This window comes from Pseudoalteromonas sp. S8-8 (assembly GCF_000497875.1).
In the GTDB taxonomy this organism is placed as follows: Bacteria; Pseudomonadota; Gammaproteobacteria; order Enterobacterales; family Alteromonadaceae; genus Pseudoalteromonas; species Pseudoalteromonas arctica.
Window position 1 is genome coordinate 1 of sequence record NZ_AUTR01000009.1, and the last position, 57,671, is coordinate 57,671.

The window sequence follows — 57,671 nt, forward strand, 5'->3', positions numbered from 1 at the left end:
AGATAAAAAAGCAGGTGGTGAGTTATACCTACATCTGCGCCGACACGGTAAGAAATATCACAAGCGCAGTCATGGTAAAACAAACCGAGGGCAAATAAAAAATCGCGTTAGCATTGAAGAGCGCCCACAAATAGTTGATGAGAAAGGCCGTATCGGAGATTGGGAAATAGATACCGTCATAGGCAAAGGTCATCGAGGCGCCCTTGTTACCATTGTAGAGCGGGTTACCCAATTCACTGTATCAACTCAGGTGGCAGGAAAAACAGCGGAAGCCGTCACTGCGGCGACGATAGAACTATTAAGGCCATATAGGTCAGCGCTTCATAGCATCACAGCTGACAATGGAAAAGAGTTCGCTTATCACGAGCAAATCACAGAGGCTTTAAGTGTACCTGTTTATTTTGCTCACCCTTATCACTCATGGGAGCGCGGATTGAATGAAAACACGAATGGATTACTACGTCAGTATTGGCCGAAGAGCACAGATTTTAAGGCGGTAACACCAGCACAAGTTATACCCGTACTTGAGCAACTTAATAATCGTCCGAGGAAGACACTTGGATTTGAAACGCCTGCAAAATTGATGCAGGATCACTTGGCGGCTAAAGCCGCCTAAACGTTATGCACTTCAGATTTGAATCCGCGAAGGTTTTTTCCTTTAGCTATTAGATCTTTGTTTTCAGTTTTCTCTCGATATGCTTTTTCATCAAAATGAACATGTACCATTTGTTCATACAGGCTAAAATCACCACTCACGATAGGTATAATATAAGGGCAACCTAACAGCCTTCGTACTTCATCTACAACTTCATAGGCTCTATCTAAAGCCATATCCACATCATCAATAGGTAACGCAAGTGCTTGGGTACCTAAAATATGAATTGAGCTTTCAACAAAGTCGTGAAAATACCTTTCGACATTAATGCCTGATTTATACTGCAAAACTTTATCAATACCAGTACAACCCTCGAACTCTTCTTTTTTTCCTAAAGCATCTGCTAGTTTTTTTAATTTTTTATAAAAGTCACTTTTTAAGCCTTCGTTTACATTACAATTATTTCCAGAGTTAAGCGTTGTCTCTACTTCACTATATATCTGCGCAATAATAACGTTAGCAAAATTATCTTGATCGCTGAGCATTGTTGGATCAATCGATTCAAGAAAATAAATTTCTGACTGACTTTTTAGCGCTTGTTTACAATGCACATCCCACATTGCTTCACAGTTTCTCAGAAATACTGTTTTACCCGTTCCGCGCTGACCTGTTACCAATATCGCATTGTGTGATAACCAAGTTTTAGATTTATTTTTACTTCTTGCTTGTTTATATTTTTTAGCGTCACCTAAAAACAAGTTTAGCTTTTCAACTAATTTATCGCGTGCTTCATATTGCCAAAACTCTTTATCATTGATCTTTTCATCTAATACGACAAAGTTATCGAGGTATTCTTCTTTACTCAAATCTAAAATATATTTTGTTGTCATTTTTATTATTTCCTTAGTCCTTTAACCCAGCTGAACACACCTTCATGTGCTGCGATGTAATCACCAACTATATCTGCGTGAGTTTCGATTCTATTTTTTGATTCAAGTTCGAATAACTTAGATAAGATATTTTCTTGCTCGATGTTTATATAATGGCGATCTGTAGATACGTTTTTATCTCGAATACCCAAACGATATTCGCGAACTAAAATTTCCAGCTGCTCTTTCATTAAGCGATTTCTGCTCCATGCTCTGGTATAGCCTTTAAGTCTATTAACCAAGTAGCTAACAAATAAAATCATACCTGCAATACTGAGAAACAAACTGACAATCAACCTAGAGTAGCCATACTCTAAAACATCAACACCAAATAAGAATGGTGAGTAGATTAAACCAGCTGATAGCAAGACAATTACAAGCGATACAAACGTAAACCTTTCATTAATCATTTTCTTAGCTGCAAAATTAGTCATCCTTTTAGTGTATTCAGCGATATAAAAGTCAATTTCATCTATAGCAACATCATCAACTACAGGGCCATTATTATGTCGTTTATCATTTTTGTTAATAACAGCATCTGTTAACGCCATACATTTCATCCTAAAAGTAAGTGGATTTAACCTTTGAAGCAGTAATCGCAATTGAATGCTTTTACTTCAAATACGTGCTTGATTCTTAAGTCTAAATTATGGAGGGATTTTGGTCTGTTTGGGAGTGACATATAATTCCATTTTTTGTAAGACTCAGTTAATCCGTTATTTAACAAATGATATTATATAAATTTAGCTGTTAAGGCAAAAAGGCTTTGGGGTGATTGGCACGATTTATATTGAATAATGCACTTTCTTAATATTAAAAAGTTTAATTAACCTGCCAATTGCAACTGTGTGATATAGATATTTTTGGTTACTATCTAATAAATCAACTATCTAAAGCTGTTAATTTTAAGCCGTCATGCAATACCGTATTATTAACTCCTGAGACTACAAAACAAATCAATTGCATTAATAAAATTATAAGCATAAAAAAACCCGCAAATCTGGATTAACAAATTTGCGGGTTTCTTATGGTTTTCGAATAACGAGTTCAAAAACCTTTATTGGTGGAGCTGGGGGGATTTGAACCCCCGTCCGAAAAGCCTCGACCGTCGGTACTACATGTTTAGTATTGTCATTTAATTAACCTTTAAGTCCCGGACAAACACGGTAAATAAAGGCGAGGCCGCTTAGTTTTAGCGCTTCAACCCCGGCCAGGGTTTCCGTCGCGATCAGGTGTTAGGGTGACACTCCAAAATCCAGTCCACAAGAATACATGGAAGGAGCGCTAGCCAGCCTAAGCTGCTAGAGAGTAGTTATCGTCGTTTGCGATTACTTTAGGTTGCGGCTGTTTAACGAGGCAAACCGCACCTCGACATGCACCTTGGGCTTCTTGAATTCCGTCGAATCCTAATCAGCCCCTGAATTAGTAACTCAATTCAGAGCGTGCAAACAGTATAACTGAGTAAAGTACTGATACTCAAGGCCTAGTAACGCTTTATTTTAATTGTATGTACCAATCGCGTATTAAGTAACCAAAATTTAGTTTATGCAAGCCTATATAAACATTTACTTAACAATGTGTTTAACCTGTGTTCAAATGAGGAGTTAAGGTTTTTGCTATTTCTAAACCTTTAGTTGTAAAAAATAAAAATAATAACAGGCATAGAGTAGGGAATTAATAAATGTCGGTTTTTTCATTTGATAAAAGTACGGGGTTTGTCTCTTTAGAAAGTCACCCTATTGATAGTGGTTTTCCTGTTACAAGTACTCAGTTAACGCAAATGCTAGAGCAATCTGAGTTTAGTGAGTACGAAGCTGTCATTGCCAATATTGGAAAGCTTTTTGCGCCAACTAAAAATTATCAGGCAATATCGCTTGTCGTTGCTAGAGCTGTAGATGCGTCGCTTGTCATTAATATTGATGAAAAAAACATGGTCGCAGAAGCAACATTAACTACCGCTAAAGGTGGCGCACTTTTGTCTATGGAAGGCGCGCAAAAAGCACTTGCTGATGCAGGTGTTAAAAAAGGAATAAGCCCTCGTGCGCTTGATACCTTTTTAGGCCAGCAGTTTGAGCAACCAGCAGGAAGCTCTTACAGTGCCATAATTGCACATGGGCGCAATCCAAAAGAAGGCAGCGATGCCAAATTTGTGCGTTTATGCTCAACAGCTCAAGACCGAGTACTTAGCCCACAAGCTAAAGAAGGCGGTAAGGTTGATATGAAAAACCTTGGCGCTATTATCACCGTAAAACCTGGCACTCCCTTAATGCAGCGTATTGCAGCTACCCCTGGAGAAGAAGGCTATACGGTATTTGGCGATTCAATTAGTGCAAAACCAGGTAAAGATCACCAACTCCAGCCTTTCGAAGGTACAAAAGTAGATCCTAATAATCCTAATATGCTTATTGCCGACTGCAAAGGTGTGCCCGTTGCCCTACCCCGTGGTATGCGTGTAGATGACGTTTTATGCTTTGATAACGTAGATGTAAGTACAGGCCATGTTGATTTTGATGGTAGCGTAATTATTACTGGTGATATTAAAGACGGCATGCGTGTAAAAGCCAACGGTGATATTACGGTACTTGGTTTTGTAGAATCAGGAACTGTTGAAAGTAAAAGTGCGGTAACCATAATGCTTGGCGCAATTGGCCGAAAACGTGAAGGCGAGGAAGCATTTACGTGCTGTATAACCGCTCAGCGAACTATTTCGATTGGTTATGCCCAGTACTGCAACATTAAATCCGAACAAGATTTATTTATTGAACGCCAAGCTCTGCATTGTGATTTAAGTGCTAGGCGATTAATACGTGTAGGTAAAGCAAATGACCCGCGAGGTAAAATTATTGGCGGTAATATTTTAGATGCTATGCGCATTGAAACAGGTGAGCTAGGCGCGCCAGCCGGTACTAAAACGCGCGTGTTTTTAGCGCAACTCTGGTTTGAGCTTCGCCAAAAGCAAATACAAATCACCGATTTTGAAAAAGTACTTGCGACTAAAGTAACCGCTTTACAACAAGCTCGCGAAAAAGCGAGTAAAATTGCGGGGGCTGCTCAGCGTCAGCAATTCATGAATAAGATAACTGAAAATGAAAAGCATATAAAAATACGCTCTGCGCATATTCATCGTCAAAAACTACTTATTAAGCAAAAAATAGTGCAATTACTTGCCAGTAGCCGTTTAAAAGTAAATGAATTAATGCACCCTGGTGTGGAGCTTAAAATAGCGAAAGATTCTAAACAATTTTCGCGTATTTACCCGCCCCACCTAGTTAAGCTAACTGAGGGTAAAATTACTCAGACGTTTTAGTTTCTTCGTCATTTTCAGTTTCAACTTCAGCATCAGCGTCGTCGGTTGGCGCTAATGGCCAACCACCTAATTGCTGCCAGCGGTTTACTATTAAACAATAAAGCTCAGCTGTACGTTCTGTGTCGTAAAGTGCTGAGTGCGCTTGGCTGTTATCAAACTCGATACCAGCCGCTCTACATGCTTTTGCTAATACAGTTTGCCCTAACGCTAAACCCGCTAAAGATGTTGTATCAAAGCTTACGAACGGGTGAAATGGCGTACGCTTAATGTTATTACGCTCTATTGCTGCATTTAAAAAGCCATGATCGAATGCGGCATTATGCGCCACAATAACTGAGCGTTGGCACCCAGCAGCCTTTTGCGCTTTGCGTACTACTTTACATATTTCTTTAATTACTTCATCTTCAGGTACTGCGCCACGTAATGGTGAAAACGGGTCTATACCGTTAAAGTCGATGGCTGCTTGTTCTATATTAGCGCCTTCGAATGGCTGAACATGAAAATGAACAGTATGATCTATGCTGAGCAGTCCTTCGTCATCCATTTTTAAAACAGAGGCTGCTATTTCTAACAAGGCATCTGTTTCTTTGTTAAAACCTGCAGTTTCAACATCAATAACAACAGGAAAAAATCCACGAAAGCGTTTTGCGAAAGGTGTTTGCTCAGTATTTGCCATAGTCTTCTTTGTTTATACGTGTAAGCTGACTATTATGTCAAAATTGATGCCCCCTAGGCTAGGGTATTTAAGTATTTATTGCTTTAAAATTGTAGGCACATAACTTGCTTTAACTTATAAGTTAGTTATACAGAGAACAAACTAATCATTGCAGTCGTTAATTTGCCAAATTATTGGCATTCCCGGATAGCTGGAGAGCACCATGAAGTATAAGTTGTTATTTATTAGCCTTAGTATAAGTGCGGTGCTTTGCAGTACTCACTCGCAAGCTGCTATGCGCCAATACACAGCAACCCAAGACAACTCCAACTGGGAAGTCGTTAAAACAACGCGCTTACAATGCCAGTTAAATCATGAGGTTCCTTATTACGGTGAAGCTATATTTAAAGCTTCAGCAAGTAAAAATAAAAACTTAACATTTAATTTAGATATGGTTGTACGCCCAGATAACTACGCAATTGCAGGTTTAAAAGCAGTGCCACCTACATGGCGTGCAGGGTTGCCCGCTCGCGATATTGCAAATATGAAATTACTTAAAAAGTTTGATGGCGAGCTAGGCAATAAAACCGCATGGGAAATGCTTACCGAGCTTGAAAAAGGCTACTACCCTACTTTTTATTATCAAGACTGGCAAAACAGTGCCGATAAAATTGCCGTTGGTATATCGAGCGTAAACTTTAAACAAGCTTACTGGGCTTTTTTACAATGCCGTGATGAGCTACTCCCTTACAGCTTTGAAGATATTTCGTTTACTGTAATGAACTATCAATCTAACAGCAGTAAATTAACTAAATCCTCGCAACAACGTCTTGATAAGATTGCTGAGTATTTAAAAAATGATGCAAGCATAGAGTCCATTAGTATTGACTCATACACAGATAGTTATGGCGGACGCTGGAATAACTTAGATTTATCGCGCAAGCGCGCCAAAACTATAAAAGATTATATGGTGAGCTTGGGTGTTGATGAAACAAAAGTACAAACAACCGGTTTGGGCGAAAAACGCTTTGTTGATAATAACGATAACATTTTAAGCCGAGACAAAAACCGTCGTTTAATTATTCAAATAGAAAAAATGTAGTAAAGCTAATTTGTGTTTACTTTCTTTCGCTTTAAAAACTTATCACCAAATTGGAAAAAACCTAGACTAATTAAAATAATAACCGCACCAATTATTAGTTCTTGGCTTAATGACTCATTATTTAGCCAAGCTCCCAAGGCTAACGCAAAGCTAGGAGTTATAAGTGTAGTAAGTGATACCGTGCTTGCATTTAGGTTTTGCAGCACATGAAAATACGCCAAAGCCCCTACTAAAGATCCAAATATTCCTAGATAACCAATAGCCCACAATGATTTTGCACTCCAGTTTTGTATATGCAACTCACCATCTAATAACCACCAAGCAATAAAAAAGAGTGGGGTTACAAAAACTAAGGCACCAAATGTTGTTGCCATAGGGTGAATCGCAATCTGCACACGCTTGATCATCACACCACTTAAACTAAAAAAGCAGACAGCCATAAACACATAAAGTAACCCGAGCCCTTGAGTTTGCGAGTTTTGTACTTGGTTATAACTAACAAAATATAAGCCAATTAAGGCGCACGCTAACGCAACTAATTTAATCGGGCTAAATTTAGGTTCATTTAATAATTGCTGAGCAAGCAACCCCGACAAAATAGGTGCAAGGCCAAACATAAGCGAAATAATACCAGAAGGGACTGTTTTAGCTGCCATATAGCTCAGCAACATACCGCCAAAAATACCTATACTCGAATAAAAATAAAGTAAGCATGCATTTTTGCTCCAAGGCACTCTAATATTTGTAATGGCAACAATTAAGCCGCCTAACAATAGCCCCACCAGCATTCGCATTAACACTGCAAGTGTTGGCGATACAGTTTCACTACTCCACACGATACCCAGTGGTGTAGTAGACCATATAAGAACCATGAAAAAATACGATACTTTAACTTGCACGTGCCATCCCTACGCTTTATATGAATCAATAAAACAAAGAATAAATTATACGCTCACTACCGTGTTTTAGTACTTTTTAAACACCAAAGTCCTTAATAAATACAGTTGTAAATTGTAAGTTACATTTTAATACTGCTCTTTTATTACAAAACTATTTGAGATTTGAGCAACTAGTTATATGGTGCATCAATATTAATAATAATTAAGGTAATTAAGTGCTTAAAAATAAAACAACTGGAAGCATGTTAATTGTTGCAGGCACCACTATTGGTGCGGGTATGTTGGCATTGCCAATTGCATCTGCCGGGCTTGGGTTTAGTACTGCACTTGCATTAATAATTGCTAGCTGGTTACTAATGACCTACACCGCACTACTCATGTTAGAGCTACACCAATATGCACCACGCGATGCTACATTAAATACATTGGCTAAATTATGGCTTGGAAAACGCGGACAATATATTGCGAATTTTTCGATGGTTTTTTTATTTTACGCTTTATGCGCTGCTTATATTGCAGGTGGTGGTGCACAACTCCAAGCGCGTATAAATATAGGCTTTGATGTAAATATAGCCCCACAGTTTGGCTCTGTAATCCTCGCTGTTATTATTGCAAGTGTGGTAACGCTAGGCACTAGCAAGGTAGATAAACTAAACAGAGTGTTATTTACAATAAAAATTATTGTATTAGCTAGCTTGTTTTACATGCTTACCCCTTATGTGCAAGGTAAGCATTTATTAGAGATGCCTGTGGAGCAAGGGTTAATCCTTTCAGCTATACCGGTTATATTTACTTCGTTTGGCTTTCATGGATCTATCCCCTCTATTGTTAAATATGTTGGTGTTGAAATAAAAGTACTGCGCAAAGTAATGATTGCTGGAGCCGCCCTACCTTTAGTCATTTATATTTTTTGGCAACTACTTAGCCAAGGTATTATGAGCCAAGCTGATTTACTCAACAGCCAAGGTCTTAATGGGTTTGTATCTAGCGTGGCAAGTATTGCGCATAACCCAAGTGTGGCAACGGCCGTTAAGTTATTTGCTGATTTAGCACTTGCGACATCATTTTTAGGGGTGAGTTTAGGGTTATTTGATTTTTTTGCTGATGCATTTAAAAAGGGTGACAATAAAACAGACCGAATTAAAACGGCCTTAATTACGTTTATTCCGCCACTTGGCTTTGCATTGTTTTATCCTCAAGGCTTTATTATGGCCTTAGGGTACGCTGCAATAGCACTTGTTGTACTGGCAATATTTTTGCCTGTAGCAATGGTTTATAAACAGCGTACAACATCAAATAAAACAGGCTACCAAGTTAAAAGTGGGAATGTTGGGCTTGGTATAGCAGCTATATGTGGCATAACTATTATTGCTGCGCAGTTTATGCAAATGGCGGGGCTTATTCCTGCTATCGGTTAAAGATTGCTGCTGTTTGTTTAAATTTAGATAATAAAAAACCGCACATCATTAGTAATGATGTGCGGTTTTTTATATTAACTGCGTTTATTTACAAACGTCAGCTACAGCATTTGAAAAGTATTCAATATTTGAATGACTAACACCTGCAACATTTACGCGGCTAGAGCCAACTATGTAAATGCCGTATTCTTTTTGTAGGCGAGCAATTTGCTCTTTATTAATACCTAAGAAAGAAAACATACCGTTTTGGCGTTCAATAAATGAGAAGTCTTGAGCAATATCTTTAGTTGCTAAGCTTTCTTTAATTAAGCTACGTAAGCCATTTATACGACTACGCATTTCATCAAGCTCAGAGTGCCACAATTGTGTAAGCTCTGTACTGCTTAAAATAGTATTAACAATGTCAGCACCATGCGCTGGCGGCATTGAGTAAATACTACGTACAACGCTTAGCATTACAGAGTTTGAAATATCTGCTGTTGCGCTGTCTTTTGCAATTAGTGAACATGCACCAATACGCTCGCGGTATAAGCCAAAGTTTTTAGAACATGAAGAACAAATAATTAGCTCTTCTACTGCATCAGCTAAAATACGTAAGCCACGTGCATCTTCTTCAAGTGAAGCACCAAAGCCTTGGTACGCAATATCAACAAGTGGTGTAAAGCCAACTTCTTTTGCCAGTTCGGCAACCGTGTTCCACTGTGTTTCGTTTAAATCCATACCGCTTGGGTTGTGACAACATGCATGCAGTAAAACCACATCACCTTTAGGCACTTGTTTAAGTGTGTTGATCATTTCATCAAACAATAAATCTTTATTTTCGTAATCGTAATATGGGTATTCTTTTACTGTTAAGCCTGCAGCTTCAAACAAGCTAATATGGTTAGCCCATGTTGGGTTAGTTACCCAAACAGTTGCGTCTGTATTACAACGCTTAATAAATTCAGCTGCAACACGAAGTGCACCCGTACCACCAGGAGCTTGCGCAGTACGTACGCGGTTAGCTAGTAATACTTGATGCTCACCTAATAGTAACTGCTCCATTTTTTGGCAGTAATCTAAATTACCCGCTAAACCAATGTAAGATTTGCTCATTTCGTTTTCAAGACGAAACGCTTCAGCTTTTTTAACCGCTTTAAGAACCGGTGTATTGCCTTGCTCATCTTTGTAGACACCTACACCTAAATCAATTTTATTAGGGTTTGTATCTTGTTTATAGGCCGCCATAAGGCCAAGAATAGGATCTGTTGGTAATGGTTTTAATACTGAGAACATTGGCTATCTCTTATCGTTATTTAGGGGTTAGCTGTTAAGCTAAGCTTAACATAAAAGCACATCATATTGACTAGCGTTATTTACACTACAAAGTGAGGAATTTTAATACAACATGCAATTAAAACGGCAAGCGTCTTTTCATCAAAAAAATCATTTTTAAAGGCTTCTGCATCTACAATACCAACGCATTCATTTTGTGCATTAAATAAAGGTAGGCAGGTTTCTGATTTAACTTTAGGATCGCATGTGTAGTATTCACCACCTTGTGATAAATACGCCTCAACGTTATTAATAATGCGGCCCTTGTGAGATAGCGCAACCTGTACGTTGTTACTGCCAGCCGCAAATGCTTGCGTTAAAGGAAACAACGGACGACTAGGCGCACCATGATAAGCCAATTTTAATAGTTGATTACCTTCGGGGGTATTAGTTGATTGATAAATACCATACCAATCAACGCCTGTTTGCTGCTCAATGTAGCTTACAATACTTTGTAAAGTAGCCAGCTTAAACTGTGTTTGCTCATCATTTTTAATATAGTCAGTTAATTTGAATGGCTCATCTTGTAAGTAACCAAATAAACTACATGCACCGCCCTCGCCAAGCTCAGGTATTTGATACTCCCAACACACATCAGGCAAAGCAGTGTTTGCTAAATGTAGATCAAGCTTTTCAAGCTCTGTTGAAATCAAAGCTGGATTAGCACTAAGTTGTGCTTGTTTTAAGTAAGAAGAAATCATTTGGCCATCCATACATCTAAAGTTTCGAGAATAATAGCATGGATATTTTTACAGAGCTAGCTCAACTTGTAGCACATTTCAACTTGGTTACCACTGGCGTTATAAGTGACTTTTTCGGCTATTTCTTCTAATAAAGACACCCCTCTGCCAAATTCGTTATTAGCCTTTGCCAACTCATCGTGCTTACTACTAAACCCTCGACCTGAATCACAAATAATAAAATATAAACTGAGCGTGTCGGGGCAATAGCGCATATCAATAATAATCATGGCATCTGTAAGTTTAGCAAGGGCAGCCTCTCTCAACTCGTAATATCGAAAAAAGCCGTCCTCTTGTTTTTTAATTTCTGAGTTAAGTCCTAATACACCATGATCAAGCGCATTGTTGTAAGCCTCAGACAACAGTAAAAATATATTAGAGCGATGGGTATTTAACCCCTCCACACTGCTTAAAATATTAACGACGTCGTAAACGGGGTCTGTTTTTTTTATTTGCTCTGAGTTTAAGCTCAAAGACAAATTAAAAGCTAAAGTAGAAAATGCTTCTCGCTCTTGTTCCACAGGAATTAAAGGCAAGCAGTTTAGTAAAACAATGCTTAAATCGTCTTGCTGTTTCGTACCATCAGCAAACTTAGTAACATTAGCAACTATGTCTTCACTACTAATCATCGATTTATTTTTTAAGGTTTGTAAAAATCGCTCTTCCCCAAAAAATATATCCTCTTTGTTTGCCGTTTCTATAATACCGTCGGTTGCTAATACTAGGCGTGTATTACTATTTGTTTCAAAATGGATAACTTCATATTCAAATTCTTGTTCATCTAAAATCCCCAGCGCCATATGCTGCGATTCTAATGTTTGTTTTACATTACCGTCTTTATCTATTAGGTACGCATCTGGCAGGCCGCCCATCCATGCAGAAACACTTTTACCTGATGCACTAAGCTCTATAATGGTTGCAGCACAAAACATATGCCCAGGTAGGAGGTTGTACAGTAGTGTATTTAGCTCGCTGGCAATATCGTTAACCGCCATGCCTTTTTGTACCATAGTATAAAACACACGAGAAGTTGGTAATGCACCAATAGCTGCAGCTAGGCCGTGCCCCGTAAAATCTCCCAGCATGCAATACAAATTACCGATTGGACTTTGCGCTACTAAAAACATATCGCCATTAAACATAGAGGCAGGTGATAAATTAAAATCTAAATACTCTTTAAACTTACCTTGGTTTTCTAATGAGTTATTAAAAATATGCTCAATTATTTCGTGTTCACGTTCAATTTGATTGTGATGATATTCAAGCAATTTTTTTTGCTGGTTTGCTTTTTTACTCAGCTCTCTGGTGCGAATATGTGCTTTAATTTTTGCATGCAAAATAACTTTTTCAAATGGTTTATGAATAAAGTCATCACCGCCTACCTCGAGGCAGTGCTCAAAACTTGCTTGATCGTCTAAGGAGGTTATAAAAATAATTGGTAAGTAAACTTCACTATATTGCTGCTTTATTTTTTCAGCGGCTTCAAAACCATCCATTACAGGCATTAAAACATCGAGTAAAACAACGTCTATTTGCTCTCCTTTAAGTACATTAAGCGCATCTAGCCCGTTATAAGCCACTGATATTTTATAACCCTCTTGCTCAAGCATTTTACTTAGTAAAATGCGATTGAGCGCCTGATCATCTACAATTAACACATGTATCATTAGCTAATATCAAACTTTTTATCAAAACGTGAAATTTGTAGAATTTTTCTAAGCTGAGGTTGGCAATTGCTTATTTCAATAGTTTTCACTTGGCTATCAATGGTTTTTTTCATGTTAAGTAACATGCCAAGTGCTGAGCTATCCATGTAGTCAGTCTCTCTTAAATCAATAATAACCTTTACTGTTTTTTCGCTCATTTGGGCATAAGCTTGGCGAAAAGATTGCACTAAATTAAAGTCAAATTTACCTTTGATTTGTATTGTTAATGTAGTGCCATCGACTGATTCATTCTTAGTTAAACTCATATTAAACTCCAATAATATTTCCTTTGAACTAAATATAACCTGTTAAAAGTATTTAGCAAAAAGAAAAACACACAACTTCAAATTTGCTATCATTTACGCCAATATTTAATTAATTTTTATCCATAAAGGTAAGGTATGAGTGATAGTCACTTAGTATATTCAACAAGTACGGGTCGCATTGACCAGCCAAAACCAGAAAAAGAGTTAGAAGCTAAGCTTTTTAAAGATGGTTTTATTCGCATTGAGCGTCAAACAAAAGGACGTAAAGGCAAAGGCGTAATGTTAGTTGTAGGCATTGATCCAAAAGATCATGATTTAAAAAAGTTAGCTAAAACTATAAAAAGCAAAATGGGCCAAGGCGGCGCAGTAAAAGAAGGCATTATTGAAGTGCAAGGTGATGACCGCGATAAACTAAAAGCCATTTTAGAAGCGTTAAAATTTAAAGTTAAAATTGCGGGTGGTTAACCCGCAATTTTATTAACTACTTACTTCGCTATTCGAGAGTTCATTTAACCTTTCATACAATTTTGGCAGTTCGTGTTCAGCAATTGGTTTACTAAAATAATAGCCTTGTACAATGAAGCAGTTATTATTTTGTAAAAACTGCATCTGCTCTATTGTCTCAACCCCTTCTGCGACCACGTCTAGCTTTAACTTTTGCGCCATGGCAATAATAGCTGCAGTGATCTCCATATCATTTGTATCCTCAGGAATATCTTTTACAAATGAACGATCAATTTTCAATATATCAACCGGGAATCGTTTTAAGTAACTGAGTGACGAATAGCCAGTACCAAAATCATCAATAGAAATAGATATACCTAAGGCTTTAAGCTCGTGGAGTTGTGTAATTGCAGCTTCTACATTTCCCATTAGCATACTTTCGGTAAGCTCTAAATGAAGGCGCTTAGCCGAAACACCCGTCCTAATTATCATTTTACTCAGTGTTGAGACTAAGCTTGAGTCTTTGAACTGGCGAGCCGATAAGTTTATCGATATATTATTTTCTAGACCTTGCTTTGTTAATCTTACAGCAAAATCACAAGACTCTTGAAGCACCCATTCGCCTAATTCAACTATAAGGCCTGTCGCTTCTGCAATAGGAATAAATTTATCTGGAGGGATTGCGCCTTCGGTTGGGTGGAACCATCTTAATAACGCTTCATAGCCAATGACCTGATGAGTGCGACTATCAACTTGAGGTTGGTAGTAAACTACAAACTGTTTTTCTTTTAGACCTATACGTAGCTCATTTTCAATAAATAAACGCTCATTAGCGGCTGCGTTCAATTCTTGGCTATAAAAATGGAATGTATTACGCCCTTTTGCTTTTGCTTCATACATTGCTAAGTCAGCATGTTTTAATAACTGATCTTCTTCTAGGCTATCGTACGGAGCCATTGTAATACCAATACTAGCGCTCACAATAACTTCATTACTACCTAGTTTTATAGGCACATTCAGTGTTTTTTGAATTGTATTGGCAACATCAGTCGCGTGAGCTTGGCTTTCTATACCACTGAGCAACACTGCAAATTCATCACCACCTAAGCGCGCTATGGTGTCCTCGGCTCGTAAACGTTTTTTAAGTCTGTTTGCCACTTCAATTAATAATTGATCGCCGGCATCGTGGCCTAATGTATCGTTAATACGTTTAAATTCGTCTAAATCAAAGTAAAACAAAGCAAATGCATAATGCCCGCGTTCTGCTAATGCCATTGATTTACGTAATTGCATTCTAAAAAACGTTCTGTTGGCAAGACCAGTAAGGGTGTCAAAGTAAGCAAGCTGCTCCATTTTACGCTGGCTTTCTTTGACAAACGAAATGTCTTGTGCAGATGCTACATAGCTGGTTATTTCACCGCCCTCTTCACGAATTGGCGAAACACTTAAAGATACCCAAATTGGCTCTTTATTCAAGCCTTGAATTAATGTATCACCGCGCCAGTAATTACGGCTGCGTAGATCTATGTCTATATCTTCAACTAAAATAGACATTTCTGAGGCAATAATATTAAGTAATGGTGCTCTATTAAAATGACTTTCTGGGTAGCCTGTCATTTCGAGCATTTTTGGATTTACGTATTCAATTACAAATTTCTCATCGGTGATCACAACCCCAGTGCCCGAGAATGCTACCGCTTTAGATAAACGGTTAGCTGCTTTTTCAGCAATTTCTTTTTCTGTAATTCTCTGGTTTAAGCCATCGATAAGTTTGCGAATTTCTACCGTCATGTCTCTAAATGAGCCATTAAGCGTGCCAATTTCATCTTTGTTTTCTGGTGGGAATTCTGTAGTTAATTGACCTTTGCCAAAACTTGTAACTGCATAAACCAAAGTATGTAAACGGCGAAGGACTAGTTGATAAAGCGCTTGATGCAGCAATAAGGCAACTAATATTGCGTATAAAATAAAGAGACCAAAAAACTTCAGTTTTAAATCTTGTAATGCAGATAACGTCGATGAACGCTTTTTATATACCCCTATGTACCAATCTAAGTCATCAATCTTACGAATATTGATAATATGAGCTTCGTCATTTTTTTCAAACGAATTTGCGTATTCAGGTAACTTCACCGCAATTACATCGTCAATAATCGACTGCAGCGCTGGGTTTACAAATTCGTTAGTAGCAAGTGCTTTATTATCGCTACCATAGTCAGCTAGTAAGGTCGGATTTAAATCTGGGTGTGCTAACAATTGCCCTTTACTATCAAACACAAGTAGGTGTTTTTCTTTATCACCAACAGGTAAAAACGAAATAAGTTTGTTGAGGGAAATATCGCTCCCCGTCACACCTAAAAACTCATTATCGACATAAACAGGCACTAGTAAGCTAATAACCCATTTGCGCCATACTGTATCGTAATAGACTTTTGACCATGCAGGCTCTCTTACTGTTTCAAGCGTACTTTTAATCGATTTATAAGTTGAGCCATTCGTTGCTCTAAAGTCGGCAGGTGCGTTTAATGCCCAATTTGGAGGAGAAACACGAATAAAATCATCATCTGTTATTAGATAAAAGTTAAAAAAGTCGTGTACCAGTGTAGGAGAAATTATACGCCACAGCATCTCAGAATCATTAAATAGGCGTTTATAAAAAGGAGAGTAATTTTGCTGTGGTAAAAATGCTGCTGATAAACCATCAGCCGAGGCACTTCGAATCGTACCGTCACTATTAAATTGTAACTGTGATTTATTGCTTAAATTAATTGGTGAATTGGGTTGAAAAAGTTGTTGTGTTACTACGTTATTAGCTTGCTGAGCAATATTTACTTTTGTTTTAATGCGCTCATTAAATTGCTTCACTAATAAATCTGTCGAGCTTTTTAAAACTTCGTGTTCTTCAAAAACGAGTTGTTTCTCTTCAGATTTAAGCATTAAGGCAGCCGCACATACCCCAGCTATTAAGCAAATAGCGGATATGAGTAGCGATAGTTTTACACTTAAAGAATTCAATCCAAAACGCGATGGAGGGCGTCTGTAAACCACGGGTCAACCTTAATTATTAATAATTGTTATTATTTGAACCAGTTAACGAAATATACCAGATCCGCATTCATATTTATAAATTATTTGTAAACTTTCTATAAAAACTAATATAGGGAAATAAATAGTACTCTAAGCTTATTTAGATCTTTATTGACATTGGTAGCAACTCTCCATACATTAACTGCATGAACATATTTATCTCTCGCACTTTTTTTTCGTTTTTTAGCTTCTTTATATAGAAGAGGCTTCCCTGTTTGTGAGATAAAATCAATCGAATAGTAAAGCCTCCCAACCGGGAGGCTTTTTTGTTTTTGCTGTGTAATAACAGCCTACTTTTGGAATGAGGATACCAAAATGACAAATGATGTATTAAATGCGCTAAGACACGATATAAATGAAATAGACTCCGATTTACTCGTGTTATTAGCTAAACGTCGTCGTATTAGCCACGGTGTGGTTGAGTATAAAATTGCTAACAACAAACCAATTCGCGATGAAGCACGTGAACTCGCACTTTTAGAGAAACTGATTGGTTATGGTAAATCATTAGGTTTAGATGCTTACTACGTGAATAATGTTTTTCAAACTATTTTGGAAGACTCTGTTTTACACCAACAAGCAATGTTACAAAAAAATCTGAATCCAGATGCCCTTAGTGAAACACACCGTGTAACTTACTTAGGTGGTCAGGGTTCTTATAGCCAACTAGCATGCCATAAATATTTTAGCCGCCGCCCGGGTAAATTAGTTGAAATTGGCTGTACATCGTTTGACGAAATAACAGGTAAAGTAGAAAACGGCCAAGCTGATTTTGGTTTATTACCCATTGAAAACACAAGCTCTGGCAGTATTAACGAGGTGTTTGACTTATTACAGCACGCGCAAGTGTCTATTGTTGGAGAAGTAACTCACAGTGTAGAGCATTGCTTACTCGCCAACCCTGATACTGAACTTAGTCAACTAACAAAAATATTTGCACACCCACAACCATTTGCGCAGTGCAGCCGCTTTTTACAGGGCTTAGGTGATTTACAACACGAAACATGTGACTCAACATCAAGCGCGCTACAATCAGCTCTGAACACACCATACAGTGCTGCAATTGGCTCTGCACAAGCGGGGAAAAACGTCGGGCTTGAGGTTATTAAATCAAACCTAGCTAATCAAAGCGAAAACCATAGCCGCTTTATTGTTGTTGCACGTAAGCCTCTACAAGTGTCTAACCAAATTCCAACTAAAACTAGTTTGATCATGTCGACAAAACAACAAGCGGGCTCACTAGCCGATGCGTTAATGATTTTTAAGCAGCATAAGATTAATTTAGTAAAACTTGAATCTCGCCCTACTCCGGGCAATCCGTGGGAAGAAGTTTTTTATGTTGACCTAGAAGCAAACTTAGCTGAAAGCCAAGTAAAAGAAGCGCTAGAAGAACTTAAAGAGCACACCCAATATGTACGTATTTTAGGATGCTACCAAAGCGAGTCACTACAGGCAGTAAGCGTTAATACTTAATAAGCAATTTTACAAATCAAAAAAGGGCCGATATCGGCCCTTTTTCGTTAACTAGTACCAGTCTGCATAAATATTTTAGCAATTTAACGAATTAAATCCCCATACTTAAGCAAACGGTATAACAAATATTAATCTAAAACTTTTGAATCATTCGCTTTATTTAATAAGCTTCTACTTTGCGTTAAAAAGTGTTCTGTCGAGTCAGAAAAGTAAACTTTCGCCTCAGCAAAAGAATCAATAAGCGCTGCTTTATCTCCCGCTTTTAATTTTGCTAATGTACTTGCGAAGGTATCTTGGTACTGTGCAAGTAAGGTTTCTACATCATCGAATTGTGCTAGCATAATATCTGAGTAAAGCTCAGGCGACTGCGCAAATAAACGCCCTACCATCATCAGTTCTAATTGATATATAGGTGACGAGCAGCTACGTAATTCTTCTAGTGTATGACTTTGTTCTGCTAAAAATTGTCCGTACACAAATGTCGTTAAATGGCGCATTACCTGAATAATTTGCATTGCTTCATCATGCTTTTTAGCATCAAGCTCAACAAGCTGACAACCCCATACTTGTAACTGCTGTAACAAACCTTTTGCCGCTTGGTGCTCTCGTCCTTCACATACAACGACTGTTTGTTTTACCCAGTGTGATATATCAGGCCCAAACATAGGATGTAAACCAACCACAGAGCCACTGTGCGCAGCTTTTAGTGCTTTAATAGGCGATTGCTTTACCGATGTAATATCAACTAGTAAACAGTCATCATCTAGTTTAGGTAACTTAGCAACGACAACGTCCAATGCATTAATAGGTACGCTAATCATTACCAGCTTGGCACCTTTTAAAATACTTTTCGCATCGTTTTGCTGATCTTTATCTAAAATTTTAACTTCGTAACCTGAGCGAATAAACTGCTGTGCAAATAACTGGCCCATGGCGCCTTGACCACCCACAATCACAATTGGCGAAAGCTCTGGCGCTGCGCATGCAAGTTTTGCTTGTTGGTTTTGATAGGCTTCTCGCATCATGCGTCTAAGTATATCTTCAACGAGATCTGGGCTTACATTTTGATTTATTGCTTCTTGTCGTCTTGCCGCTAATAGCTCTGCTTCACGGGCAGGTGCATGTAAAGGTGCGCCTGTTTGTTGTTTTATCTCACCAATTTTTTGCGTAATACCATTACGTTTAGCAAGTAAGGCAACAAGTTGTGCATCGCATTCATCTATACCTTCTCTTAGCTGTGCTAAATCACTTATGTCAGCCACGTTCGTCCCACCTTAAAAAACCAAATAACGTAAATATAAATTTACATAAAAGTAAACTAATCAATACGATAAATACTAACAGGATCAGCTAACTGAGAAAAGGCTAAAGCGGAAATTTTACTAATGAGGAATTGAGAATTGAGAATTGAGAAAATAATATTCTAAAACCAAAACGGGTTGCAACCCGAAGGATGCAACCCGTTTTTTTGCGTTGATAAACAGCGCGTATTAGTTAAGTTTTTCTCTAATACGTGCAGATTTACCAGAACGCTCACGTAGATAGTAAAGCTTAGCACGGCGAACTGCACCGCGACGCTTAACTGTTACGCTATCAATAAGAGGGCTGTGCGTTTGGAATACACGCTCAACGCCTTCACCGTTCGAGATTTTACGAACTGTGAATGCTGAGTGAAGACCACGATTACGCTTAGCGATTACAACACCTTCAAAGGCCTGTAGACGCTCTTTAGCACCTTCTTTTACTTTTACCTGTACAACCACTGTATCACCAGGGCCAAATGCAGGTACGTCTGTTTTAAGCTGCTCATCTTCAAGCGCTTTAATAATATTTTGGTTTACTTTTGCCATTATGTTTCTCACTTTCCTAGGTGTAACTGTCTTCTAGCCACAAGCTTTTTGGTACTCTTGCTGAAATTTCGCGAGTAATACCGCTTGCTCCTCAGTCAGAGCTAGGTTATGCAACAAGTCTGGACGTCGTAACCAAGTTCTGCCTAATGACTGCATAAGCCGCCATTTTGCTATCTCTTGGTGGTTACCACTGAGTAATACAGCAGGAACCTGTTTGTCGTCCAATGTTTCTGGTCGTGTATAGTGTGGACAATCTAACAAGCCATCCGAAAACGAATCTTGTTCTGCTGACTGGTTATGACCTAACACACCTGGCACTAATCGCGCTACTGCGTCAATTAATGTCATGGCAGGTAGTTCACCACCACTCAAAATAAAATCACCAATTGACCATTCTTCGTCAACATATGATTCTATTATTCTCTCATCTATACCTTCATAGCGACCGGCAATCAAAATCAGTTTTTTAGAGTTAGCGAGTTCGCTAGCACCTTGCTGATCAAGTTTGCGCCCTTGCGGGGACATATAAATTACTTTAGCACCATCACCAGCTGCTTTTTTAGCTTCGGCAATCGCTTTTTTTAATGGCTCAACCATCATTAACATACCAGGTCCGCCCCCGTAAGGACGGTCATCTACGGTTCTATGCTTATCTAAAGCGTAGTCTCGCGGATTCCAGCAGTTAAAATCAATTAAGCCATTTTTTACTGCGCGACCGGTAACACCTTGGTCTGTAATAGCGTCAAACATGTCTGGAAAAAGGCTTATCACCCCTACCCATAATGAACTAGTTTGCGTCATTAAAAACCAGGATCCCAGTCTACGGTAATTTCTCTTGCATCGTATTTAACTTCTTTAATAACTGAATCAGTTAAAAAAGGAATCAAACGCTCAGCTTGACCAAATGCGTCTTTACTGTTTGCTTTAACAACCAGTACGTCATTTGATCCTGTCTCCATCAGGTCATCAACAATGCCTAAGCTATAACCTTTATCGGTTACAACAGACATGCCAATGAGATCTCGCCAATAGAACTCACCTTGCGGGAGTTCTGGTAAATGCGCTGCATCCATTGAGATTTCAGCATGGGTATAAGCCATTGCTTCGTCTCGGTCGTTTACCTGCGCAAATTTAGCGATAAAGCCTTTGTTGTGGCGACGCCAGTCGACCACTTCTAAGGACTGCCATTTACCTTGCTGCCCTATCAACCACGGGCTGAAATCGAAGATCCCTACGGGATCATCAGTAAATGAATGTACCTTAAGCCAGCCCTTTATACCATATGGGGCACCGAGCTTTCCTACGACAATTATTGATGAGGTGTTCTCTTGACTCATGGTTACACTTACGCCTATTAAGCCGCTTTACGAGCGTCTTTTACTAACTTAGCTACGCGATCTGAAAGAGATGCGCCCTGACCTACCCAGTGTTCAACACGTGGTAAATCTAAACGAATTTTTTCTTCTTGACCTGAAGCAATTGGGTTAAAAAAGCCTACTTTCTCGATGAAGCGACCGTCACGCGAGAAACGGCTATCCGCAACCACAATTTGATAGAAAGGGCGTTTTTTAGCGCCACCACGTTGCAAACGAATAGTTACCATACCGTCCTCTATAAAGATTGACTGTTTTCATTAATAAGATTTACTCCCCAGAATGGGGAGCTGGGGAATTGTACGAGTTTTTGGCAATAACGCAAGTAAGAAGTGAACCAAAAAGGCAGTTTAGTAGGTTAAACCGTGATCTCAACGACAAATAAGAGTTAAAGGTGTATTACATGCATAATTTATTCAACAAAAAAGGAGCTATTTGCTCCTTTAAATATGATTCGCTATTATTTTAAAAAGTAACTTAATGGTACTTTTTAAAATTTAGGACCGCCGCCGCCCATCATTCCAGGTGGTAACATGCCTTTCATACCGCGCATCATTTTAGTCATACCGCCTTTACCTTTCATTTTTTTCATCATTTTTTGCATTTGCGTAAACTGCTTAAGCAACTTATTAATCTCTTGTACTTGTGTACCAGAGCCAGCTGCTATGCGTTTTTTACGCGAACCTTTAATGATTTCTGGGCGTGCACGCTCTTTTTTAGTCATAGAGCTAATAATAGCTTCCATTTGAATAAATGTTTTATCACCCATTTGACCTTTAACAGCATCTGGTAAGTTAGACATACCAGGGAGCTTATCAAGCATTGACATCATGCCACCCATGCTTTTCATTTGCTTTAATTGGTCAGCAAAATCATCAAGAGTAAAACCTGCGCCTTTAAATACTTTTTCAGCAACTCTAGCAGCTTGCTCTTTATCTACTTTCATCTCGACTTCTTCGATTAATGAAAGTACGTCACCCATGCCTAAAATACGCGACGCTATACGGTCTGGGTGGAAAGGTTCAAGTGCGTCAGTGCGCTCACCCACACCCATAAACTTAATAGGCTTGCCAGTGATGTGACGAATAGATAAAGCAGCACCACCACGCGCATCACCATCAGTTTTTGTTAATATAACACCGGTAAGTGGTAATGCTTCGTCGAATGCTTTAGCTGTATTCGCCGCATCTTGACCTGTCATTGCATCAACAACGAACAAGGTTTCAATTGGATTGATTGCTTTGTGAAGATCTTTAATTTCATCCATCATGTTGCTATCAACATGTAGACGACCTGCAGTATCAACAAGTACTACATCTATAAATTTCTTTTTAGCATGAGAAATTGCAGCGGTTGCAATATCAACTGGCTTTTGCGAAATATCACTTGGGAAGAAATCAACATCAACTTCTGCTGCAAGCGTTTCTAGCTGTTTAATAGCCGCAGGGCGATAAACATCGGCACTTACTACAAGTACTGATTTCTTTTTTCGCTCTTTTAAAAACTTAGCAAGCTTAGCTACACTGGTGGTTTTACCCGCACCTTGTAGACCCGCTACCATTACAACGGCTGGCGGTTGCGCATTTAGACTTAGCTCTTCATTAGCCTCGCCCATTGCTTTTTCTAGTTCTTCACGCACTATTTTTATAAATACTTGGCCTGGGCTTAAGCTTTTTGTAACTTCAACCCCAACTGCGCGTTCTTTAACTTGTTTTACAAAGTCGCGAACAACAGGCAATGCCACATCGGCTTCTAAAAATGCCATACGCACTTCGCGAAGTGTGTCTTTTATGTTGTCTTCCGTCAGACGGCCACGGCCACTGATATTTTTTAAGGTTTTACCTAATCGTTCTTGGAGGTTCTCAAACATGTAACGGTTCCGATAAGACGTTTATATCAATCCATTTATATTTATGATTAATTTGATTTTTCAATTAACCTAGATTGACTTATTAAGTTTCAATTAAAAGTAGTATACCGTATATGGCGTCTTACAATATAGTGTTCAAGTGCACCTTGATGAGTTTCTTTTTTTAAGGTCTATGCATTTGCTTTGCTATAAAATACAATGGCTGTATAACAACAAGGATTATTTTGTCTCAAATTAAGTGGCCCAAGCACAATGCTGATTATTAGTTTAACTATTATTGCCAGTTTATTTTATGTGTTAGCAACGTCTCACGTGCTTTCACGGCTGTTTCATCAACAAGGCCCTAGCCAAAAAGTAACCGTTATTTTAAGCACGGTTGCTATAGTGGCGCACATGCTGCTATTAGTTAACTCTGTTTTTAGAGCCGACGGTCAAGATTTAAGTATCGTAAACGTCGCTCTTTTGACGTGCTGGGTGATTGTGGTCTCGGTGACGGCTGTCTCGCTAAAATTCCCTGCAACTTTATTGTTGCCCGTTGTTTATGGTTTTGGTGCCTTACTAACCATTGCCAGTTTATTTATTCCTCATCATATTTTATTGCAAAGTATTAATATTGAGGTGGGTTTAGTAACGCACATCTCTTTATCTTTGTTAGCCTACTGTATTTTAATTATCGCCACTTTATATGGTGTACAGTTTTACTTTATTGATAAACGTTTAAAACGTAAAGATTTAGCAATTGTGCATAGCCATCTTCCGCCTTTAATGGTTGTGGAGCGCCAGCTTTACCAACTTCTTAATTTAGGCACTATATTACTCACATTTGCATTACTTTCAGGGTTTGTATTTCTTGATGGAATGTTCGCTAAAGAGTTCATTCATAAAACAATATTATCGTTAGTTGCGTGGGCTATTTTTACCGTTGTAGCTATCGGGCATATGAAAAAGGGTTGGCGCGGTAAACCGGTGGTTATTACAATCATGGTCGCTGCATTTGTCCTCACACTCGCTTATTTTGGCAGCCGTTTCATACAAGAAGTGATACTAAATAAGTTTTAACTTGACTCTGCTTGCTCACTCTAGCTTAATACGCATTGATTTATAAGAAAAGGATCCATCGTTGGACGACATATCGACAAGTACCCTATTTATCATTTTAGGTTTTTTGGTGCTTTTTTCTGCTTATTTTTCTGGTTCAGAAACCGGAATTATGTCAATCAATCGTATACGCCTGCGACACCTCGCTAAAGAGGATCATCGTGCAGCTAAACGAGTCAGTAAATTACTTAGCCGTCCAGATAGGCTCATCGGTTTAATCTTAATCGGTAATAACCTTGTTAATATTGCAGCAGCCCAAGTTGCAACCATTATAGGTATTCGTCTTTATGGTGACCTCGGTATTGCAATAGCTACAGGTGTGTTAACTTTAGTCGTGCTTATATTTGCTGAAGTAACCCCTAAAACCCTTGCTGCTCTTTATCCTGAAAAAGTTGCCTTTCCAAGCTCTATTATTTTAAAAGGGCTACTTAAAATAATGTTTCCTTTTGTCGTGGTTATTAACTGGATGACAAACGGTATACTGCGGTTATTTGGTATTAGTGCTGCTCAAATCGACGAACACAGCATGAGTAAAGAAGAATTAAAAACAGTACTCAATGAGTCAGGCGCACTTATTCCTGCTCGTCATCAAAGTATGCTGACTTCAATTTTAGATTTAGAACAAGTAACCGTTGAAGATATTATGATCCCACGAAACGAAATTGTGGCCATTGATATAAATGACGATTGGAAACTAATTAGTCGCCAGCTTACCCATGCACAACATACTCGTGTGTTGTTGTATCGCGATAATATAGATGATGCAGTAGGTTTTATTCACTCACGTGATGCGCTTCGTTTACTTACAAAAGAGCAATTTGATAAACCATCTTTGCTACGAGCTGTACGTGAAATTTACTTTATCCCTGAAGGAACATCACTAAATACTCAGCTATTAAAGTTTCAGCAATCTAAAGAACGCATAGGCTTAGTGGTAGATGAGTATGGCGACATCCAAGGCCTAGTGACCCTAGAAGATATTTTAGAAGAAGTTGTTGGCGATTTTACAACTACGCAAACTCGTACGCCGAGCGAAGAAGTAGAAACACAAACTGATGGCTCATGTATTGTGGATGGCGGCGCTAACGTACGCGATTTAAATAAAGAAATGGGTTGGGATTTCCCGCTCGATGGACCTAAAACTTTGAGTGGTTTAATTGTTGAATACTTGGAGAATATTCCTGATGCAAATATTAGTTTGCGTATCGCGGGATATCCTATTGAAGTACTCGAAGTAAAAGAAAATATGATAAAACAAGTGAAGATACTGCCGAATAAGCGTTCTCGCTAAATAAAAAAGGAGCCAATTGGCTCCTTTTTTATATCCATTAATAACTATCTAGCCAAATATAAGACGTTCAAACCAACCTTTATCAAGCTCTTCTTCGCAGTGTTTTAATTGAGCGCCATAGCGGCTCGCTCTGTGCTTAACTTTGTTCGCAACACCCATTAGCCACTTTTTCTTTTTGTACGTGCCACGCTTATAACCACCCCAGCCTTCATGATAATTAAGGTATTGTGCGTAAGCATCCCATTTAGATATTTTATTTACTTTATGGGTTTTATAAACAAACCACGCCATAAAGTCGATTGCATCGTCAAAGTCGTCTCTATCAGCACCGTTGTTGCCTGTTTCACGAATATAATCAGACCATGTTGGTGTTTTAGCTTGCGAGTAACCATAGGCATCACTTGCGCGACCGGTAGGAATTATCCATAAGAAGTACTCCATAGGCGGAGCGGCATCATGCTTAAATGAGCTTTCTTGGTACATCATACTCATGAGTACATGCTTGGGAGAACCCCATTTTTCTTGTGCATCTTTTGCGTCGAAATACCAATCTGGCTTTTCTTCAAAAATTTTACATAAATCGTTAGGTTGCTTTGGAGGCGCTGTAGCACAACCGGCTAAAGTAATGGCGAGAGATAGGATAATTGCATTTTTTTTCATTTTTCTAAGATCTCACAGAACTTTTTTAAAAAGTGTGGGTCTGACTCAATGAATGCAGCAGTACAGCATTAATTCATCCCTGAATATATTTACGCAGCCAACTTAGGCTGCGTTTTTTTGCTTAAATTTTGCTAAATACCAAGGTTATTTACCGTCAAAATACGCATCTAAAAACGCGGTAAATGACTGGGTATCTGCTTGCTCAATTGCAGCTTGTGCTTCGTTAGACTCTACAACTTGTTGTTCCAGCCAAGGCTTTAAAAACTCGCTGTAGTCAGTGTCTGCGTGGCTTTGCTTATATTTACTAGCCAATGCTAGTGCAAAGTGGCCGTTGTCTAAACCAGACTCTTTCAATTGTGACACGTAACGTCCAGAGTAAGTAAGCTCTGGATTATGTATCCACGTTGCCATGCGCTTTATAGTATCTGAGTAATAGTTAACACCATAAGCATTATCCATCCATTTAGCGACATCAGTAAGCTGGGTAAATATTTCATCGCCCCACGACTGAAGGCTACGCTGTGTGTTATTAAAGTTAAGCATTAGCCCTTCTTCTCGACCTTGGTTTACTACTGTGTCGAGATTTTCAGTACTACGTGCTTGTTCTTTCCAATCCATTGGAGCTGAATCTTTTAATAAACAATACGTTAAAAACACATCTAAAAAGTGAATTTGCTCAATATCAATACCAACTTCGCTAAACGGGTTAACGTCTAATGCGCGAATTTCTACGTATTCAATACCTGCTCGAAGCAATGCATCCGTTGGCGTTTCGCCACTTTTCGCATTACGCTTAGGACGAATTGGCGAGTAAAATTCGTTTTCAATCTGCAGAATATTTTTATTTAACTGCTTAGGGTTTTCACTCTTGTAGTCATCAAGATCACCATAAATTTCTGATGGTGTGTTGATTGCTTTTTTAAGGCCCGCTACATATTCATCTAACGAGTTATACATTACGCGTAGTGACGACTGAGCGCTATTTGTATAACCTAAATTACCTAAACGCAGTGCTGTACCAACTTCTAAGTAAAGCGTGCCTTTACCTAGTTTTTTAAATGGTAAGTCGGTTTTTCGACCTTGCAAAAATGAGTTACACAATGCTGGCGATGCGCCAAACATGTAACTTATTAGCCATAGTTCGCGTTTAAAGTTACGAATAAGGGATAAGTAACCTTCTGAAATAAAATCTTGAAGGCTTGCATTACTTTGTTGTAACGAATGAAGTGACTGCCAAAGCGTATCTGGGAATGAAATATTAAAGTGAACACCCGCAATTGCTTGCATCATACTACCGTAGCGATTTTTTAATCCTTCACGGTATAGTGTTTTCATTTGACCAGTATTTGAACTACCAAATTGAGCTAGCACTATATCGTCTTGGTGCTCAATAAAACACGGCATACTAATGGGCCAAAGTAGTTCATCGCCCATTTTTTCTAGAGTGAACTTTTGAAGGTCTTTTAATTGCTTAAGCGTTTGCGTTGACGATTCACTAACTGGAGTAATAAATTCAAGTAAAGACTCAGAAAAATCAGTTGTAATATGGCCGTTAGTTAACGCACTGCCCACACCTTTTGGGTGACCTTGAGGTGATATAACACCATTATCTTGTATTCTTAGCGACTCTCGCTCTATGCCACGTTTAATGCCTTTAACTGCATGTTGGTGCTCATTTACTGATAACGCTTCAAGTGCGTTAGCTAAATCATGTGTTGTCAAAAAATCTTTCCTCGGGCCACGTGGCTTAATCATAAGGTTATGGGGGCTAATTACTTAGACTCAAGATTAATACCAATTTTATTGAAAATATGATCATTCTATCGCATTAAATAGCGCACTCACTGCGTTAAAAATTATTCATATAGAACAACTACATGTCATAATTTTTGCCTTGTTATTGTGCTATTTTCTTAGCGCTATAATAGATCACTTATTTAATGCAACTGGTATAAATTGCTAAGAACAATATAATTTCTCTAAGTTAATAATTATTTACCCACTCTATACATGCGCTTAATATGACCAACATCATTATATTAAGTCGTAATATTGCCATTGCTCTGGGCATTATACAAATGCTTTAAATGCGTATTTAAGTATAAATTAAATACGCAAAATATAAGCCCAAAATAATAGACCGGAACTTATTTAAAATGAGTTCAATTTAGCTACTCGATATTTAAATTTGATCTAGATCAATAAAAACAATTATTTGTCTTATGAGCATAAAAGGAAAGACGCTATTTTTTGCTTTGTAGTGTGTAACCAATATAATGACAGCAACAATAAAGGATGATAATAAACATAATGCACAATGATAAAAGCTTAAAAAATGAAGAAGTATACTTTGATGAGTCACAAGAGCTTGTTTCTACTACCGACCTCAAGGGTGTAATAACATACGTCAATCAAGAGTTTTGCTCTGTAGCAGGTTATAGCGCACAAGAGCTTATCGGTCAGCATCATAATATTGTTCGTCACCCTGATATGCCAAAAGCGGCCTTTAAAGAAATGTGGGCAACATTAAAACAAGAGCACTCGTGGCGCGGCATGGTTAAAAACCGCTGTAAAGATGGCCGTTATTATTGGGTAGATGCCTTTGTAACCCCTATTTTTGAGCATAGCCGACTTGTTGGTTATCAATCAGTAAGAACTAAAGCAAGCTCTCAACTTAAGCAACGTGCACACGCTCTTTACAACAAAATAAATGCCAATAAGTCATCATTTAAACTACGAGAACACACCACAATAAGACAAGGCATTACTTTTATATGCCTATTACTTTGGCTGATTTTTATTGCTGTTACGGGATCAATCTCTTTAGCTGTAATTAGCCTATTGATGTGCGCCTTAGTTATTGGGCTAAATTATGACGAACTGCTTGTTACCCCTAAAATATTACGCGAACAAAAAGCAAAAGCCGATTCAATCTCTCGCTATATTTACAGCGGCCATACACCGCATAGCGTAAGTGATTATAGAGAGCAAATGCTAAGCGCAAAATTGCGCACGGTTCTTGGCCGTATGAAAGACTCCACATTAAGCTTTAATGGCATCGCAACTGATCTAGATAAACAATCTACGCTTACTGAAAAAGGTATTGCTTCGCAAGGTGAGCGTTTAGAACAAATTGCATCAGCGATGACTCAAATGAGCTCTACCATTGGTGAAATATCAGTAAATACCGCTCAAACAGCTGATAAAGTGAATAACACCCATCAAAGTTGCTCTGAAATAAAAGACCATATTGCAGATAATAGTAAAATGGTATCTGATTTAGCTTTTCAAGTAGAAAAGGCTGCAACCACAGCCACCAGCTTAGCCTCTGAAGCAGATAAGATTGGTAAAGTAATGAGTGAAATAGAGGGAATTGCCGATCAAACTAACTTACTTGCCCTCAATGCAGCGATTGAAGCAGCTAGAGCGGGAGAGCATGGTCGAGGCTTTGCTGTAGTAGCCGACGAGGTAAGGACCCTTTCGTCACGTACTCAAAATGCTACAACACAAATCCACAGTTCTATTAAAGAAATACAAGATACTTTATTTAGCTGGTCTAAAGTAATGCAAAGCACTAAAGCACAAGCCGATAATTGTGTGCTGACAACCGATAAAACTCAAGTTGAATTAGAGGGGATTTTTATCCAAATCAGTGAAATATCTCATTTAGCAATACAAATATCATCTGCTGCAGAAGAGCAACAAATGGTTAGTAATGATATTAGTAATAATGTTTCGCAAATTAAAGACTTTGGAGATAACAACTTAAGCTTAAGCTTTAATGTGGCAAAAGGAGCAGCTGAACTTGTTGAAGGTTCACGTAGGGTGAACGATTTATTACTAACTTTTAAAGTTTAACAAACATAAAAAAGCCGCTATTTTAGCGGCTTTTGAGTTTAATTATTTACAATTAACGCTTGGAAAATACCAGAGAGTCGTCATTTGCATCAATAACGATCACGCAACCTGGTAAGTAGTCTCCATTGAGTAACTTTTGTGCCAGCGGGTTTTCAATCGTTTGTTGAATAGCACGCTTAAGCGGACGTGCACCGTAGACAGGATCAAACCCACTTTCTGCAATTCGCTCAAGAGCAGCATCGCTTATTTCAAGCAGATATCCCATCTCAGTTAAACGCTCACGTAATTTCATTAACTGAATATCAGCTATTTCTTTTATATGCTCGTTTGCTAACGGGTGGAACACGACAGTCTCGTCTATACGGTTAATAAATTCAGGCCTAAACTCATTAATTAATACTTCCATTACTTTAGCTTTAAGGGTCGTGTAATCATTATTACCCGCTTGCTCTTGGATAATATCTGAGCCTAGATTTGAGGTCATGATAATAACGGTATTTTTAAAATCAACGGTTCTACCCTGCCCGTCAGTTAATCGGCCATCATCTAATACTTGCAGTAAAATATTAAACACATCAGGATGCGCCTTTTCTATTTCATCAAGCAATATCACTGAGTAAGGTTTACGACGAACAGCTTCTGTTAAATAACCGCCCTCTTCGTAACCCACGTAACCTGGAGGAGCCCCTACTAGACGTGCGACTGAATGTTTTTCCATAAACTCAGACATGTCGATACGCACCATGGCATCTTCGGTATCAAACATAAAACCAGCCAGTGCTTTTGTCAGCTCGGTTTTACCCACACCAGTTGGACCTAAAAATAAGAAAGAACCAATAGGACGATTAGGATCTGCAAGCCCGGCACGTGAGCGTCGTATTGCGTTAGAAACAGCAACAACCGCTTCATCTTGCCCTATTACTTTACTGTGTAACTTATCTTCCATTTGCAGCAGCTTTTCACGCTCACCTTGTAGCATTCTTGCAACAGGAATTCCTGTCCAGCGAGACAGTATTTCAGCAATTTCATCCTCACCTACTTGGTTTTTAAGCAGAGTCATTTCTTGCATTTCGGCTTGTGAGGCTAAATCAAGTTTTCGTTCAAGTTCTGGAATTCGCCCATATTGCAGCTCTGACATACGCTGTAAATCACTTGCTCTTCGCGCTACATCTAAATCTAATCTTGCTTGTTCAAGCTCGGCTTTAATTACTTGCGTGCCTTGAAGTGATGCTTTTTCAGCATTCCATATCTCGTCTAGCTCACGATATTGCCCATCAAGGTCGGTGATCAACTCTTGCATTTCAGCTCGGCGTTTTTGACTTGCTTCGTCTTTTTCTTTCGCTAGCGCATTATCTTCTAACTTTAGCTGGATGATACGGCGTTCAAGCTTGTCTAACGATTCTGGTTTGGAGTCAATTTGTAATCGAATTGAAGAACCCGCTTCATCTATTAAATCAATCGCTTTATCAGGTAATTGACGGTCACTAATATAACGATGAGATAACTGCGCCGCAGCAACAATCGCGGGGTCAGTAATTTCTACTGAATGATGTAACTCATATCGCTCTTTTAAGCCACGTAATATTGCAATGGTATCTTCAACAGATGGCTCTTCAATAAGTACCTTTTGGAATCGACGCTCAAGAGCTGCGTCTTTTTCTATATATTTACGGTATTCATCAAGCGTGGTTGCGCCAACACAGTGTAATTCACCGCGTGCTAATGCTGGCTTTAACATATTGCCTGCATCCATGGCACCGTCACTTTTTCCTGCACCTACAATAGTATGTATTTCATCAATAAATAAAATGACTTGGCCTTCTTCTTTAGCCAATTCGTTTAATACTGATTTTAAACGTTCTTCAAATTCGCCACGGTATTTAGCACCCGCAACTAACGCCCCTAAATCAAGTGATAGTACGCGTTTATTTTTTAATCCTTCAGGTACTTCACCATTAATAATACGCTGTGCTAACCCCTCGGCAATTGCTGTTTTACCAACACCTGGTTCACCGATTAATACAGGGTTATTTTTAGTGCGGCGTTGTAGTACCTGAATCGTGCGGCGAATTTCGTCATCGCGACCAATAACGGGGTCAAGCTTACCTTGCTCTGCTCGCTCAGTTAGATCAATCGTGAACTTTTCAAGCGCTTGACGTGTTTCTTCGGCATTTGGGTCATCAACTTTTTGACCGCCGCGAATCGCTTTAATTGCAGTTTCAATTTTAGTCGAGGTAATATTTAACGACCTAAATATATCGCCAAGTGGACCTTTATCATCGCATGCCGCCAGTACAAATAATTCACTTGAAATATATTTGTCTTTGCGTTTTTGCGCGTACTTATCACATAGATTAATAAGTGATGCCATATTGTTTGATAGCTGGACGTCGCCACCTACACCTTCTACTTTAAATAATTTTTCTATTTCTTGTGAAAGCTTGGTGTTGAGTTCGTCAGCGCTGACACCCGTTTGTGCAAATAATGCACGTACACTAGAGCCACTTTGCTTTAGCAATGAATACATTAAATGTACGGGTTCAATAAATTGATGATCGCGACCAAGGGCTAGCGATTGCGCATCAGAAAGCGCAGATTGAAATTTACTTGTAAATCTATCTAAACGCATGGTGTTACCTATTAAATAATCTAATTGCTTAATTAATGGGTATGTTTAGGTGTTTGTTCAAGGTGTAGGGGGAAATATAATGATTAAAGATACTAATTACTTGCGCCAGATCAAACTTGCCATACGTCCAGTTTGTCCATCTCGTCGATAAGAAAAAAATAAGTCACTTTGGGAGACGGTACAATAGTCGCCGCCTTTAATATTTTTAACGCCTAGCTGGGTAAGTAGAGTACGCGCAATACCATAAATATCAGCAAGATATTTGCCATTAGTTTGTAGTGTAAATGCTTGAATAAATGAAGGGGACCTTTTTTGAAATAACTCAAACACTTCAGCCCCAACCTCAAATCGGTTTGGTCCAATTGCAGGCCCTAGCCACGCACTTATATTTTCATATTTGGTACTAAAGCACTCTAATGTATTTTCAATAACTCCCTGCTCAAGTCCTCGCCAGCCGCCATGTATAGCTGCAATTTCTTTTTCATCATCACTCACTAATAAAATAGGTAAGCAATCGGCGGTCATTATAGCCAAAGGCTGATTTAATAACTGAGTATAAAGCGCATCAGCATCGTGTAACTCATCAAAATCAAAATATTCATCAACAATAACAACATTAGAGCTATGAATTTGATTTAGCCACACGGCAGGTTTAGGTAGAAGGTTTGTTAATAATGAGCGGTTTTTTGATACATGATTTTGATTATCACCAACATGGAATCCCAAATTAAAACTTTTAAATGGGATTTTTGAAACACCACCTCCACAAGTAGTACTTAACGTTCCTACTTTATGAAGGTTTTGCCATGTCGCTGACAATAAGTGCATTATCTATCGATATCAGGATTAGCTTTAGTATCTTCACGTAGTGCATGTGTCATAGCAACCATATCATCAGGGATAGGTGCTTGCCATGTCATCATTTCACCGGTGATTGGGTGCGCAATGCTCAATTTTACAGCATGTAGTGCTTGGCGTCTAAAGCTACGAAGTAACTCAAATAACTCAGGTGTTGCACCTTTAGGTGGACGCGGACGGCCGCCATAAGATTGATCGCCAATTAGTGGATGATTTAAATGTGCCATGTGCACGCGAATTTGATGCGTACGACCTGTTTCTAAGCGCAGGCGTAAACGAGTATGAGCACGGAATTTTTCAGCAACACGGTAATGTGTAATTGCCGGTTTACCCAGTTCATGTACTGCCATATGCGTACGCTGAGTCGGATGGCGGCCAATTGCTTTTTCAACCATACCACCTGCGGTCATAGTACCATTACACAGTGCTTCATATTCACGCGTGAAGTTTTCACGCTTTTGTAGCGCTGTTACTAAATGCGTTTGTGCTGGAATCGTTTTAGCTACAACCATTAAACCGGTCGTGTCTTTATCTAAACGATGCACAATACCCGCGCGTGGTACGTTAATTATTTCAGGGTAGTAATGTAGTAATGCGTTTAGCACTGTTCCATTAGGATTACCCGCACCAGGGTGAACCACTAGGCCCATTGGTTTATTAATTACCAAAATATCATCATCTTCATAAACAATGTTTAATTTGATATCTTGTGCTTCGTATTCGCGTGGTGCTTCAATTGTTGTCTCAACACTTACAACTTCACCACCTAGTAGCTTTTCGCGTGGAGTGTTGAAAATTTCACCGTCTACGGTGATTTTATCATCCAATATCCACGTTTTTATACGAGAACGTGAATAATCAGGGAACAATTGTGCTAATACTTGGTCTAGACGTTTACCACCTAATTCGGTTGGAACGTCGGCTTGAAGAGAAATTTGCTCTGACATTAGTAACTTTACCCAATTTACCAGTGCAAGCTTTGCTCGACTGGGTTAGAATCGCTTTTAATAAAAGCATAATATAATACGCATAGTTTACTCGGTTTTACCGACTTGGCCTAGCCGAAGACATCGAAGGTAACAAATAAAATGATAAATAAAATAGGGAAACGTGCATTTGCCATTGTTTTTTCAGTTTCTGTACTTAGTTTAGGCGCTTGTTCGTCTGCTCCAGACCAAGAAGACATTCAACGTGTACCGAATAAATCTGCACACGCTTTATATGAAGATGCAAAAGAAACACTAGATTCTGGTTTATATGCTCGCGCAATTGAACTTTTGAGTGCAATAGATTCTCGCTACCCGTTTGGCCCATTCTCTAAACAAGTACAAATGGACTTAGTGTATGCACATTACCAATCAGGTAATACTGAACAAGCACTTGCAACCATTGACCGCTTTATTCGCTTAAATCCAAACCATAAAGACCTAGATTACATGTATTACATGCGTGGTTTAGTAAACATTAAAGCAGATAAAAATGCGTTCCAAGAGTACTTTGGTGTAGATAGAGCCGACCGTGATGCTAACCGTACACGTGTTGCATTTACCGATTTATCGACACTAGTAAAACGCTTTCCGAAAAGTGATTACGCGCCTGAAGCTAAGCGTCGTTTAGTATGGCTTTTAAACCGTATGGCACGTTATGAATTAAAAGTAGCCACTTACTATTATGAGCGTGAAGCTTATTTAGCTGCTGCTAATAGAGGTAAGTTTGTTGTTGAACACTACTCACAAAGCAGTTACTTAGATCCCGCGCTTGAAATGATGGAAAAAAGTTACGACCAATTAGGTTTAACTGAGCTTAGTGAGCACGCAAAGCAAACACGAAGACTAAATAAAAGAACTAAATAAACAAAAAGGCGCTTAGTAAGCGCCTTTTTACTGCGTAGAAGAAAATCTTAAATCGCCTCTTCATCTTCCTCAGCAGTACGAATACGTATTACACGCTCAACATCAGTGACAAATATTTTACCGTCACCGATTTTTCCTGTTTGTGCCGTTTTTACAATAACTTCAATTGCACGGTCTACATCTTCATCAGTCAATACAATATCAAGTTTTACTTTAGGTAAAAAATCAACCATATACTCTGCGCCACGATATAACTCAGTGTGACCTTTTTGACGTCCAAAGCCTTTAACTTCGCTTACCGTCATACCTGTTATACCTACATCCGACAACGCTTCACGCACATCGTCTAACTTAAAAGGTTTGATAATTGCTTCTATTTTTTTCATATTAATTACTTTTGAAAGCTCCAGTTGCCTCGATTTTAGACAATCATGATGTTCATAGCAAACAAAGCGATTGAATTACGGTGATAAAACAACCGATCATGGTATAATTTATTGTATAAAAATAGCTATACTTAAATGACTAGCAGTAAATGAGATTAATATGAAAAACAAACAAAACGGATTCACTCTTTTAGAACTCATGGTAACCGTTGCTATCGTTGGGATCATTGCATCAATTGCGATTTGGAATAGCAGCGATATGTTAGAAGAAAATAGAGCTGAGAATTTTTTGTTGGAGTTAAAAAGAAATATTAGCTATGCACGCTCTCAAGCAGCAAGTACAGATGAAATAGTCGTTATATGTGCCGCGCAGCATGGTGAAGTAAAAAATCAAAATGACACAATGCAATGTCGTAATCGATGGGACAGAAATAAAATTATCATTGTATTCATTGATGGTGATAATAGCGGTCAATACAACAGCTCTACAGACTCTTTACTACGAGTTATGGAAAAAATAAGCCTTAATGACAAAATAAAATATACTGGTAATGATAGGAGATTACGGTTTAATACCAGTGGTCGAATAACAACGAACCCCGGTGATTTTGTATTTTGTCCTAATAATGGCAGTGAAAATAATAAAGCTTTAACAGTATCTCAATCTGGTACTTCTTTTTATACCGGTGATACAGCTCAGACTTGCGGTTAAAAAACATACAAATTCATCTTGTCATATTTGTATCATTTACTAGACTGAGTTAATCATTTATTAACTCAGGTCTTCAAGGATGAGATTATCAATATCAAAAAACAAGGGAGTGACACTTCTTGAATTAATGGTTTCAATTGCTGTTGTCAGTGTAATCAGTCAATTATCGATGTGGTTTTATCCAGACTTCTTGGCTAAAAACCGATTAGATAACCATGTGAATCTACTACACCGAAATATAAATTATGGCCGTCTTTACGCAATTGAAAATGGTACTTACGTCACGCTTTGCGCACTAAAAGGCAGTCAATGCACAAAGGACGAGTGGGATGGTCAAATGTCACTATTTATCGACAAAGATAAATCAACGACTCTAGATGATGATGAGTTACTCTTAAGCACTTTCGAGGATGTTCATGATGCTGATACTTTAGAGTATCCGCGCAACGCCATTACATTTCGTCCAGATGGTTCTTTAAATGGTTTTCAAAATGGGACTTTTATATATTGCCCCAATAGCGATAAAGCCAATCTCGAAGGATTGGCTTTATCTGTAAGTCAAACGGGTAGAATTCGCATCAAATCAACTGATAAGTGTCAGAAGAAGTAATCTAGGCTATCGACCCCAACAATAATCAATATCAGAGTTACCTTTACTTCCTTTTGCACCTTTAAGGCCTGTGTCAGTAATTGTAAGCTCTTTACAATCGTTATCCCCCTTTACAGCACCGGCTATAGGCTTAGCTGTAATAGTGAAGGTATTGCTATCGACTACCTTTATGGATAGCTCAAAATGGCCATTTTCGGTTTTACTTTGCAATCCTAAATCAGTAAATGTCTCTGTATATTCCCTATTATCCACAAAATACTGCTCCTCCTTGTTTGCAGCATCTAACAACGCTGCAGCAGCTTCAGCGCGCGAAGCACGCTTTACATATTCAGTATAGTTAGGCAGCGCAATTGAAGCGAGTATGCCGACGATAGCAACGGCTATCATCAGCTCAATTAAGGTAAACCCGTGTTGTTTTTTCATCTAATTTCCTTAATTATTAACTTCGTCATTTTCTTCACGTTTATAGATATATGTTTGTTGGGTTTTAAAGCCAAACCCTACTGCATTGTCATTAACCAACACAACTTTACCATCAACAACAGTTAAACCAGGACCTTTTATTTCTACAGGTTTCATTGGATTTTCCGCATTTTCACCTTTAATACCAGGCCCAATTAAATAAAACTGACTTTCTTGTATTACGTCAACTGTTGGGTCGTCATCACATTTACCATCGCCATTACCATCTACACATGAAGGGCTTTCACCAAAGTATAACTGAGGTGTATCTGGTACATCATAGCTGGTTGTAAATTTAAGGTCGTCATACACTTTAGTACCGTAATGTAAGTGAAAAGCGTATAAAGAACCACCACCACCACTTAGCGAACATTGATTTTCAGTCGATGTATCTGATGCAGGTGTGAAGCTTGTAAAATAGGCAACACCTCCAACAACTGTGGCAGCAGCTAGCGACTTTTCACCCGTTCCTAACTCATATCTCCAGCCATTAAATTTAGCCAAGTCCACTTCTAAGTCAACAAAATCATCAACGTCATCTAGAGCATTGCCAAATGGGTCTGAATTCATTTGCATCAAATCAGCAGGCACAATAGTATCTGGTGCATTCGTTTTATACGATTTAGTAACCGTATTTTCATCTCTGATCATAAACAATTGATCTTTTTCATTGGTGCCGGTTGGTTTTGAGCGATTACCACTGCCGATAACTATGGCATCATACGGTGTATCTAAGCGTGTTATAACGGTGCTACCATTAACTGTTGACTCGCTTACTTTACTATAAATTGTGCGTGCTACGAGTGGTTTATAGAAAAAGCGTCGGTCCTCAGTTGCTTTATTACTACCAAGCTCAGCTAATTTAAAGTGGCTAAACTCGCTAGTATTACTACCAGGCATATCTATACGCCAAATATCTCCACCGGTATCTGCCGCATAAATTCGGTCTATATATCCATCATAATCTGAGTCAAGCGTGGTTATATCTGCAGCAATACTATGCTTACCTTTAAAGCCATTAATATCCGGTGTTAATGCCCACACCCTTTTACCGGTTTCAGCTTCAACAATATAGATACCTCGCCCTATATCATCCTCACTACGAATAGCTGCATCTTTATTTGTATCGTATCCAGCACCAAAAATTAATAAAGGCTTATCACCAAATGCTTTAATATAGGCTATTTGTGGCTTTGACCATGTTTGCGCAAGCTCTTTAAAATCACCTTTTCCGCCTTCAATTGGTGCGTCCCATAATTTTTTTGGTATGTTTGGGTTTGTTATATCAAGTCCGTAGTAATTTTTACCACCGCGACGCATCCCCGCAAAAGCCCACACTTTATCGTCGCCACTCGCATCAATAATACCGTCATTTAAACCATCACTATTTAAGTTTTTATTATCAAAATAAATACTAATAGGACCATCCACACCATATACTTTCGTATCGGCTTGATTTTCACGTAGAGGTTTAATAATGTTGTATAAAGCAGACGGTATAAATGCCCAACTTTCACTTACGCTATCATCAGAATCCTTGAACATATGCAAAAAGCCTGCATTAGTTCCTATTAAAACTCGAATATCATCATTACCATAATCGATTGCAACAGGTTTAGAATGCAGAGGATCACCAAAAATATCTTTGCGCTGATCAACGCTAGACCCATCGCCATCTTCATCATCAACGTCTATACCCATTGCCCATTTGATATCATTACTCGATAAGCTTAGCGGATTGTTATCGACTAAATTGAGAATATCACTCACAACTGAGGTATTAAAATTTACTATAGCTCCCTGATTGTCAGTGTATAAATTACGGCTATCTGAATCTAATGTCGTTAAATGAAGGTTCACACCACCTTGTGCAACTAAGTTACCATCCGCTGGCTCCCCACTTGGCAACCAAAATGTTTCTGCATTTTCGTCAATTAAGCCATTCTCATCAAGTGCCGACAATCCTTTTGAATCAACAATTTGATTCCCTGATACTTTCAGTTTTTTTAAGTTTCCACGCCAACGAGCACCGGTTTCAGGGTAAAACATGGCAAAATAAACAGCATCCCGGCTACGAGTTTGATCTACATTATTACTCGCAACTGAAGGCGATGAAAAACTATCATTTACTTCTCTAATTCTTGAAATAGTATTTTTTAATGCTTCAGATAAAGCTTCTGAAGTTCGCGCCTCTAAGTACTGGCCTCCACCAACTGATGCAGCTTTCTCTAGTAAGTCGATACCGCCCTCGCTCATTCCTGTGCCAAAGCCAATGGTAAAAACTCTACCAGTATCTAGCACATCACTTGTATCAGAGTATAAATCTACTTTTGTATTATTTGTTCCATGTATTATTTTTGATAGAGCAACTAAATAGCTATTAGAATAATCACCGCTCACAAAAGGGATTGAATCATTAAATAAATTATTATGTACACTTTTAATCTGATCATCACGACCATCATCGTTAGTAGGGTCTCCATCAGTCATCAAAATAATATTAATTGAGTTATCGCACCTGAGAGGATCTCCTGATTCCTTTTTAAATGGTGACTTATAAGTTCCATTAGCATCGGCTGCTTTATCTCTGCTGTTAATACCATACCCATAATAAAGGCTTTGCCCAGTAATATACCTATACGCCTCCCACAATGTTTCAGTTAAAGGAGTTGCACCACTTGCAGGCAAATCGTCAACTTCATTAAGTAAAGTGTTTTTGTTAGCACCAAGCCTTGCTAGTACATAGCCACCTGAACTTTCTCTAAATCTCATTAAACCAAAATCAATATCATCATTATCGGTAATAAGTTGGCTAACAGCGTTTTTTGCTACTAATAAGCGGCTATCTTCACAAACAGCTTGTGCATATCCGTTTACAGACTTGTAACATTGCTGTGTGTAACTAAAGTAAGTCTGACTTTTAAAACAATCTGATGTATAAAACTGTCCATTTTGATATCGACGATAACACTGGCCTCCATCTACAACATCCCAGGCCATACTCCCAGAGGTATCAAATATCATTAACACTCTTGGATTTTCGTCTGTCTCTACATCATGATTTACATAAAGCTCAATATCCTCAGCGAATACCGACATACTTATTGTTAAGCCAAGCAAAGAGGCTAACACTTTGTTTAATTTAAATTTCATCTTAAATCCCCTTGCTTACGCTGGCCATTTCTTGTGCTATACCTGTAACAATAGTTAGTTCATGTTTACTTTTAGATCCATATTCTATTGTTGTGGCAACCTGTAACATATTGCACGATATACCTGCAGTAAAATTAAAGCGTCGAGGACATTCTAAATCTAACGCCCCCTTGTTCAGGTTAGTCATTTTGCTTTGCATATCTGCATGATTTGCAATCACCATACCTTTGTCATCACCATCCGCGATTGCAGTTACTTCATCTGGAGTCAGGAAGAACTGATTATTAGCGCCTTGATTTGCCTCATCAGAGATCATGCGCTGCACTTCACCAATGAGTTCATTTTCGGCCACTTCGCGCTCTTGTGCTGCATTGGTAATTTTAATATCAATACTACTACTGCTCATAAGTGTTACAGCAATACCGGTCACTGCAATAACCATTATTAAAGCTGTAATTAGAACTACACCTTGCTGTTTTTTTTGTGATTGTTTTAAATACGCCATAAATTTGATCCAACATTATTTAATCGAATAGTAGTAGTAAACACCGTGCGTCTGAAATTATCGGTAAATGTTAATACACGCTTATCTTCATCCTCACCTAATGTATAAGTTTGGTTTTTAATTTTAACTCCTGGGTCTGGCTGTAATGCGCGTATTAATAAAAAAACCTGAACAGTTAAAATACCTTTACGATTTTCCCAATCTGTATACTTCATATCTTGAATACTTCGGTAGGTATCTACACGATTATCACTGTTAGTATCAAGACCAAAAACAAACCGCATGTTCTCAACACCTTCCATAATAGTTTCTGTGTTGATGCTTCCACCAACCAGGCGCTTTCTCATTAATGCAGGTACAGTTAAATTTTTATTATTAACTTTATAAGTTTGTTCTGATAGATAATAAACATGATGGCTGTAAGGCCAAACGGTTGCATTAACATTAAGAGTCGCAGCGTTAACCGTTCCACGGAAAAATTGAGCTTTCTCTTGCTCAGCTACAAAGTAGTTTTCATCGGCCTGAGTCTCATTAGTTACTGTATTAACTGTTAAACTCTTACCTTGTAAAAATTTTAATTGAATAATGTCAGTGCTTTTAATCGGATTATTTAGGCAGTTAAGCTCTTTTGATTCTCCAGCAACCTTTGCGTAAATAGTTCTAAAATTACTAGCTGTGGCAAAATCAGGAAAACTCCCATTATTTAATCCTTCAAAGCAGTCTGTTCCAGGGTTTGCTAGTGTATCTGTATTTACTGCAGTGAACGAATCGTCATAATAAGTTCCCCAAAAGCCAATTTGTTCAATATCACGTTGCATTATGTTAATTGCAAGGCGCCCTGATTCTTGAAGTTCACCAATAGTCATCGTATCTTTAGTGGTTACTTTCATACCTATATAGGTGAACATAACGCCACCTAGTATTAATCCACCAATAAATAATGAAATCATCATTTCTACAAGTGTAAAACCTTTTTGCTTCATGTTAGCTCCTAAGGTAAATGTAACTAGTTAAAACAACTAAGCGGCGCTTTTTGTCAGCCGTTCCACACTTTATAGCGCCAGTAGCATCATTTGCATTAAACTCTTGTCGACCTTGCCACGAAACAATTACTTCTAAATTAAATGCCTTACCACCCGAGCCAGCAACTGCTGTAGGTGCAATACATACGGTAGCACCATCTAAAGATCCCGTATTTTCTCGAGCTCTTATAGCTCTTTTCCACTGCTCAAGATCTAACGCCGCAACTTGCGCTGCGCTACAAGTGTTTGTGAAGCACGCCTGCGAGGTTGTCGTAGCAGTTTCACTATCAAATGTTTGTGTGTACAGCCCGGCTATTTGAGGGGTATCGTTAGCACGGATACGCTGCACAATATCATTACCAAGTGCAACTGCAGCAGCACGCTGCATAGAATCAAAGCTTGCTTGCTTTGCTTTTGCTTGCAGGGCAACTGCGCCTAAAAGGCCAAAACTAAGAATAATAAATGCAATTAACACTTCAATTAGAGTGAAGCCTCTTTGCACTTTTGTTTGAGATGACTGCATAGTAGAACCAAATAAAAATTATCTGATTATAAGTTTATGCTATTTATTTGAGGAATCAATGAGGACTAAGACAAGCGGTTATATTTGTTGATAAACGGTTAATTAAATCGGCTCATTCAACAAAACAGTAGTAATTAAGCGTAAATGCATTTAAGTCAGAGGCAACTTAATTGCGAAATAAGTCTAAAGCGTATTTTTAACTAATTTAAGCTCGCGGCGGCTCACTGGCAATAACTCACTGCACCCTTGTAGCTCAATCATATGATTGCCATTCCCTTTTGAATGCAAGGCTATTACTTTTTGTTTATTCACCAATGTATTGCGGTGAATTCGTAAAACATATGCGGGATATTGCAGCTCTAATTGCTTTAGGCTTTGCTCCAGTAAAGCCTCTCCACCTGAGAATATCATTTTGGTATACTTTTCTTCGGCACTAAAGTACAAAACATCATTTATATCAACACTACGTAGAGTACCAGCTAGCTGATAAGAGATTTTTACATTTTGTTGTTTTTGAATATGTACTTTATTTAAACGCCCAACTTGCTTAAGCACCTTCTGCAGTGATTGCTCTGAAATAGGTTTAACTAAATAACCTGCAGCGCTTAATTGTAAAGCATCGAAGGCATGCTCAGGGTGGGCAGTTATAAAAACAATAGCAGGAGGTAGAGTTAAACTATTGAGCTCATTAGCAACTTGTAAACCATTCATACCAGGCATATCAACATCTAAAAAAATCAAATCTGGCGTTTGCTTTTTAGCAAGTACTAGAGCTTCCTTACCATTACTTGCCTCACCTTGTACAACTATACTTTTATCGTGTGTTAACAAACGGATTAAGCGAGATCTCGCAAGAGGTTCATCATCAACAATGAGTACATTCATACACTGCCCTCAATTAGCTTAGGGATAACGACCTTGACCCTAAACACATCATTTTTATTAGTAATTGTTAGCTGCGCTTTATTTTTATAATAAATATTTAATCGCTGGCGAATATTTTCAAGCGCCATTCCGTTATTAGGCCTAGTTTGAGCATTAGAAATTGTTATAGGGTTAGAAACAATCATGGTTATATAGCCGGTAGTGATATGTAGCTCTACTTTTATTTCTGCACCATGCTCACTTGTTTCAACGCCGTGGCATACCGCATTTTCAATTAATGGCTGCAGGGTTAAGCAAGGAATGCTCAATGCGGGTAGTTCATTAGGTATTTGCCAATCAACTCTTAAGCGATTACCAAAACGCCACGTTTCAAGTGCGATATATTGCTTACTCAACGTTATTTCATCTTCAAGAGATACATTTTTCCCCGAGTGCATTGCAGCCTGCGATAAGGCGGCTAATGCTAAAATAGCCTGTTCTGCCGCATCGGCATCATGATGAGTAAGCTCTGCAGCAGTGTTTAAACTATTATATAAAAAATGAGGACGTATTCTAGCTTGTAGGGCATCAAGCTCAGCACGAGAAAGCGCTTTAGTTTGCTGCTCTTTTTCAAAATGAATTAATAAAAACTGGACGAATAAAGCCGCCAGTAAAGCCACTATAATGCAATTGCGAAGTGTGAAATAAATTAGGTTATTTGTATCATCTATATCAAAAGCAAAATGAGAAAATAAAATACTAAAAATACAGGTAGATAATAAAAAAAAGGCAAAAAATAGACTTAATTGAAAAGTTTGAGTACGTTTTTGTAAGAAAAATCTACAGAAGTATAAAGAAGAGGTACCGACTAAAACAATTAAATGCATAAACAAACTAATGATCCCAAGTCGTAGCCAAATATCTCCTTCTACATTAGGTGCAAAAGCTAAAACAATAGCAATAACTTGAGAAACAATAAGCGTGGCTAATACGCCTCGCTCATTAAAAAGAGCCGAAAAAAGCAAAACATCATTTTGAAGTGACTTGCTCATAACGACTCTCCTTTAATCTAAATGTTTAATATATTTAAATTAACGTAGCTCTACAGGAACAGCAAATACTATATTTTCTACTTCACCTGGGTTCTCAACAACCTGTGTGCCACCAAGCTCTTTTAATCGGCTTATTACTTGTTGTACAAGTACTTCTGGCGCAGATGCACCCGCAGTTACACCCACTGATTTAGAGCCTGAAACCCACTGCTCTTGTACATCAGTTGCGTCATCAATTAAATAAGCAACTGTGCCCATTTTATCTGCAAGTTCACGTAAGCGATTAGAGTTAGAGCTATTTTTAGCGCCAACAACTAATAGCACATCAACTTTATCAGCTAAGTCACGAACAGCGTCTTGACGATTTTGCGTTGCATAACAAATGTCATCTTTACGAGGTCCGTCAATTGATGGAAACTTATTGCGCAGTGCATCAATAACATCTGCTGTGTCATCAACTGAGAGTGTTGTTTGGCTGCAATAAAAAAGATTTTCAGCATTTTTTACATTAAGCGCAACAACATCATCAACGGTTTCAACAAGATAAATGCCACCGGCTGAGTTATCATATTGTCCCATTGTTCCCTCTACTTCAGGGTGGCCATGGTGTCCAATTAAAATACACTCAATACCTTTGCGACTCGCACGTGTAACTTCCATATGTACTTTAGTTACAAGCGGACACGTTGCATCAAATACTTTTAAATCACGACGTTTAGCCTCTGAGCGAACCGCTTGCGAAACACCATGTGCACTAAAAATAACAATGCTGTCGTCAGGTACTTGATCAAGCTCTTCAACAAATACCGCACCACGACTTTTTAATCCATCAACCACATAACGGTTATGTACTACTTCGTGGCGCACATAAATTGGCTTTTCAAAAATATCTAGGGCGCGCTCAACAATACTAATAGCACGGTCAACACCAGCGCAAAAGCCGCGTGGATTAGCTAGTAATATTTCCATTAACCTTCCACCTCAATAATATCAACTTCAAACGTTAAACGTTGGCCAGATAAAGGGTGATTAAAATCAATCGTTACCGACTCACCTTGCACTTCGCGAACTAATCCAGGAAGCTCAGTACCGTCTGGTTGAGTAAACGCAATAATTGCACCTACCTTAGCTGGTGTTTCTGGGCCAAATTTACTACGGTCAACGTAGTAAATATTATCTGGATTTGGCTGACCAAACGCATCTTCAGGTTCTAATTCAAACGTTTTACTTTCGCCTGCAGTTAAACCTAATAAACACTTTTCGAAGTTTGCCGTTAAACTGCCATCGCCCATTGTTAATTTAGCAGGTTTGTTGTGCACCTTGGTAGAATCGGCGGCAGAGCCATCTTCTAATTTAATAGAAAAATGGAAAATAACTTGCGAGTTTTCACCAATTACAGCTTGGCTCATGCTTTATGCTCCTTCGGACTCTCGCCGGTAAAGGCATCAAATAACAATAATGCTGCGCCAATACAAATAGCGCAATCAGCAATATTAAATACAGGAAAATGTGAGTCTTTATAAAATACGTGAATAAAGTCGATTACATAACCATACGCAATACGATCGTATAAATTACCAATAGCGCCTGCAAGTACCAGTGCATAAGCACCGCATAGTACTTTGTTTGTTGCAGGTAAGCGTTTTAGCCACCACACAAGCAAAGCACTAATAGCAATGGCAATCGCACTTAAAAACCAACGCTGCCAACCACCCGCTTCACTTAAAAAGCTATAAGCAGCACCATAGTTATGCACATAAGTAATACTAAAAACAGGGAGTAAGTTTATCGACTCTTGATAAGCCATAGTACCTACAACAAGTGTTTTACTGGCAAAGTCTATTACTAATAGTAATAGACTCAACCAAAGCCACACTAAACCACTTTTTTGGGCTAGTTTGCTCACTAAGAATAACTCCTAAGCGAATTGACGCTTTTCGCCTTCGCCGTCAACATTACTTACACAACGACCACAAATTTCAGGATGAGCAGGGTTAACACCTACATCTTCACTGTAATGCCAACAACGCTCACATTTAGCAGCATCTGTTGCAGCAACACTAATGAATAAACCTTCAATTTCGGTAGCTTGTGTATCAGCTGGCTGACTATCAACTTCAGAAACATTTACGGCCGATGTTAATAATACAAAACGCAGTTCATCACCAAGCGCATTTAATTTAGCGGCAAGCTCTTTACCTGTAAATAAATTAACCGTTGCTTGAAGTGTTGCACCAATGACTTCTTCTTTACGTGCAGCTTCTAATAAGCGGTTTACTTCGTCGCGTACTGTTAGAATTTCTAACCAGTCATCGTTACTAAATTGGCTATTTGTTGGCGCTTGTAAGCCATCATACCAAACAGATGTAAATACGTAGTCACTACGCTCACCCGGTAAAGCTTCCCAAATTTCTTGTGCGGTAAAACTCATAATAGGTGCCATCCAACGCGTCATTGCTTCTGCAATATGATAAAGCGCTGTTTGACAAGAACGACGTGCATGGCTGTCACTCTTAGCTGTGTACTGACGATCTTTAATGACGTCTAAATAGAACGAACCAAGCTCACCCGTACAGAAGTTCATTAGCTTTTGCGTTACTAATAGCATTTGGTAGCTATCGTATGCGGCTAAAATTTCGTCTTGCAACTGAGCAGCACGACCAACAATCCACTTATCAAGCTCAACCATATCATCAACAGCAACTTGATCTGTTTTTGGATCAAAACCATTTAGATTAGCAAGCAAGTAACGGCTAGTGTTACGAATACGGCGGTAGCGATCGGCAGAGCGTTTAAATATTTCATCCGACACAGTCATTTCTGCCGTGTAATCGGTAGAGGCAACCCATAAACGAAGAATGTCGGCACCTAGTTTATTCATCACATTTTGTGGAGAAATAACATTGCCTAGCGACTTAGACATTTTGCGACCGTTTTCATCAACAGTAAAACCATGAGTCAATACTTGGCGGTATGGCGCATGACCATTAATAGCCACTGATGTCATCATTGATGACATAAACCAACCACGGTGTTGATCAGAACCTTCAAGGTATAAATCAGCTGGACCAACTAGGTCTTCACGTGCGTCTACAACACATGCATGTGAAACACCTGAGTCAAACCATACATCAAGCGTATCTTGTACTTTCATGTATTGCTTGGCATCTTCTTCACCAAGTAATGTGGCTGGTTCTAAATCGTACCATGCCTGAATACCAGATTTTTCAACTAGCTGTGCAGCTTGCTCAATTAGCTCTTGAGTATTTGGATGAAGTGCACCGGTATCTTTATCTGCAAACAATGCAATTGGCACACCCCAAGTACGTTGGCGAGATATACACCAATCTGGGCGGCTTTCAACCATGTTCGAAATACGGCTTTCGCCCCACTCTGGCAACCACTGCGTGTTTTTAATTTCTTTTAAAGAATCTTCACGCAAGTTAGCCTGATCCATACTTACGAACCATTGCGGTGTAGCACGGAAAATAATTGGTGTTTTATGGCGCCAACAATGTGGGTAACTATGAGTTATAGCATGATGATGCATTAATGCACCGTGCTCTTTTAATACTTCAATTACGCTCGCATTTGCTTTAAATACATGCTGACCTGCAAAAAGTTCAGTATCTGGTAAATAAACGCCATTAGCGCCAACAGGGTTAGCTACTTCAAGGTTGTAATTTAAACCAGCCACGAAATCTTCTTGACCATGCCCTGGTGCTGTATGTACAACACCGGTACCTGAGTCAGTCGTTACGTGTTCTGCAACAATCACGGGTACATTAAAATCATAAAAAGGATGGGCTACTTGTAAGTTTTCAAGTGCAGCACCTTTTACATAACCTAATACGTGGAAGTGATTAAAACCAAAGCGGTCCATTGCATCTTTAACAAGCTCAGAGCCTAAAATTAGACGTTGTTGTACGCCTTCATCTTCAACCTGCACCAATGCATATTCTAAATCGGCATGCACAGCTACTGCGCGGTTTGCTGGAAGCGTCCACGGTGTTGTTGTCCAAATAACAGTACCAACACTGCCTTCACCTTTATGACCATCAGCCAAATCAAATGCACTTACAACAGCATCTTGATCAACAAATGTAAAACGTACATCAATCGCTGGTGATTGCTTGTCTTGGTACTCAACTTCAGCCTCTGCTAATGCAGAACCACAATCTGTACACCAATGCACAGGCTTAGCACCTTTATGCAAATGACCTTTTTCAATAATACGACCAAGTACACGAATTGCATTCGCTTCAAAGTCAAAGTTCATTGTTAAGTAAGGCTTATCCCAATCTGCAAATACGCCTAAACGTTTAAAATCAACTTTTTGACCTTCAACTTGTTTTTTAGCGTATGCACGGCATTTTTCACGAAACTCACTCGCGGTCACTTTTACGCCCGGCTTGCCTACTTTTTTCTCAACCATTAATTCAATTGGTAAACCATGACAATCCCAACCTGGGACTAATGGTGAATCAAAGTCAGATAATGTTTTAGACTTAACAATAATGTCTTTTAATATTTTATTAACTGAGTGGCCTAAATGGATATCGCCATTTGCATACGGAGGGCCGTCATGCAAAATAAAGGTCTTTTTACCTTTCTTAGCGCTGCGAATTTGACCGTATAGGTCGTCTTCATACCATGCTTTAAGCATTTTTGGTTCACGTTGTGCCAAATTGCCACGCATTGGAAACGGTGTTTCCGGTAAGTTCAAAGTATGTTTATAGTCGCTCATTTATCCTACATTCCGTCTCTATCGGCTACCTGATTTAAACCAAAACACTGCTTAGCGGCAGCAACATCGGTTGCTATTTGCGCCGTTAATTGTGTTAATGTCTCGAATTTTTTTTCATTGCGAAGTTTTTTTATTAACTCCACATGCATAAATTGTCCGTAAATATCCTGTGCAAAATCAAAAAGGTGAACTTCTAATAATGCACGAGTTCCATTAAATGTCGGCTTATTGCCTACATTTGCAACTCCAAAAATCTGTTTTCCTGCAATCGTTGCTTGCACTGCAAACACCCCGTTGACAGGACACACTTGGCGTTTTAGGGCAATATTTGCCGTTCTAAAACCGAGTTCACGTCCTCTTTTCCAGCCGTGTATAACACGCCCAGAAATAGCATAATCGTGACCAAGCATTATTTTAGCACTTGCTAAGTCGCCAGATGCTAAGGCATCTCGTATTAAAGTACTGCTTACTCTAGCATTTAATTGACGAAAACTCGCGGTGCTTTTTACGTCCATGCCCGCTTGCTTGCCCATGCTAGCAAGTAAGTCAAAGTTACCTTGGCGCTGCTTTCCAAACTTAAAATCATCGCCAACAGTGAGAGCTTTAACACCTAACTTTTTAATCAAAATATCATTAACAAATTGCTCAGCATGCATGTTTGCAAATTGCTGATTAAAGCTAATGCAAATAACTCGCTCAATACCTAAATCACTAAGCAAACGTAGCTTATCTCGTAAGCGCGTTAGCCGTGCTGGTGCATTGTTTTTAGCAAAAAATTCTTGTGGCTGGGGTTCAAATAGCATTACAGTGCTAGACAAACTATGCGCTTTAGCATCACTAAGTAAGCCTTTTAGTACTTCTGCGTGGCCTAAATGAACACCGTCAAAATTACCAATAGTTAACACACAACCAAAGTGGTGTGGGCGAATATTGTGTATACCTCTAATTAACTCCATGCCACCTAATGCCTTGTTTAGCGAGTTATTAATTACGACTAAAAATTAATTAAAGCCGCAGAGTTGCCGATTATAATCTTTTTTTTAGTTTGATTCAGTAATTGCTACACTTTTTATCGTATTTAGTCTAACGCCCATCAAAAATAGCATTGCAAAGTAACTAATACCTGCCAAAGCCACGAGTGCTATTAATAAGACTACCTGCTGTGTAAAAGCCCATGTAGCCCAGTAATAGTAACTGCTCACAAACCATGTAACAGCTCCCATAACCATACTTGCAACAACACATTTAAGTGTAAAGCGCATACTCATTGATGAAAACTGATACACATCTTCTTTTTTAAGCTGCCTATACAGCAAAAATGCATTACAACTAGCCGATAGCGAAGTAGCGAGTGCTAACCCTAAATAACCAATGAAAGGAGCCAACATAATATTAAATACCATATTCAGTACCAAGGTAATAATACCAATACGCACCGGCGTTTTTGTGTCTTGACGAGCATAAAAGCCAGGAGCAAGTACTTTAATCAGCATAAAGCTTACAAGCCCTACTGAATATGCGACTACGCCTAAACTTACTGCTTTAACATGATCAACACTGTCTTCTTTAAACGCACCATGGTCGAATAATACGGTGATAATAAGCGGGCTGATGATCATTAGACCTATCATTGCTGGTAGGCCTAAAAATATAACAAAACGCACCCCCCAGTCGAGGGTATGCTGAAAGTCACTACTTTTTTTACTGCTATGTAACCTAGAGAGCGCCGGTAAAATAACTGTCGCAATACCAATACCAAATAAGCCCAGCGGAAATTCAATTAAACGGTCTGAATAATAAAGCCACGCAATCGAGCCTGTCATCAGTAATGAAGCAATCATGGTATCAAGTAACAAATTAATTTGGCTAATAGATACGCCAAACAAAGCAGGGAGCATAAGTTTACGTACTTTTTTTACGTTTTCGTCTTGCCATGCCCAGCGTGGACGCGCCAACATTTTTGCACGGTATAAAAATGGAAGTTGAAACAATAACTGCACAACGCCACCAATAAATACGCCAATTGCGAGAGAATAAGCCCCGACACTAAATTTATCATGTAAAAAAATTGCACATGTAATGATAGAAACATTGAGTAAAACAGGTGTAAATGCAGCAACAGCAAAACGGTTATACACGTTCATTACCGCACCACTAAGTGCAACTAAGCTTACAAAAAACAAATAAGGGAATGTAAATTTAAGTAATGAACTTGCAAGCTCAAACTTTTCGGCATTAGGGCCGCCCTGCCACCAATCTATAAACCAACCGGTGCCAAACAATGCTGCAATAACGGGTGAAGCAACAACACCTATAATAGTGACAATCAGTAAAATGGTTCCTAATGTGCCTGCTGCTTGTGCAACAAAAAGTCTGACCTTGTCGTCGCCTTGCTGTTCTTTAATTTCACTCAGCACAGGTACAAATGCTTGTGCGAAGGCACCTTCTGCAAATAAACGACGTAAAAAATTAGGAATACGGTTAGCAAATAAAAAAACATCAGCCGCCGCACTTGCGCCTAATAAATTGGCAACGACTGCATCTCGAACGAGCCCTAAAATACGCGATATCATAGTCATACAACTAACAATCATACCGGAGCGAAATAAACCTTTTGACACCTTAAACCTACTCAAAAATCCTCAAGATAGGCGATTATGCCACAGTCTTTTTTATAAATCGCTTTAAAGCACTAGGCTGGGGGTCTGTGCTTTGTTACAATGTCGGTATTAACTGCTAAAGCGGCAAATTGATGCTCGTTATATGGTGCAGTTTTTCTTGGATTGTTAAATTTAAATTGACATCCATGATAGAAACAGGCATATTCCACGGCCTTTAATTTAAGCTTTATTTTAAGATTGTTAGGAGCAAACCTTGGCTAACATCAAGTCTGCAAAAAAACGCGCTATCACAAGCGAAAAAAACCGTCAGCACAACGCAAGCCGTCGTTCAATGATGCGCACTTACTTCAAAAAAGTAATTGTTGCTATTGAAGCGGGCGATAAAGAAGCTGCACAGCAAGCTTTTTCTGTTGCTACACCTATCCTAGACCGTTACGCAACTAAGGGTCTAATTCACAAAAACAAAGCAGCTCGTCATAAGAGCCGTATAGCAGCTAAGATTAAAGCTCTATAATTTGTTTTTGATAGAATATAAAAAACCGGCTTTTGCCGGTTTTTTTTTGTTTAAATTTTAAATGTACTTACTTTATTAGACATTTTCTAAATCTGGATAAAACTTCTTAAGCATTGCCGCTATTTTTTTAGGTGTAAATGGCTTTACTACAAACCCTTTAGCGCCTTTATCAATTGCATCCTTAACATTCTCAATACCTGAATGTGCAGATACCATAACCACATTTGTCTCTGGGCTTAATTCATTGATTTGTGCAATCAAATCTTTACCATCACCGTCTGGCAATTCAATGTCTAAAAAAATGATATTATAATTTGCAGCTTGGCACTCACTAATACATTGTGAGGCAGTAGATGCTTCCTTTACGTTATCTATCCCTAAGTGCATGAGCGTTTGGCTCAAAAAACTACGCACTGTGCTAACGTCATCTACAATTAAAATTGATAGCTGCGTATTCATCTTTATTCCTCGTAGGCTATAAGCTAACTTTAAGTTATCATAATAATTAGCTTAGTATATAAATTTACTCATTTAATTATAGAGACCTACGGAAAAAAGGCCAGATTTGCTTTATGTCTAAAACCCCAAATAAACAATCGTTGCTAGGTAAAGCACCGGCAAGAAAAAAAACAGCGCAAAAAAGAAAACCTCAGCGTTCTACTCAGCGCCCTTCACCTGGCGAGTTAAATTCCAGTGCAAAGAATGATATAAGCCAAAAAAAAACGCAAAAAAAAGGACTTTTTATATCACTCGCTGTCGTTGCTGTAATAATTTTAGCTTTTCCAAAACCTACCTTACTCACCTATAAAAAATTAGGGATGGTAAGTGAGAGTGTTTACTGGCCCGGATTCTTTGGCAAGGGGGCTACTTTAATTGATTCAAACCTACACCCCACCTATGATTCTAGCCGTGAGTCCCTTTATTTATGCAGTGACTTACAAAAACCGCAGAGCTGCCAAAAGTATCAAGTAATTGCTGATAATGGTTTATTTTCAGCAATCGGTAGCTACTTTTAGCATTAAAAAAACTAATCTGAAAATTTAAAATTACTTGGTTGAAAGGTGCGCAAAAGATCAACATAATGGCGCTCCTTTTTTCAACAACTGAACTATTGAAACGACCATGCTAAACGAGCTAGATTGGCTTTTAAATACTACACTACTTGCACTAGGTTTAGGTGCATTCTTTATTAACCAGATAACACTGCTGCGCGTTGCCGCCATTAGTGCGTGTGGTTTATTATTCTTATCATTTAGCTTAGATCTTATGTCGTCGAGTGTTATTTCAAATATGAGTTTAGTGTTGATCAATACTTTTTACTTGTTTAAAGTTTATACATTTGGGCAATTTAATGTAACCCAAAGTTAACAACTTTTCCCTAGAATATTTAATAGCCCAGCATTGCTGGGCTTTTTTTTTGTTAAGAATTTAAAAATATTAAAAAGCACTTTCAATCAAGATGAAAATTAGAGCTTCAGGGGCACACAAGCACTACTGTGAAAATAATGCTTGTGTACTGCTAAAAAGAGGAATACATAGTAAGTAGGCTAGTCCGCTATTGTTAACTCGCTTTGGGTTTGTATTTTAGAAGGAGTATCCTCTGCATTAGCCTGATTAAACCAAGCTGAAACACCAAGTATAATAATTGAAACAATAACTAGGCTTAATTTAACGCCACTTTGACTCGATTTCATAACACCCTCTTTGTATTTTTTATTAGTGAGAATACCTTTTACACTAATGAAAATTACAAATGTTAACAAGCTGTTTTTTAAACTAATTAGCTATCAGCTAATAACCTTTAGTTCTATCTATTGGATTATTAAGTACTAACCCCTTATTCAAGCATTCAATATTATCGGCTATTTGCTCTAGAACACTATTTAAATCAGAAATCGCCGCGCAATGTGGTGTAAGCGTTATTTTGGGGTTTCCCCAGTAAGGGTGATTCGACGCTAAAGGTTCTTGATCAAATACGTCGAGTGTAGCTGCGCGTAAGCTATCGTTATTTAATGCACTTAGTAAGTCTTGCTCAACAACATGAGCACCGCGAGCCACATTAATAACAACAGCATGTTTAGGTAGCTTTGCGAGCATTGAGTGATTAATAATGCCTGTCGTTGCTTGCGTAAGGGGTAATAGACATACAAGATAGTCAACATCAGAAAGCATACTATTGAGGCCTTCCTCGCCATAAAAAATTTCGACATTAGCCGCGCTTTTATTACTTTGCGCCCAGGCACTTACCTTAAAGCCATTATTTATAAGCTTTTGCGCGCATGCTTTACCTAATTCACCATACCCAAGTATGCCGACATGTTTATTACTATGCGCCCGCTTTGGCTTCCATGTTTGCTGTGTTTGCTTAATGTAATACTCTTTTAAACGTAACTTTTGAGCTAACACATGTGTCAGTACATATTCCGCCATATCTTCAGCTAGTTGCATGTCAACAATACGTACTACTTCAACACTTTCGTCGAGTAATGTTAAATCGATACTGTCTACGCCAGCACCAAATGACGACACAGCCTTTAAGTTAGGTAGCTGTGGCCACATAGATTCTGGCGCTTTCCACGCAAGTACAAAATCCACATCATGTGCGTTTTTACAATCAGGCCATTGCTCTATCAGCGTATTTGGTAATCGCTCTTGTAACTTCGTTATTAGTTTTGTGTTGTCACGCCCAGTTATAGCAACCAATACCGACATAAATTCTCCTAACAATACACAGTTTATAAGTTAGCACTTTAAAAAGTCACACTACTGCAAAGTAACTGTCACACCCTTTTTTTAATCTTACATGTATGGCGAATAGGCCAAACGGAATATGAGGTTAATATGATAAGTGTTGATAAAGTAATTGCTGCAAACTTACCACAACTAGAGAACTCTCCAAAAGTAAAAGGTTTAGTAAAAAAAGGCCTAGGCTACTTATTACATGAACAAGAGTTTGTTGCTTTTGGTGATGCCTACCCTCACCTACAAGGATTAGAATTTGTTGAACAAGTGCTCGATGAACTCAATTTTGATACGCGCTATAAACCTAAGCAGATAGAACATATTCCTAATGAGGGTAAACTTGTTATCGTTGCTAACCACCCTATTGGTTCATTAGATGCTTTAGCACTGATTAAAGTACTTTCAACTGTAAGACAGGATTTAAAAGTAGTGGCAAACCGCATGTTGATGTCGGTTACTCCAATGCACTCACTTTTACTCCCCGTAGATAACTTATCAGGCATGAGTAAGAAACAAGAGCTTAGTAATATACAAAACCATTTAAAGGATGAAGGCGCATTACTTATATTTCCGGCAGGAGAAGTATCGCGATTAGGGCCAACAGGTATTAAAGACTGCAAATGGAATAGTGGCTTTTTACGTATGGCAAAAAAAGCTAACTGCCCTATTTTACCTATTTATATTAAAGCCAAAAACAGTCCACTTTTTTATGGCACATCAATGATTTATAAACCTTTGGCAAGTTTACTATTAGTGGCCGAAATGTTTAAGCAGCGCCAAAAATCTTTAGAGTTTGAGATTGGCGCCTCTATCCCTCCTGAATCTTACTTAATAGAAAATCTTAAAGATAAAGAAGTTGTAAACCTCATCCGTAAACAGCTTTATAGGCTTACAACAAAAAAAGCACTGCCGCTAAAAACACAAACACCTATCGCTGTTCCCGAGTGCAGAAAGGAGCTAAAAAAAGCAATTGAGCAATGCCAACTACTTGGTAAAACGCAAGACGGTATGCATATTCATCTATACCAATATGCAGGTAGCTCACCTATTTTTAGAGAGTTAGGGCGCCTGAGAGAAATAGCATTTAGAGCAGTCGGTGAAGGTAGTGGTAAGCGTCGTGATATAGATAAATACGATATGGATTACCAACACCTTGTACTGTGGGACCCAATGCAGCTAGAGCTGGTAGGTGCTTATCGATTAGCCTGTGCACAACAGATAATACAAAAACATGGCCGCGAAGGTTTGTATACCGATAGCTTATTTTCTTATACCGACGCTATGACGCCCTATCTAAAACAAGGAATTGAGCTTGGTAGAAGCTTTGTACAGCCTAAATATTGGGGACGTAAGAGCCTCGACTATTTATGGTATGGCATTGGCGCTTTTATAAAAAGCTATCCACAGTACAGGTACTTGTTTGGTGCTGTAAGTGTATCAAATGCTCTACCCGAGCAAGCAAAAGCCATGCTCGTTTATTACTATCAGCATTACTATAAAAGTGGTATTGAATTAGCTACGCCTAATAATGAATTTAAATTAACTGAGCAACAGCTAACCCAGTGCAATACTCTTTTTTGCGGCAATGACGTAAAAGAAGATTTTGTAGAGTTAAAGCATGTGTTAGCTAATATGGGGGCTCAAGTCCCTACTTTATTTAAACAATACACTGAACTTTGTAAACCAGGTGGCGTGCAATTTTTAAGCTTTAGTATTGATCCCGATTTTAATAATTGTATTGATGGATTGGTATTGGTCGATCTTGAAAATGTAAAAGAAAACAAAGCCAAACGTTATTTAGAATAACCAATAATAAGAGAGTGCTTTATATTTATAAAGTACTCGATTTATATTTATAAAGTACTCGATTTATATTTATAAAGTACTCGATTTATATTTAATTATTTATAAATATCTGCTCTAGTAAAGTTGTATAAATAGCTTCAATTTTAAGTAAATCACTAATAGATACGTGTTCATTAGCTTGATGAATCGTATTGTTTCGCACACCACATTCAATAACTTGAGTATGGGGGCTGGCAAAAAATCGTCCATCTGATGTCCCTCCATTTGTACTTAGTAATGGGTAACTTGAAGTGTTTTTGTAAATAGCCTGCTCAATATGAGTAAGTAAACTCCAACCCGTATTATGGCTTGTATAATAAGGCTCGCATGGGCGTTCCCACTCAATTGTAAAATGCTCAGCAAACTTGTTTAGGGTATTCATTAATTGCGTTTTAACTGCTGCGCTACTGTAACCGTGGCTATAACGTACATTAAATGTAATCTCACAATGACTTGGCACTAAATTATCGACCACATTATTTATGTTAATTCCAGTCACTTGCAGTGTGGTTTTTGAGCTAGCCACATCGAGTAACCAGATCTGATCACTCAAGCTATTTACTATTTTTGCAGCAATATGAGCAGCATTGACTGTGTTTTGAGGATAAGCTACATGACCTGCCTTACCAGTAACTAAA

At 38.5% G+C, this 57,671-nt stretch carries 54 protein-coding genes, 1 other RNA gene and 1 other annotated feature (1 of these 56 running past the window's edge); of the genes, 16 read left to right on the plus strand and 39 right to left on the minus strand.

The window, feature by feature from the left end; genetic code table 11:
* On the plus strand, positions 1-616 hold a 616-nt coding region (locus tag L659_RS0101745; RefSeq protein ID WP_024589359.1), incomplete at its 5' end, for an IS30 family transposase.
* Here the strand turns inward: L659_RS0101745 and L659_RS0101750 are convergent.
* The 3 genes from L659_RS0101750 to ssrA form a co-directional block, all read right to left on the minus strand.
* On the minus strand, positions 613-1,485 hold the full coding sequence (locus tag L659_RS0101750) for a hypothetical protein (RefSeq protein WP_024589401.1): 873 nt from the start codon (positions 1,483-1,485) through the stop codon (positions 613-615). The genes L659_RS0101745 and L659_RS0101750 overlap by 4 nt on opposite strands.
* A gap of 5 nt (positions 1,486-1,490) precedes the next feature.
* The gene (locus tag L659_RS0101755; RefSeq protein WP_024589402.1) at positions 1,491-2,075 is read right to left on the minus strand and encodes a hypothetical protein; all 585 of its coding nucleotides are present in this window, start codon (positions 2,073-2,075) and stop codon (positions 1,491-1,493) included.
* A gap of 510 nt (positions 2,076-2,585) precedes the next feature.
* Positions 2,586-2,942, minus strand: a transfer-messenger RNA (tmRNA) gene (gene ssrA, locus L659_RS1000000123330).
* 263 nt (positions 2,943-3,205) lie between these two features.
* Here ssrA and L659_RS0101760 point away from each other — a divergent pair.
* Positions 3,206-4,831, plus strand: coding sequence for a DUF342 domain-containing protein (locus L659_RS0101760; RefSeq protein ID WP_024589403.1), 1,626 nt, complete (start codon positions 3,206-3,208; stop codon positions 4,829-4,831).
* On the opposite strand, the gene rnt is transcribed toward L659_RS0101760, so the two are convergent.
* Positions 4,815-5,507 carry a ribonuclease T gene (rnt, locus tag L659_RS0101765; RefSeq protein ID WP_024589404.1) on the minus strand — a complete coding sequence of 231 codons (693 nt, stop codon included), beginning with the start codon at positions 5,505-5,507 and terminating at the stop codon, positions 4,815-4,817. The two genes, L659_RS0101760 and rnt, sit on opposite strands and share 17 nt — an antisense overlap.
* Before the next feature lie 202 nt (positions 5,508-5,709).
* Here rnt and L659_RS0101770 point away from each other — a divergent pair, with 202 nt between their 5' ends.
* Positions 5,710-6,588 (plus strand): flagellar protein MotY, encoded by an 879-nt coding sequence (locus L659_RS0101770; protein ID WP_024589405.1) that lies wholly within the window; start codon positions 5,710-5,712, stop codon positions 6,586-6,588.
* Positions 6,589-6,593: 5 nt separating this feature from the next.
* Here the strand turns inward: L659_RS0101770 and L659_RS0101775 are convergent, their stop codons facing one another.
* A complete protein-coding gene (locus tag L659_RS0101775; protein WP_024589406.1) occupies positions 6,594-7,487 on the minus strand; it encodes a DMT family transporter in 894 nt (297 codons plus the stop codon).
* A 215-nt stretch (positions 7,488-7,702) separates the two neighbouring features.
* Here L659_RS0101775 and L659_RS0101780 point away from each other — a divergent pair, with 215 nt between their 5' ends.
* Complete coding sequence (locus L659_RS0101780) at positions 7,703-8,905, plus strand: aromatic amino acid transport family protein (protein WP_010554637.1); 1,203 nt, start codon at positions 7,703-7,705, stop codon at positions 8,903-8,905.
* 84 nt (positions 8,906-8,989) lie between these two features.
* Here L659_RS0101780 and L659_RS0101785 read toward each other — a convergent pair whose 3' ends face one another.
* The 4 genes from L659_RS0101785 to L659_RS0101800 all read right to left on the minus strand — a co-directional run bounded on the left by L659_RS0101785 (position 8,990) and on the right by L659_RS0101800 (position 12,931).
* On the minus strand, positions 8,990-10,180 hold the full coding sequence (locus L659_RS0101785) for an amino acid aminotransferase (RefSeq protein ID WP_010554636.1): 1,191 nt from the start codon (positions 10,178-10,180) through the stop codon (positions 8,990-8,992).
* A gap of 80 nt (positions 10,181-10,260) precedes the next feature.
* Positions 10,261-10,920 carry a GAF domain-containing protein gene (locus L659_RS0101790; protein WP_024589407.1) on the minus strand — a complete coding sequence of 220 codons (660 nt, stop codon included), beginning with the start codon at positions 10,918-10,920 and terminating at the stop codon, positions 10,261-10,263.
* A 56-nt stretch (positions 10,921-10,976) separates the two neighbouring features.
* Positions 10,977-12,626: a SpoIIE family protein phosphatase gene (locus L659_RS0101795; RefSeq protein ID WP_024589408.1), complete on the minus strand. Its 1,650-nt coding sequence runs from the start codon at positions 12,624-12,626 to the stop codon at positions 10,977-10,979.
* On the minus strand, positions 12,626-12,931 hold the full coding sequence (locus L659_RS0101800; RefSeq protein WP_002962948.1) for an STAS domain-containing protein: 306 nt from the start codon (positions 12,929-12,931) through the stop codon (positions 12,626-12,628). Before L659_RS0101800 ends, L659_RS0101795 begins: the two co-directional genes overlap by 1 nt.
* A gap of 135 nt (positions 12,932-13,066) precedes the next feature.
* Between L659_RS0101800 and L659_RS0101805 the strand changes: the two genes are divergently transcribed.
* Complete coding sequence (locus L659_RS0101805; protein ID WP_007581414.1) at positions 13,067-13,396, plus strand: translation initiation factor; 330 nt, start codon at positions 13,067-13,069, stop codon at positions 13,394-13,396.
* Positions 13,397-13,408: 12 nt separating this feature from the next.
* On the opposite strand, the gene L659_RS0101810 is transcribed toward L659_RS0101805, so the two are convergent.
* Positions 13,409-16,423: a bifunctional diguanylate cyclase/phosphodiesterase gene (locus L659_RS0101810; RefSeq protein ID WP_024589409.1), complete on the minus strand. Its 3,015-nt coding sequence runs from the start codon at positions 16,421-16,423 to the stop codon at positions 13,409-13,411.
* A 192-nt stretch (positions 16,424-16,615) separates the two neighbouring features.
* Positions 16,616-16,733 (plus strand) — a sequence feature (Phe leader region).
* A 44-nt stretch (positions 16,734-16,777) separates the two neighbouring features.
* Here L659_RS0101810 and L659_RS0101815 point away from each other — a divergent pair.
* Positions 16,778-17,935 carry a chorismate mutase gene (locus L659_RS0101815; protein WP_007581410.1) on the plus strand — a complete coding sequence of 386 codons (1,158 nt, stop codon included), beginning with the start codon at positions 16,778-16,780 and terminating at the stop codon, positions 17,933-17,935.
* A 128-nt stretch (positions 17,936-18,063) separates the two neighbouring features.
* Here the strand turns inward: L659_RS0101815 and tyrA are convergent, their stop codons facing one another.
* From tyrA to ffh, 6 genes are all read right to left on the minus strand, one after another.
* A complete protein-coding gene (gene tyrA, locus L659_RS0101820; RefSeq protein ID WP_024589410.1) occupies positions 18,064-19,197 on the minus strand; it encodes a bifunctional chorismate mutase/prephenate dehydrogenase in 1,134 nt (377 codons plus the stop codon).
* A 228-nt stretch (positions 19,198-19,425) separates the two neighbouring features.
* Positions 19,426-19,785, minus strand: a complete 360-nt coding sequence (gene rplS / locus L659_RS0101825; protein ID WP_007581406.1) for a 50S ribosomal protein L19 — start codon at positions 19,783-19,785, stop codon at positions 19,426-19,428.
* Between the two features lie 33 nt (positions 19,786-19,818).
* Entirely contained in the window at positions 19,819-20,586 is a 768-nt protein-coding gene (gene trmD, locus L659_RS0101830) for a tRNA (guanosine(37)-N1)-methyltransferase TrmD (protein WP_007581405.1), read from the minus strand.
* A complete protein-coding gene (gene rimM / locus L659_RS0101835) occupies positions 20,586-21,122 on the minus strand; it encodes a ribosome maturation factor RimM (protein ID WP_010554631.1) in 537 nt (178 codons plus the stop codon). The genes trmD and rimM overlap by 1 nt, the downstream gene beginning before the upstream one ends.
* 17 nt (positions 21,123-21,139) lie before the next feature.
* Positions 21,140-21,388, minus strand: a complete 249-nt coding sequence (gene rpsP, locus L659_RS0101840) for a 30S ribosomal protein S16 (protein WP_002962192.1) — start codon at positions 21,386-21,388, stop codon at positions 21,140-21,142.
* Positions 21,389-21,648: 260 nt separating this feature from the next.
* A complete protein-coding gene (ffh, locus tag L659_RS0101845; protein ID WP_007581399.1) occupies positions 21,649-23,028 on the minus strand; it encodes a signal recognition particle protein in 1,380 nt (459 codons plus the stop codon).
* Positions 23,029-23,280: 252 nt separating this feature from the next.
* Between ffh and L659_RS0101850 the strand changes: the two genes are divergently transcribed.
* Together L659_RS0101850 and L659_RS0101855 are read left to right on the plus strand one after the other, a co-directional pair.
* Positions 23,281-24,087 (plus strand): cytochrome C assembly family protein, encoded by an 807-nt coding sequence (locus L659_RS0101850; protein ID WP_024589411.1) that lies wholly within the window; start codon positions 23,281-23,283, stop codon positions 24,085-24,087.
* Positions 24,088-24,148: 61 nt separating this feature from the next.
* Positions 24,149-25,417, plus strand: a complete 1,269-nt coding sequence (locus L659_RS0101855; RefSeq protein WP_007581396.1) for an HlyC/CorC family transporter — start codon at positions 24,149-24,151, stop codon at positions 25,415-25,417.
* 48 nt (positions 25,418-25,465) lie between these two features.
* On the opposite strand, the gene L659_RS0101860 is transcribed toward L659_RS0101855, so the two are convergent.
* Complete coding sequence (locus L659_RS0101860; RefSeq protein ID WP_010554629.1) at positions 25,466-26,077, minus strand: transglycosylase SLT domain-containing protein; 612 nt, start codon at positions 26,075-26,077, stop codon at positions 25,466-25,468.
* Between the two features lie 144 nt (positions 26,078-26,221).
* Positions 26,222-27,799 carry a glutamate--cysteine ligase gene (gene gshA / locus L659_RS0101865; protein WP_024589412.1) on the minus strand — a complete coding sequence of 526 codons (1,578 nt, stop codon included), beginning with the start codon at positions 27,797-27,799 and terminating at the stop codon, positions 26,222-26,224.
* A 588-nt stretch (positions 27,800-28,387) separates the two neighbouring features.
* On the opposite strand from gshA, the gene L659_RS0101870 reads away from it, so the two are divergent.
* The gene (locus L659_RS0101870) at positions 28,388-29,935 is read left to right on the plus strand and encodes a methyl-accepting chemotaxis protein (protein WP_024589413.1); all 1,548 of its coding nucleotides are present in this window, start codon (positions 28,388-28,390) and stop codon (positions 29,933-29,935) included.
* A gap of 52 nt (positions 29,936-29,987) precedes the next feature.
* Here L659_RS0101870 and clpB read toward each other — a convergent pair whose 3' ends face one another.
* From clpB to rluD, 3 genes are all read right to left on the minus strand, one after another.
* Positions 29,988-32,564, minus strand: coding sequence for an ATP-dependent chaperone ClpB (clpB, locus tag L659_RS0101875; protein WP_007581388.1), 2,577 nt, complete (start codon positions 32,562-32,564; stop codon positions 29,988-29,990).
* 96 nt (positions 32,565-32,660) lie between these two features.
* On the minus strand, positions 32,661-33,392 hold the full coding sequence (gene pgeF, locus L659_RS0101880) for a peptidoglycan editing factor PgeF (protein WP_024589414.1): 732 nt from the start codon (positions 33,390-33,392) through the stop codon (positions 32,661-32,663).
* A complete protein-coding gene (gene rluD, locus L659_RS0101885; RefSeq protein ID WP_002962209.1) occupies positions 33,392-34,369 on the minus strand; it encodes a 23S rRNA pseudouridine(1911/1915/1917) synthase RluD in 978 nt (325 codons plus the stop codon). The genes pgeF and rluD overlap by 1 nt, the downstream gene beginning before the upstream one ends.
* A gap of 141 nt (positions 34,370-34,510) precedes the next feature.
* Here rluD and L659_RS0101890 point away from each other — a divergent pair, with 141 nt between their 5' ends.
* On the plus strand, positions 34,511-35,275 hold the full coding sequence (locus tag L659_RS0101890; protein ID WP_007581382.1) for an outer membrane protein assembly factor BamD: 765 nt from the start codon (positions 34,511-34,513) through the stop codon (positions 35,273-35,275).
* A 47-nt stretch (positions 35,276-35,322) separates the two neighbouring features.
* Here the strand turns inward: L659_RS0101890 and glnB are convergent, their stop codons facing one another.
* Positions 35,323-35,661 carry a nitrogen regulatory protein P-II gene (glnB, locus tag L659_RS0101895; RefSeq protein ID WP_002962211.1) on the minus strand — a complete coding sequence of 113 codons (339 nt, stop codon included), beginning with the start codon at positions 35,659-35,661 and terminating at the stop codon, positions 35,323-35,325.
* Positions 35,662-35,821: 160 nt separating this feature from the next.
* Here glnB and L659_RS0101900 point away from each other — a divergent pair, with 160 nt between their 5' ends.
* Complete coding sequence (locus tag L659_RS0101900; RefSeq protein WP_007581379.1) at positions 35,822-36,373, plus strand: GspH/FimT family pseudopilin; 552 nt, start codon at positions 35,822-35,824, stop codon at positions 36,371-36,373.
* A 79-nt stretch (positions 36,374-36,452) separates the two neighbouring features.
* Positions 36,453-36,983, plus strand: coding sequence for a GspH/FimT family pseudopilin (locus L659_RS0101905; protein WP_024589415.1), 531 nt, complete (start codon positions 36,453-36,455; stop codon positions 36,981-36,983).
* Positions 36,984-36,989: 6 nt separating this feature from the next.
* On the opposite strand, the gene L659_RS0101910 is transcribed toward L659_RS0101905, so the two are convergent.
* The 13 genes from L659_RS0101910 to murJ form a co-directional block, all read right to left on the minus strand.
* On the minus strand, positions 36,990-37,406 hold the full coding sequence (locus L659_RS0101910) for a type IV pilin protein (RefSeq protein WP_024589416.1): 417 nt from the start codon (positions 37,404-37,406) through the stop codon (positions 36,990-36,992).
* 9 nt (positions 37,407-37,415) lie between these two features.
* Positions 37,416-40,598 (minus strand): pilus assembly protein, encoded by a 3,183-nt coding sequence (locus tag L659_RS0101915; protein WP_024589417.1) that lies wholly within the window; start codon positions 40,596-40,598, stop codon positions 37,416-37,418.
* Between the two features lies 1 nt (position 40,599).
* Positions 40,600-41,103, minus strand: coding sequence for a hypothetical protein (locus tag L659_RS0101920; RefSeq protein WP_024589418.1), 504 nt, complete (start codon positions 41,101-41,103; stop codon positions 40,600-40,602).
* Complete coding sequence (locus L659_RS0101925) at positions 41,091-42,086, minus strand: PilW family protein (protein WP_007581375.1); 996 nt, start codon at positions 42,084-42,086, stop codon at positions 41,091-41,093. Before L659_RS0101925 ends, L659_RS0101920 begins: the two co-directional genes overlap by 13 nt.
* A gap of 1 nt (position 42,087) precedes the next feature.
* Positions 42,088-42,648 (minus strand): type IV pilus modification protein PilV, encoded by a 561-nt coding sequence (gene pilV, locus L659_RS0101930; RefSeq protein ID WP_024589419.1) that lies wholly within the window; start codon positions 42,646-42,648, stop codon positions 42,088-42,090.
* Between the two features lie 183 nt (positions 42,649-42,831).
* Positions 42,832-43,533 carry a LytR/AlgR family response regulator transcription factor gene (locus L659_RS0101935; RefSeq protein WP_024589420.1) on the minus strand — a complete coding sequence of 234 codons (702 nt, stop codon included), beginning with the start codon at positions 43,531-43,533 and terminating at the stop codon, positions 42,832-42,834.
* Positions 43,530-44,564 (minus strand): sensor histidine kinase, encoded by a 1,035-nt coding sequence (locus L659_RS0101940; protein WP_024589421.1) that lies wholly within the window; start codon positions 44,562-44,564, stop codon positions 43,530-43,532. The genes L659_RS0101935 and L659_RS0101940 overlap by 4 nt, the downstream gene beginning before the upstream one ends.
* A gap of 39 nt (positions 44,565-44,603) precedes the next feature.
* Complete coding sequence (gene ispH, locus L659_RS0101945) at positions 44,604-45,533, minus strand: 4-hydroxy-3-methylbut-2-enyl diphosphate reductase (RefSeq protein ID WP_007581370.1); 930 nt, start codon at positions 45,531-45,533, stop codon at positions 44,604-44,606.
* Positions 45,533-45,973 carry an FKBP-type peptidyl-prolyl cis-trans isomerase gene (fkpB, locus tag L659_RS0101950; protein ID WP_002958231.1) on the minus strand — a complete coding sequence of 147 codons (441 nt, stop codon included), beginning with the start codon at positions 45,971-45,973 and terminating at the stop codon, positions 45,533-45,535. Before fkpB ends, ispH begins: the two co-directional genes overlap by 1 nt.
* Positions 45,970-46,470, minus strand: a complete 501-nt coding sequence (gene lspA / locus L659_RS0101955; RefSeq protein ID WP_007376920.1) for a signal peptidase II — start codon at positions 46,468-46,470, stop codon at positions 45,970-45,972. The genes fkpB and lspA overlap by 4 nt, the downstream gene beginning before the upstream one ends.
* 12 nt (positions 46,471-46,482) lie before the next feature.
* On the minus strand, positions 46,483-49,311 hold the full coding sequence (gene ileS / locus L659_RS0101960) for an isoleucine--tRNA ligase (protein WP_024589422.1): 2,829 nt from the start codon (positions 49,309-49,311) through the stop codon (positions 46,483-46,485).
* A gap of 5 nt (positions 49,312-49,316) precedes the next feature.
* Positions 49,317-50,267, minus strand: a complete 951-nt coding sequence (ribF, locus tag L659_RS0101965) for a bifunctional riboflavin kinase/FAD synthetase (RefSeq protein ID WP_024589423.1) — start codon at positions 50,265-50,267, stop codon at positions 49,317-49,319.
* An 84-nt stretch (positions 50,268-50,351) separates the two neighbouring features.
* Positions 50,352-51,890, minus strand: coding sequence for a murein biosynthesis integral membrane protein MurJ (gene murJ, locus L659_RS0101970; RefSeq protein WP_032826820.1), 1,539 nt, complete (start codon positions 51,888-51,890; stop codon positions 50,352-50,354).
* A 295-nt stretch (positions 51,891-52,185) separates the two neighbouring features.
* Between murJ and rpsT the strand changes: the two genes are divergently transcribed.
* Positions 52,186-52,446, plus strand: coding sequence for a 30S ribosomal protein S20 (rpsT, locus tag L659_RS0101975; RefSeq protein WP_002958225.1), 261 nt, complete (start codon positions 52,186-52,188; stop codon positions 52,444-52,446).
* A 75-nt stretch (positions 52,447-52,521) separates the two neighbouring features.
* On the opposite strand, the gene L659_RS0101980 is transcribed toward rpsT, so the two are convergent.
* Positions 52,522-52,905: a response regulator gene (locus tag L659_RS0101980; RefSeq protein ID WP_002958224.1), complete on the minus strand. Its 384-nt coding sequence runs from the start codon at positions 52,903-52,905 to the stop codon at positions 52,522-52,524.
* A gap of 113 nt (positions 52,906-53,018) precedes the next feature.
* Between L659_RS0101980 and L659_RS0101985 the strand changes: the two genes are divergently transcribed.
* On the plus strand, positions 53,019-53,462 hold the full coding sequence (locus L659_RS0101985) for a hypothetical protein (RefSeq protein ID WP_024589425.1): 444 nt from the start codon (positions 53,019-53,021) through the stop codon (positions 53,460-53,462).
* Positions 53,463-53,568: 106 nt separating this feature from the next.
* Positions 53,569-53,814, plus strand: a complete 246-nt coding sequence (locus L659_RS0101990) for a hypothetical protein (protein WP_002958222.1) — start codon at positions 53,569-53,571, stop codon at positions 53,812-53,814.
* Between the two features lie 179 nt (positions 53,815-53,993).
* Here the strand turns inward: L659_RS0101990 and L659_RS1000000123755 are convergent, their stop codons facing one another.
* The gene (locus L659_RS1000000123755) at positions 53,994-54,140 is read right to left on the minus strand and encodes a hypothetical protein (protein WP_007581365.1); all 147 of its coding nucleotides are present in this window, start codon (positions 54,138-54,140) and stop codon (positions 53,994-53,996) included.
* A gap of 97 nt (positions 54,141-54,237) precedes the next feature.
* Positions 54,238-55,158: a 2-hydroxyacid dehydrogenase gene (locus L659_RS0102000; RefSeq protein WP_024589426.1), complete on the minus strand. Its 921-nt coding sequence runs from the start codon at positions 55,156-55,158 to the stop codon at positions 54,238-54,240.
* Between the two features lie 129 nt (positions 55,159-55,287).
* Between L659_RS0102000 and L659_RS0102005 the strand changes: the two genes are divergently transcribed.
* Positions 55,288-56,994, plus strand: coding sequence for a GNAT family N-acyltransferase (locus L659_RS0102005; RefSeq protein ID WP_024589427.1), 1,707 nt, complete (start codon positions 55,288-55,290; stop codon positions 56,992-56,994).
* Between the two features lie 91 nt (positions 56,995-57,085).
* Here the strand turns inward: L659_RS0102005 and dapE are convergent, their stop codons facing one another.
* On the minus strand, positions 57,086-57,671 hold the 3' end of the coding sequence (gene dapE / locus L659_RS0102010; RefSeq protein WP_024589428.1) for a succinyl-diaminopimelate desuccinylase. 599 nt of this gene lie beyond the right edge of the window; only the last 586 of its 1,185 coding nucleotides appear in the window; the start codon falls outside the window, past its right edge — the gene reads right to left on this strand; the stop codon is at positions 57,086-57,088.

Excerpts from the sequence above, each read along its gene's own strand:
- L659_RS0101750 (WP_024589401.1), bottom strand. The coding sequence starts at position 1,485 with ATGACAACAAAATATATTTTAGATTTGAGTAAAGAAGAATACCTCGAT.
- L659_RS0101755 (WP_024589402.1), bottom strand. The coding sequence starts at position 2,075 with ATGGCGTTAACAGATGCTGTTATTAACAAAAATGATAAACGACATAAT.
- L659_RS0101760 (WP_024589403.1), top strand. The coding sequence starts at position 3,206 with ATGTCGGTTTTTTCATTTGATAAAAGTACGGGGTTTGTCTCTTTAGAA.
- rnt (WP_024589404.1), bottom strand. The coding sequence starts at position 5,507 with ATGGCAAATACTGAGCAAACACCTTTCGCAAAACGCTTTCGTGGATTT.
- L659_RS0101770 (WP_024589405.1), top strand. The coding sequence starts at position 5,710 with ATGAAGTATAAGTTGTTATTTATTAGCCTTAGTATAAGTGCGGTGCTT.
- L659_RS0101785 (WP_010554636.1), bottom strand. The coding sequence starts at position 10,180 with ATGTTCTCAGTATTAAAACCATTACCAACAGATCCTATTCTTGGCCTT.
- L659_RS0101790 (WP_024589407.1), bottom strand. The coding sequence starts at position 10,920 with ATGATTTCTTCTTACTTAAAACAAGCACAACTTAGTGCTAATCCAGCT.
- L659_RS0101795 (WP_024589408.1), bottom strand. The coding sequence starts at position 12,626 with ATGATACATGTGTTAATTGTAGATGATCAGGCGCTCAATCGCATTTTA.
- L659_RS0101800 (WP_002962948.1), bottom strand. The coding sequence starts at position 12,931 with ATGAGTTTAACTAAGAATGAATCAGTCGATGGCACTACATTAACAATA.
- L659_RS0101805 (WP_007581414.1), top strand. The coding sequence starts at position 13,067 with ATGAGTGATAGTCACTTAGTATATTCAACAAGTACGGGTCGCATTGAC.
- L659_RS0101815 (WP_007581410.1), top strand. The coding sequence starts at position 16,778 with ATGACAAATGATGTATTAAATGCGCTAAGACACGATATAAATGAAATA.
- rplS (WP_007581406.1), bottom strand. The coding sequence starts at position 19,785 with ATGGCAAAAGTAAACCAAAATATTATTAAAGCGCTTGAAGATGAGCAG.
- trmD (WP_007581405.1), bottom strand. The coding sequence starts at position 20,586 with ATGACGCAAACTAGTTCATTATGGGTAGGGGTGATAAGCCTTTTTCCA.
- rimM (WP_010554631.1), bottom strand. The coding sequence starts at position 21,122 with ATGAGTCAAGAGAACACCTCATCAATAATTGTCGTAGGAAAGCTCGGT.
- rpsP (WP_002962192.1), bottom strand. The coding sequence starts at position 21,388 with ATGGTAACTATTCGTTTGCAACGTGGTGGCGCTAAAAAACGCCCTTTC.
- ffh (WP_007581399.1), bottom strand. The coding sequence starts at position 23,028 with ATGTTTGAGAACCTCCAAGAACGATTAGGTAAAACCTTAAAAAATATC.
- L659_RS0101850 (WP_024589411.1), top strand. The coding sequence starts at position 23,281 with ATGCTGATTATTAGTTTAACTATTATTGCCAGTTTATTTTATGTGTTA.
- L659_RS0101860 (WP_010554629.1), bottom strand. The coding sequence starts at position 26,077 with ATGAAAAAAAATGCAATTATCCTATCTCTCGCCATTACTTTAGCCGGT.
- L659_RS0101870 (WP_024589413.1), top strand. The coding sequence starts at position 28,388 with ATGCACAATGATAAAAGCTTAAAAAATGAAGAAGTATACTTTGATGAG.
- clpB (WP_007581388.1), bottom strand. The coding sequence starts at position 32,564 with ATGCGTTTAGATAGATTTACAAGTAAATTTCAATCTGCGCTTTCTGAT.
- pgeF (WP_024589414.1), bottom strand. The coding sequence starts at position 33,392 with ATGCACTTATTGTCAGCGACATGGCAAAACCTTCATAAAGTAGGAACG.
- rluD (WP_002962209.1), bottom strand. The coding sequence starts at position 34,369 with ATGTCAGAGCAAATTTCTCTTCAAGCCGACGTTCCAACCGAATTAGGT.
- L659_RS0101890 (WP_007581382.1), top strand. The coding sequence starts at position 34,511 with ATGATAAATAAAATAGGGAAACGTGCATTTGCCATTGTTTTTTCAGTT.
- glnB (WP_002962211.1), bottom strand. The coding sequence starts at position 35,661 with ATGAAAAAAATAGAAGCAATTATCAAACCTTTTAAGTTAGACGATGTG.
- L659_RS0101900 (WP_007581379.1), top strand. The coding sequence starts at position 35,822 with ATGAAAAACAAACAAAACGGATTCACTCTTTTAGAACTCATGGTAACC.
- L659_RS0101905 (WP_024589415.1), top strand. The coding sequence starts at position 36,453 with ATGAGATTATCAATATCAAAAAACAAGGGAGTGACACTTCTTGAATTA.
- L659_RS0101910 (WP_024589416.1), bottom strand. The coding sequence starts at position 37,406 with ATGAAAAAACAACACGGGTTTACCTTAATTGAGCTGATGATAGCCGTT.
- L659_RS0101915 (WP_024589417.1), bottom strand. The coding sequence starts at position 40,598 with ATGAAATTTAAATTAAACAAAGTGTTAGCCTCTTTGCTTGGCTTAACA.
- L659_RS0101920 (WP_024589418.1), bottom strand. The coding sequence starts at position 41,103 with ATGGCGTATTTAAAACAATCACAAAAAAAACAGCAAGGTGTAGTTCTA.
- L659_RS0101925 (WP_007581375.1), bottom strand. The coding sequence starts at position 42,086 with ATGAAGCAAAAAGGTTTTACACTTGTAGAAATGATGATTTCATTATTT.
- pilV (WP_024589419.1), bottom strand. The coding sequence starts at position 42,648 with ATGCAGTCATCTCAAACAAAAGTGCAAAGAGGCTTCACTCTAATTGAA.
- L659_RS0101935 (WP_024589420.1), bottom strand. The coding sequence starts at position 43,533 with ATGAATGTACTCATTGTTGATGATGAACCTCTTGCGAGATCTCGCTTA.
- L659_RS0101940 (WP_024589421.1), bottom strand. The coding sequence starts at position 44,564 with ATGAGCAAGTCACTTCAAAATGATGTTTTGCTTTTTTCGGCTCTTTTT.
- ispH (WP_007581370.1), bottom strand. The coding sequence starts at position 45,533 with ATGGAAATATTACTAGCTAATCCACGCGGCTTTTGCGCTGGTGTTGAC.
- fkpB (WP_002958231.1), bottom strand. The coding sequence starts at position 45,973 with ATGAGCCAAGCTGTAATTGGTGAAAACTCGCAAGTTATTTTCCATTTT.
- ileS (WP_024589422.1), bottom strand. The coding sequence starts at position 49,311 with ATGAGCGACTATAAACATACTTTGAACTTACCGGAAACACCGTTTCCA.
- ribF (WP_024589423.1), bottom strand. The coding sequence starts at position 50,267 with ATGGAGTTAATTAGAGGTATACACAATATTCGCCCACACCACTTTGGT.
- murJ (WP_032826820.1), bottom strand. The coding sequence starts at position 51,890 with ATGACTATGATATCGCGTATTTTAGGGCTCGTTCGAGATGCAGTCGTT.
- L659_RS0101980 (WP_002958224.1), bottom strand. The coding sequence starts at position 52,905 with ATGAATACGCAGCTATCAATTTTAATTGTAGATGACGTTAGCACAGTG.
- L659_RS0101985 (WP_024589425.1), top strand. The coding sequence starts at position 53,019 with ATGTCTAAAACCCCAAATAAACAATCGTTGCTAGGTAAAGCACCGGCA.
- L659_RS0101990 (WP_002958222.1), top strand. The coding sequence starts at position 53,569 with ATGCTAAACGAGCTAGATTGGCTTTTAAATACTACACTACTTGCACTA.
- L659_RS1000000123755 (WP_007581365.1), bottom strand. The coding sequence starts at position 54,140 with ATGAAATCGAGTCAAAGTGGCGTTAAATTAAGCCTAGTTATTGTTTCA.
- L659_RS0102000 (WP_024589426.1), bottom strand. The coding sequence starts at position 55,158 with ATGTCGGTATTGGTTGCTATAACTGGGCGTGACAACACAAAACTAATA.
- L659_RS0102005 (WP_024589427.1), top strand. The coding sequence starts at position 55,288 with ATGATAAGTGTTGATAAAGTAATTGCTGCAAACTTACCACAACTAGAG.